Raw genomic sequence first — 55,801 nt, 5'->3', positions numbered from 1 at the left:
CATCCATGGCAGAGAAGCTGCGCCTGATGACGGTGCACGCCCACCCCGACGACGAGTCGAGCAAGGGTGCCGCCACCACCGCGAAACTGGTGGCCGACGGGCATGAGGTCATGGTCGTGACCTGCACCGGGGGCGAACGTGGCAGCATCCTGAACCCGGCGATGGACCGGCCGGAAGTGGTGAACAACCTCGCCGCGGTGCGCCGCGAGGAGATGGCACGGGCCGCGGAGATCCTCAAGGTCCAGCACCGCTGGCTGCCCTACGTCGACTCCGGCCTGCCGGAGGGTGACCCGCTGCCGCCGCTGCCCGAGGGCTGCTTCGCCCTGGTGCCGCTGGAGGAGTCCACCGCGGAGCTGGTCAAGATCGTGCGCGAGTTCCGGCCGCACGTGATGATCACCTACGACGAGAACGGCGGCTACCCGCACCCGGACCACATCCGCTGCCACGAGGTCTCGGTGGCCGCGTTCGAGGCCGCGGGCGACCCGGACCGCTTCCCGGAGGCCGGTGAGCCCTGGCAGCCGCTGAAGCTGTACTACTCGCACGGCTTCTCCCGGAAGAAGCTGCTGACCTTCCACGACACCCTGCTCGCGCGCGGGCTGGAGTCGCCGTACGAGGAGTGGCTCAAGCACTGGGACAACGACAAGCCCGATGTGATGGAGCGGGTGACGACCCAGGTGGAGTGCGGGGAGTACTTTGAGATCCGGGACGAGGCGCTGAAGGCGCACGCCACCCAGATCGACCCGACCAGCAGGTGGTTCGCGGTTCCCCTGGACCTCCAGCGGGAGGTGTGGCCCACCGAGGAGTACGAGTTGGCCCGCTCGCTGGTCGACACCACGTTGCCGGAGGACGACCTGTTCGCCGGCGTCCTGACCCAGGTGCGTACATGACTTTGCTCGACACGGTTGGCCACCACGAGACGACCGCTCTCGTGGTGGCCCAGCCGAAGAAGCCGGAAGAGCCCGGCGGCCGCGGCGAGGACTTCGGCAAGTCCAGCCCGGTCGGGCTGGTCCTGCTGATCCTGTTCTTCATCGCGGTGGGCTTCCTGGTGCGCTCGATGAACAAGCACCTACGCAAGCTGCCGCAGAGCTTCGACAAGGACGCCCCGGCGGCCGAGGAGACACCGGCCACACCGGACCCGGCGGCGGAGTCCGCCGAGCCGGCGCGGCCGGAGAGCAAGAAACCCGAGGCGACCTCGGGCGCTTCCTAGGCAGGCCGCAGCCGCAGCACCAGCTGGTGCATCTCCTCGTGCACCGAGGGTTCCTGCGGCAGCGCCGAGCCGTTCTCCGCCACGTCCAGCCACTCCAGCCAGCTGAGCAGGTCCGCGGCCAGCGTCTCCGCGTCCGGCGCGCCCGGCACCGAGTCCAGCGGCCGGTGCTCGCCCTCGACCTTGGCCGCGATCAGCTCCTTCAGGTAGGCCGGGCCGCCCTGCTCCTCGATCAGCGTGGGCAGGTGCGCCAGCACCGACCCGGTGCGCATCAGGTGCACCCCGCTCAGCAGCGCGCGGAAGGTGTAGAGCAGCGGTTTCAGCTCGCCGTTGCGCTCGAACAGCCGCCACTGGGTCTTGGCGAAACCGCGGTAGTGGTGGGCGTGCCTGCTGGTCAGGAAGCCCGGCGCGAGCGCGATCAGCTCTTGGTGCGCCTGTGTGGTGTGCACCACCAGCGGCGAGAGCAGCTGCTCGGCGACGTAGCCGTTGGGGCGCAGCAGCAGCCGGGCGAACTTGGCGATGTCGTGGGTGACCAGGTCCAGCTCGGTCCCCTCGTGCTGCCAGATCCGCTCCACCGTCTCCGGCCCGTAGCGCAGCCCGGCCAGCTCGCTGGTGGCCAGCAGGTGCACCCCGCGCAGGTCGACGTCGGAGTCCTGGGACGGGAAGCCGTAGAGGTGCGCGCCGGAGACGGTGGCGAACACCAGCGGCCGGTCCTGTTCGGCGACGACACCTGCCAGCACGGCGGTGTCCAGGTCTTGCAAGCTCACGTCAACTCTCCTTCCACGGACCGTCGACGCACCGAGACCAGCCAGCGTTCCACCGCGGCCCGATCCGGCATCGGCGGCAGCGGGCTGTTCGCCTCGGCCAGCTCGATGTCGGCCTGCGCCCCGATCACCCTGGTGCGCACCGACTCCCAGTCCCTGGCCCCGGACTTGATCTCCAGCAGCTCGTCCCGGAACGGCGCGGCGTCGATGCTCAGCTCGCCGGTGCGCACCAGGTGCTCGCAGACCAGCAACAGCCGCAGCCCGTGCATGATCTGCTTCCACTTCGGGTCCCCGCCCTCGGCCATCGAGGCCTGGGCGCGGAGGAACTGCTGCTCGGTGGCCTTGCGGAAGGTCTTCACCGCGCGCAGCGACAGGAACGCGGGCAGCAGCGCGCGCAGCTCCGCGCCCGCCGTGCCGCACCGCTCGACCTGCCCGGAGGCCAGCACGTCCAGCACGGTCGGGTTGGCCTTGAGCGCGAGCAGGCAGAAGTGCTCGACCTCCCAGCTCAGCCGCTCCGGCTCCGGGCCCTCCACGCTGTCCGGCGGCTTCATCAGGCCCCAGAACAGCTCGGTCGGCGCGACGTAGACCCCGCGCCGGTCCAGGTCGGAGTCCGGCCCGGCCAGCCCGTAGGCCCGCGAGCCGACCACCGTGGACAGAATCGTGTGCTCCCGCACCAGGTCCAGGACGATCACAGCCGCGGGTCCACCGGCTCGGACTCCAGCGCGAGCACCGCGAACACGCACTCGTGCACCCGCCACAGCGGTTCCCCCGCGGCCAGCCGGTCCAGGCCCTCCATGCCGATGGCGTACTCGCGCAGCGCCATCGACCGCTTGCCGGCGATCTTGCGCTGGCGCACCCGCTTCAGGTTGGCCTGCTCGGTGTAGTCCGGTCCGTAGATCAGCCGCAGGTACTCCCGGCCACGCACCTTCAAACCCGGCTGCACCAGTCCTCGCTTCCCCCGGCTCAGGTTCGCCGCCGGTTTGACCACCATGCCCTCGCCCCCGGCCGCGGTGAGCTCCTCCCACCACGCGACGGCCCTGGCCACCGACTCCGGGTCCTCGGTATCCACCGCGATGGTGCGGGTGGCGGTGAACAGTCCGGGTGCCGCCGAGATCATCTTGTCAGCCTGCGCCAGGTGCCAGGCGTGCGCGGTGCGCGCGTGGTTGCGGCCCTGCGAGGCGAGCAGCTGGAACGGGGCCAGCCGGATGCCGTCCAGGTCCTCGGTCGGCCAGCAGTAGCGCTGGTGCACCGCCTCGAACGCGGTGGCGTTGGCCAGCCGGGACTCGGTGCGCGCCAACAGCTCCGCCACGTCCAGCCCGCGTCCGGCGGCCTGCCGCAACACGTCCGCGGCCACCGGCAGCGCGGCGGTGGCGGCCGCGCCGACCGCGGCGTACTGCTCGCGGATCAGCCCGCCTGCCTTGGCGCTCCACGGCAGCAGCTCGGCGTCCAGCAGCAGCCAGTCGGTGTCCAGCTCGGCCCACAGCCCGGCCGCGGTGACCGCCGCGCTGACCCGGGCGAGCAGCTGTTCGCCGCGGTCGTCAGCGAAGAACGCCCGCCCGGTGCGGGTGTGCACCACGCCCGGCCCGGCCACGCCGAAGCGCTTGAGCGCGGTCTGCTCATCGCGGCAGACCAGCAGCACCGCGCGCGAGCCCATGTGCTTCTCCTCGCACAGCAGCTCGCGCACCCCGTCGGCCTGGTAGGCGGCGAAGGCCTCGGCCGGGTGCTCCAGCAGCTCCGGCAGGGCCGAGGTGTTCACCGGGGCCATGGTCGGCGGCAGGTACAGCAGCCAGCGCGGGTCCAGCGCGAACCGGCTCATCACCTCCAGCGCGGCCGCGGCGTGCTCGGCGGTCACCGTGACCCGCCCGTGCAGCTCGCCGGTCTCCACCACCCGCTTGCCCGCCACGTCGGCCAGCTCCAGCAGCCCGGCCTCGCGCTCCGGCGGCGCGGGCGGGACGAGCGGCTTGGTCGGCTCGTACCAGACCTTCTCCGAGGGCACCGAGACCACCTCGCGCTCCGGATAGCGCAGCGCGGTCAGCTTGTTGCCGAACACCGCGCCGGTGTCCAGGCACATCGTGTTGTTGATCCACTCGACCTCGGGCGTGGGCGTGTGCCCGTAGAGCACCATGGCCCGGCCGCGGTAGTCGTTGGCCCACGGGTAGCGCACCGGCAGCCCGTACTCGTCGGTCTCGCCGGTGGTGTCGCCGTAGAGGGCGAAGCTGCGCACCCGGCCGGAGGCGCGGCCGTGGAAGCGTTCCGGCAGCCCGGCGTGCGCGATGACCAGGTTGCCGCCGTCGAGCAGGTAGTGCGAGACCAGGCCGTAGCAGAACTCCGCCACCCGCTGCCGGAACTCCTCGGGCTGCCCGGCCAGCTGGTCGAGGGACTCGGCGAGCCCGTGCGAGACGGTGACCTTGCGGCCGGTCAGCGCCCGGTGCAGCTTCTGCTCGTGGTTGCCGCACACGCAGATCGCGGTGCCCGCCTCGACCATGTTCATCACCAGCCGCAGCACGCCGGGGGTGTCCGGGCCGCGGTCGACCAGGTCGCCGACGAACACCGCGGTCCGGCCCTCCGGGTGGCTGGCGCCGACCGCTTTCTCGTTCTCCCACTCCAGGTCCCAGCCCAGCTCGGTGAGCAGCGACTCCAGCTCGCCCCGGCAGCCGTGCACATCGCCGATCACGTCGAACGGCCCGGTCAGCCCGGTGCGGTCGTTGATCAGCGGCTCCACCACGATGGTGGCCGCGTCGATCTCCTCCTGGCCGTGCAGGGTGTGCACCTTGCGCAGGCCCTCGCGTGTCAGGTGTTTCTGCGAGCGGCGCAGCTGCGACTTCTGCCGGGCGATCACCTCCGCGCCGAACTGGCGGTCCTGGCGGGCCGCGTTGCGCTGCACGCACACCGACTCCGGCACGTCCAGCACGATCGCCACTGGCAGCACGTGGTGCTGTTTGGCCAGCGCGATCAGCGAGGCGCGCGAGGTCTGCTGCACGTTGGTCGCGTCCACCACGGTGAGCAGCCCGGCGGCCAGTCGTTTGCCCGCCACGTACTGGAGCGCGTCGAAGGCCGCCGCGGTGGCCTCCTGGTTGTTCTCGTCATCGCTGACCAGGCCGCGGAAGAAGTCGCTGGAGAGCACCTGGGTCGGCCTGAAGTGCTTGGCGGCGAAGCTGGACTTGCCGGAGCCGGAGACGCCGACGAGCAGCACCAGCGACTTGTCCGGAATGGACAGTGCGGTCATCGGGCGACCTCCGTGCGGCGAAAAAGAGCGAGCTGGGTGGGCGGTCCGACTTCGGGGTCATCGGGTCCGACCGGCCGGAACTCCACGGCATATCCGTAGCGCTGGGCGACTTCCCCGGCCCAGGCCCGGAACTCGGCGCGGGTCCACTCGAAGCGGTGGTCCGGGTGCCGGAACTGCCCGGCGGGCAGGCCGGGGAAGCGCACGTTGTACTCCACGTTCGGCGTGGTCACCAGCACCGCGCCGGGGGTGGCGCCGCCGAAGACCGCGCGGGCCAGCGCGGGCAGCCGCGGCGGGTCCACGTGCTCGACGACCTCCATCAGCACCGCCGCGTCGAAGCCGCGCAGCTCAGCGTCCACATAGGTCAGCGCGGACTGGCGCAGGGTGAGCCGGTCCGCGACGTGCTCGGACATCCGGTCCAGCTGGAGCCCGCGCTCGGCATCGGCCAGCGCCCGCGCGGAGACGTCCACCCCGAGGATCCGGGTGAAGTGCAAGTCCCGCAACAACTCCCGCAGCAGCGCGCCAGCACCGCAGCCCAGGTCGACCACCTGCCGCGCGCCGATCTCCTTGAGCAGCGCCACAACCGCGTGCCTGCGGGCCACCGCGAGCGGCTCGCTGGGCACCACCGCCTCCTGCAACGCGTTGTCCAGCTCCGCGGGCTCGGTGTCGTCGGCCTCGGCCAGCCTGGTCAGCGCGGCGGTCACCAGCCCCCGGTGGTGCCGCAGGTAGCGGCGGCTCACCAGGTCCCGCTCCGGGTGCTCGGCCAGCCAGGTGTCCCCGGCCCGCAGCAGCTTCTCCACCTCGTCCTCGGAGACCCAGTAGTGCTTGGCGTTGTCCAGCACCGGCAGCAGCACGTAGAGGTGGTTGAGCGCCTCGGCCAGCCGCAGCGTGCCGGTCAGCCGCAGGTCCACATACGGCGAGTCACCCCAGCCGGTCATCGGGATCGGCCGCGCGTCCACCGTCCAGCCCAGCGGCTCGAACAGCCGCGTCACCAGGTCCGCCGGTCCGTGGCAGGGCACCGCGGGCAGGTGGATGGCCAGTGGGATCGGCGTGGCGGCCAGTTCGGGGTGGGACTCGCAGCGTCCGCCCAGCGCGGTGCGGAACACCTTGCCCAGCGCCACCGCGAGCATCGAGGAGGCCACGTACGGCCGGTCGTTGACGTAGCGGCCCAGGCTGAACGCGGTGTTCTCCCGTCCCCGCCGCACCAGCTCGATCGGGTCGAGCTCCAGCAGCAGACCGACCGTGCACTGATGTTCTTCCGCTTGTGGGTAGAACACGTGCGCGGTCCCCGCGGCGACCTCGAAGGTCTGCACCTTGCCTGGATGCTTGTGCAGCAAGTAGCCGAGGTCGGTCGCTGGCTGGTGGGTGGTTGTCAGGGTGAACAGCACGAACGGGGAGTATTCCCGCTCGCGCTGATCGGTGCTGTGTTTTATTGGCGCGCTCCGCGCGCGGGATTTTTTCGCTCCTTATGTCGTGCGTTCGTGACCCCGGCACACGCGAAGCAAGCTTCGGAGTGCCGGGGTCACGAACGCACGACGCGAAAAAATCAACCCCACCGCGGGGTTAAAGGCCCGCCGTGTCGCTGGCGCGCCACGCCTCTTTCGCGACTGGTCAGCGCCTGGCGGCTATCCCGCGTCCCGGATCGCGGTCTCCAGCACGTCCAGCCCTTCGGCGAGCAGGTCCTCGCCGATCACCAGCGGCGGCAGCAGCCGGATGACGTTGCCGTAGGTGCCGCAGGTGAGCACGATCACCCCGGCCGCGTGGCAGTCCGCGGTGACCCGCTTGGCCAGTGCCGCGTCCGGCTCGCCGCCGTCCCTGACGAACTCGATGGCCAGCATCGCGCCCCGGCCGCGGACCTCGCCGATGGTGGGGGTGGTGGCGGCCAGCGCGCGCAGCCGGGTCCCTGCCAGGACCTCGATCCGGCGGGCCGCGGCGGCCAGGTCCAGCTCGCGCATCCGGTCCATGGTGGCCAGGGCGGCGGCGCAGGCCAGGGGGTTGCCGCCGTAGGTGCCGCCGAGGCCGCCGGGGTGCACCGCGGACATCACCTCGGCGCGGCCGGTGACCGCGGCCAGTGGCAGGCCGCCGGCGATGCCCTTGGCGGTGGCGACCAGGTCGGGCACCACCTGCTCGTGGTCGACGGCGAACCAGTCGCCGGTGCGGCAGAAGCCGGTCTGGATCTCATCGGCCACGAACAGCGCGCCGGAGTCCGCGCACCAGGCCGAGAGCGCGGGCAGGAAACCCGGCGCGGGGACGATGAACCCGCCCTCGCCCTGGATCGGCTCGATCAGCACCGCGGCCACGTTCCGGCCGCCGACCTGGGCCTCGATCGTCTCGATCGCCCTGGCCGCGGCCGCCGGGCCGCTGAGGCCGTCGCGGAACGGATACGACATCGGCACCCGGTACACCTCGGGCGCGAACGGGCCGAACCCCTGCTTGTACGGCATGTTCTTCGCGGTCAGCGCCATGGTCAGGTTGGTGCGGCCGTGGTAGGCGTGGTCGAAGACCACCACCGCGGACCGGCCGGTGGCGTAGCGGGCGATCTTGACCGCGTTCTCCACCGCCTCCGCGCCGGAGTTGAACAGCGCCGAGCGCTTGTCGAACTCGCCGGGGGTCAGCTCGTTGAGCCGCTCGCACACCTCGACGTAGCTCTCGTACGGGTTGATCATCGCGCAGGTGTGGGTGAACCGGGCGGCCTGCTCGGCCACCGCCGCGACCACCACCGGGTCCGCGTTGCCCACCCCGGTCACCGCGATGCCGGAGGCCAGGTCGATCAGCGAGTTGCCGTCCACGTCCACCAGCACCCCGCCGCCGGCCTCGGCAGCGAAGGCCGGCACGGTCACCCCGATGCCGGGGGCGACCGCGTTCTCCTTGCGCGCCAGCAGTTCGGCGGACCTGGGTCCGGGCAGGGCGGTGGCCAGCGTGCGCTGCTGGGGTGGTCCGGCCTGTCGGGTCATGACGGGAGGCTCCTCGGGTTTCGTTGGCGCAGAAGGGAAACGACCAGCACGATGGCGGCGACGCCGAGGCTGACCAGCAGCTGCGGACGGGTGCCGGCGTCGAACAGCATGCCCACCAGCAGCACCACCATGGCCACGATGCTCAGCCAGGTCAGCACCGCGCGGGACTGCCGGGTCCGCAGGTGCGACACCGCGATCACCAGCCAGACCAGGATCGCGATCGCGCCGGAGGAGTTGACCAGGAAGGTGAACACGTCCTGCGGCGCGAAGTAGTTGAGCACCACGGTGCCGAAGCCGAACACGGTGGAGACCAGCACCGCGGTGCGCGGCGAGCCGCTGGCACTCAGCCGCTGCCAGGACCTCGGCGCGTCGCCGCGGCCGGAGAGCGAGAAGGCCATCCGGGAGGCGGTGTAGAGGCCGGAGTTGAGGCAGGACAGCACCGAGGTCAGCACCACCACGTCCATCACGGTGGCCGCGGCGGGCAGCCCGATCCGTTGCAGCACCGCGACGTACGGGCTGGTGGCCACGCTGGCGTCGTCGTAGGGCAGCAGGGTGACCACCACGGCGATGGAACCCAGGTAGAACACCAGGATCCGCCACACCGTCGAGCGCACCGCGAGCCGCACCGCCCGCTGCGGATCGGCCGACTCACCGGCCGCCACGGTGGCGATCTCCGCGCCGAAGAAGGAGAACACCACCACCAGCATCGCGGAGAACACCGGCGCGGCCCCGTTCGGGAAGAACCCGCCGTGCCCGACCAAGTTGTCCGTGCCGGGCGCGGTGACCCCGGGCAGGGTGCCCGCGATGGCGGCGACGCCCAGCAGCAGGAACACCGTGATCGCGGCGACCTTGATGGAGGCGAACCAGAACTCGAACTCGCCGTAGGAGCGCACCGAGAACAGGTTGGTCGCGGTGAGCAGCACCATCAGCGCCAGCGCCCAGGTCCACTGCGGGATCGAAGGTATCCAGCGGTGCACGATCGCCGCGCCCGCGGTGGCCTCGATGCCGACGGTGACCACCCAGAACCACCAGTACAGCCAGCCGATGGAGAACCCGGCCCAGCGGCCGATCGCGCGGTCGGCGTAGCTGGAGAAGGAGCCGGTCTCCGGGTTGGCCACGGCCAGCTCGCCCAGCATCCGCATCACCAGCACGACCAGCAGCCCGGCCACCGCGTAGGAGACCAGCACGCCGGGACCGGCCTTGGCGATGGCCGCGCCGGAGCCGACGAACAGCCCGGCGCCGATCACCCCGGCGATCGCGATCATCGACAGGTGCCGCTGCTGGAGCGTGCGTGCGAGGGTGGCCATGGGCCGAGTGTGGGCGTGGCCACACCCGGCGGGAAGTCGACGAAGTGGCTAGTTTGGAACTCTCATCACACCACTTTGTCGAGGTACCGGTGCCGCTGACCGTGCGCGCGCTGCTGGAGCTGCCCGAGTTGGGCCTCCGGCTGCTGGCCGGCGCCCGGGAGCTGGACCGGCCGCTGCCCTGGGCGCACGTCAGTGAGCTGGCCGACCCGACGCCGTTCCTGGAGGGCGGCGAGCTGCTGCTGACCACCGGGCTGGCCCGGCCTGCCTGGCGGGCCTACCTGGACCGGCTGGCCGCCGCGGGCGCCGCCGGGCTGGCCTTCGGCACCGGGCTGAGCCACCAGCGGGTGCCCGCCGAGCTGGTGAAAGCCGCGCGGGCCAGGGACTTCCCGCTGCTGGAGGTGCCAAGGGACACCCCGTTCATCGCGGTCACCAAGGCGGTCAGCCGGGCGGTGGCGGCCGACTCCTACGCCGAGGCCACCCGGATGAGCGGGGCGCTGCAAGCCCTGGCCGGCGCGGTCACCGGGGTGGACGGGCTGGGCGCGGTGCTGCGGCGGCTGGCCCGCGAGCTGGACGCCTGGGTGGTGCTGCTGGACGTGGCCGGTGAACCGCTGCGGGCCGCCCCGGCCAGTGCCCGCGGCCGGGTCGCCGAGGCGGCCGGCCTGCTGGACCGGCTGCGCGCGTCCCGGCCACCGGCCGCGGTCACCGCGCACGCACCTGGCGAGCGGATCACCGCGCAGGCCCTCGGCGCGGGCCGCCGCACCAGGGCCTTCCTGCTGCTGGGCAGCGCCAGGGCGTGGACCCCGGCTGAGCACCACCTGCTCGGCGCGGCCGCCTCGCTGCTCGCGCTGGCCCTGGAGCAGACCGGCGGCCTGGACGCGGCCGCCCGGCGGTTGCGGGCCGGGCTGTTCACGCTGCTCGCGGCCGGGCAGCGGGACCTGGTCGCCGAGGTGGTCCGGCCGCTGTGGGGCGCGCTGCCCGCGCCGCCGCTGCGGGTGCTGGCGCTGACCGGCCCGGCCCCGGCCCGCGCGGCCGCGGTGGACCTGCTCGGCGCCCAGGGCGTGGCCGAGCCCTGCTTCTTCGCCGAGGTGGCCGACCGGGTGGTGGTGCTGGCCGCCGAGGGTGAGCTGCTGGCCTGGTGCCGCGCCCTGCCCGGCCGCCTGGCCGGGGTCCGGCTGGGCGTGTCCGGGCCGGTGACCGAGGTCGCCGAGGGACATCGGCAGGCGCTGGCCGCGGTGGACGCGGCCCGCCGCCAGGACCGGCCGGTGCTGGAATTCACCGACCTGGCAGGCTCCGGACTACTCGCGCTGGTGGACGGCCGCCGGGGCGCTGCCTTCGCCTCGGCCCTGCTCAGCCCGTTGGAGACGCACGATGCCACCGGCCGCGGGGATTTGCTGACCTCCCTGCGGGTATGGCTGAGCCACCATGGACAGTGGGACCCGGCCGCGCAACAGCTTGGTGTCCACCGGCACACCCTGCGCAACCGCATGCGTAAGGTGGCCGACCTGCTGGACAAGGACCTCGACTCGCCAGGCGTGCGCGCCGAGCTCTGGCTCGCCCTGCACCTGCACCAACCGCACTGACCTCGCCACCAACGCTCGGGAGACGCACCCATGCCGAACCGCCTGGCCGCGGCGACCAGCCCGTACCTGCTCCAGCACGCCGACAACCCGGTGGACTGGTGGCCGTGGTGCGAGGAGGCGTTCGCCGAGGCCCGCCGCCGGAACGTGCCGGTGCTGCTGTCGGTGGGCTACGCCGCCTGCCACTGGTGCCACGTGATGGCGCACGAGTCCTTCGAGAACCCGGCGGTCGCCGAGCTGATGAACGCCGGGTTCGTCAACGTCAAGGTCGACCGCGAGGAACGGCCGGACGTGGACGCGGTCTACATGGAGGCCACCCAGGCGATGACCGGCCACGGCGGCTGGCCGATGACCTGCTTCCTCACCCCCGAGGGCGAGCCGTTCCACTGCGGCACCTACTACCCGCCGCAGCCGCGTCCCGGCTACCCGTCCTTCCCGCAGCTGCTGGCCGCGGTGGTGGAGGCCTGGACCGAGCGCGGCGAGGAGGTGCGCGAGGCGGCCCGCTCGGTGGTGGCCCAGCTGACCGAGGCCGCGCGGCCGCTGCCACAGTCCACTGTGGACGATGAGGTGCTGGCGCACGCGGTGACCGCGCTGGCCCAGGAGTTCGACGAGGCGCACGCCGGGTTCGGTGGCGCGCCGAAGTTCCCGCCGTCGATGGTGCTGGAGTTCCTGCTCCGCCACCACGAGCGCACCGGCTCCACCGAGGCCCTCTCGCTGGCCGAGCGCACCTGCGAGGCGATGGCCCGCGGTGGCCTGTACGACCAGCTCGGCGGCGGCTTCGCCCGCTACAGCGTGGACGCCGCCTGGGTGGTGCCGCACTTCGAGAAGATGTTGTACGACAACGCGTTGCTGCTGCGCGTCTACACCCACCTGGCCCGCCGCACCGGCTCCGCGCAGGCCAGGCGGGTGGCGGTGGAGACCGCGGAGTTCCTGCTCACCGACCTGCACACGCTGCAGGGCGGCTTCGCCTCCTCGCTGGACGCCGACACCAACGGCGTGGAGGGCCTGACCTACGCCTGGACCCCGGCCCAGCTGACCGAGGTGCTCGGCGCCGAGGACGGGGCCTGGGCGGCGAAGCTGTTGCGGGTCACCGAAAGCGGCACCTTCGAGGACGGCATGTCCACCCTCCAGCTGCTCGCCGACCCGGACGACCCGGCCCGCTGGCAGCGGGTGCGCGCCGCGCTGCGGGAGTCCCGCGCCACCCGCCCGCAGCCCGGCCGCGACGACAAGGTGATCACCGCCTGGAACGCGCTGGCCATCGCCGCGCTGGCCGAGGGCGGCGCCTACTTCGACCGTCCACAGTGGATCGACGCGGCGGTGTTCGCGGCCGATCTGCTGCTGGGCACGCACCTGGTGGACGGCAGGCTGCGCCGCGGCTCCCGCGAGGGCGCGGTGGGCGAGGCGGCGGGTGTGCTGGAGGACTACGCCAACACCGCCGAGGCGTTCCTGGTGCTGCACCAGGTCACCGGCAAGCCCAGCTGGCTGGCGCACGCCACGGACCTGCTGGACACCGCACTGGCCCAGTTCGCCGACCCGGACCACCCCGGCGTCTTCTTCGACACCGCGGCGGATGCGGAAAAACTGGTCCGCCGCCCCAGCGACATCTCCGACAACGCCACCCCCAGCGGCGCCGCCGCCTTGGCCGGCGCCCTGCTCACCGCCTCCGTGCTGACCGGCTCGGACCGCGCGGGCACCTACCGCGTGGCCGCGGAAAGCGCGCTGAGCCGGGCCGGGGTGCTGGCCGCCCGCGCACCCCGGTTCGCGGGCTGGTGGCTGGCCGTGGCCGAGGCGGCCCAGCACGGCCCGGTGCAGGTCGCCGTGGTCAGCTCCGGCGCGGACAACCGCCGCTGGGAACTGCTGGCCGCCGCCCGCGCCGCCCTGCCGGCGGGCGCGGTGCTCATCGGCGGCGAGCCGGACGAGCCCGGCGTCCCGCTGCTCACCGGCCGCCCGCTGGTCAACGGCACCGCGGCCGGGTACGTCTGCCGCGGCTACGTGTGCGAGCGCCCGGTCACCTCAGTGGTGGAGCTGACCAGCGCCATCCGCCGCGCCGTCCAGCCCTGAGCCGCCCGGCCCCTCGTCCAGCCGCGGCGGCACCGCGAAGGTGGCGCCGCCGAAGTCCGGCGGGCTGGCGAACCGCGAGCCGGTCAGGCTGACCAGCCCGCCGAACCGGCAGCCGGCGAAGTCGGCCCGGTCGGCGAAGACGGCCATGCAGTGCACCGCCCCGCCGAAGGCCGCCTGCCCGAACTCGGCGGCCCGCTCGAACCTGGCCTGGGCGAGCTTCACCTTGTCCCGCACCACGATCGCGGCGAACCCGGCGGTCTGCCGGAACCGGGTGCGGTCCGCGGTCAGCTCGCCAAGGCCGGCCCGCTCGAAGTGCGCGGGCCCGTGGAAGACCGCGTCGCTGAGGACGAGCTTGCCCAGCACCCGCACCCCGCGCAGGGTGCACGGCCCCTCCAGCACCGCGCCGCTGAGGTCCAGACCGGCCAGGGTCACCTCGGTCAGCGCCAGCCCGTGCAGCGTGGTGTCGGACAGGTCCAGCAGCACCGGTCTGCCCTGGTGCGCCCGCAACACCCGGTCCAGCACCTTCTGCGCCTCCCGGCGCAGGTGCCGCGCCCCCGGCTCCTGCGCCGGGATCGCCTGCCGGAGGAAGACGCACACGATGTCGACGACCTGCTGCGCCATGGCCGGTCGTGCCGCGGCGATGCCGGCCAGCGCGTACAGCGCGCCCACCCGCACCTGCGCGGCCGCGTGACCCAGCAGCTCCACGGTGCCCACGAAACCCTCGTCGGCCACCCGCTGCAGGTCGCGCTCGTGCTTGAGCTGGTCCAGCTCGTGCCGCTGGAGCTCCAGCGCCTGCCGCTGCCGCTCGGTCTCGGCCTTCTCCCGCTCCAGCAGCCCGCGTTCCTCCTCCACCCGCCTGCGCCGGTCGGCCAGCCACGCGGTGTACCCGGCCAGCACCGCGCTGACCAGCGCCGTGCCCGCCAGCATCGCGCTCTGGCCGATCTCCTGACCACTGGCCAGCAGCCAGGCCACCGTGCCGGCCAGTGGCAGGAAGGCCACGCCGAGCACCGCCAGCGGCAACCGCTCCCCGCGCCAGCGCCGCCCGCTCATCGCCGGTCCAGCAGTTCCCCCGCGCTGCGCACCAGCAGCCTGGCATCGGCCCTGACCAGCGTGGTGTGCGTGCCGGTGGCGTAGACCAGGTGCCGGCCATGCCGCTGCCCGTCGTTGACCAGCAGCTGCCGTTCGACGCGCCGCGGCGTGCCCCAGCGCTCCCGCACCGTGCCGCCGATCTGCGCCCGGCGCACCACCGGATCGGCCACCAGCGGGGCCAGCACACCGCGGTCCGCCTTGGACAGCGGCCGCTCCCAGGGATCGGGGCCGCCCACGGTGGCCGCGCGCAGCTGCGCGGTGGGCACGGACAGCTGGCGCAGCGTGCCGCGCGGGTGCTCCGGCAGCTCGGCCACCAGCGCCGCGGCCAACCCGGTGTCCCGCACCGGCCGCAGGGTCAGCCCCTCGGGGGAGAGCACCGCCAGCCCGGCCTGCTCCGCCCCGCCCGCCGCGGCCAGCGCGCGCACCCAGCCACCCCGGCCGACCAGCCGCAGGTCCAGCGACCGGTTGTGCTCGGCCAGCAGCCGGATCAGCGCCAGCACGTCCTCGGCGATCCGCCGCTGGTCCCGGTATCCCTTGGCGGACAACTCGTCCATGCCCCGCCGCAGGCAGGCGTCCCGCTCGGGGTAGTCACCGGTCTCCGGCGCCAGGTCCAGCACCACCGGCTGCGGGCGGTCCCCGTGCACGGCCTGCCACAGCGTGCTGAAACCCAAGCGGGACAACGGTTCTCGGCACAAGTTCGACATCGCCGCCTACTCGCCGATCACCGGGGGCGCCACGGTCAGGTCGGAGCTGAACGGGTCGTCCGGATCCGCCGCGACGTGCCGCAGGTAGCCCTGCTCCGGTTCATCCCACCGCGGCGGCGGCGCGGGCGGCGGCGCCGGAACCGGCGCGGGCGCGGCGGGCCGCGCGCCCGTCGGCCCGAAGTTCGCCGGCAGTGGCAGCGGCTCGGTCTCCGCCTCGGCCGCGCGCACCCGCACCGCGGGCCTTCCCGCGGGCGGCTGCGGTGGGCCGGCCGGCCGGTTGGGCAGCCCGAACAGCACCGCCCGTTCGTACCCGCCCAGCACGTCCCGCGCCCGGTCGGTGACCTGCCGGAGCTGGGTCTCCGCGCCGTGCAGGTCCGGCGTGTGCAGCCAGGCCGCGCCGGTGGTGTCCAGGAACCCGGTGCTGTGCGCCGGCGGTGGCGGCAGCTGGGCAGGCACGCTGGCCCGCACCAGGTCGAACTCCCCGGCCACGGTGGCGAGCAGCTCCCTGGCCGCGGCGGCCTGCGCCTGCGCGTCCACCAGCAGCGCGCTGGCCGCGTGCGCGACCTCGGTGGCCACCACCGCGCCCCGGTCGGTGTTGTGCCGGGCGAACTCGGCGAAGCCGCGGTGGTAGTCGGTGCGCAGCTCGTCCAGCTCGGCCCAGATCCGCTGCCAGTGCTCGGCGGCCTGGTACAGCGGACCGGCGCCTGGGCCGGTGTGCACATCGGCGCAGACGCGCGCGATGGGCGCCTCAGCCCACCAGAAAAGCCCCTCGTTCCAGGTATTCACGATTCCCCCTGCCCCCTACGATCCGCTTATTTGTCGCCCGGTAAACCCGGAGCGTGCGAATTGTCACGCTCGACTGATCGGTAATCGGTTGCCATGTTCTCGGCGGCGCTGAGTTGCCTGCGCAGTTCGATGATCGCCTGGTCCATCTCGGCCAGGAAGGAACCGGGTCCCCGGTCCACCAGATCGCGGTACCTGGCCATGGCCAAGCCGCTGACCGGGTCTTTCGCCGGTGGGGTCAGCCTGGCCGCGTGCAGCCCCCTGCTGCGCAGCGATTCGAGCCGGTCGAGCAACCAGCGCAGGCGCGTGCTGAGCGCGGCCGCGCTTTCCGGGCTGATCCGCATGGTGGCCCCGGAATCGGGAGATGCCATCCGGTGTCCTTTCCCGACAGTCGAGAATGGAGAGACTACGTCACCGGACCGACGAGCAAAAGCTTTCTCAGCTGGCCAGCATTCCCTGGTGAATGCGCGCGAACTCGGCCGGGTCCACCGCGGCCGGATCGTCCAGCAGCGCCAGCACCGCGCCGCGCGGGGTCAGCCGCAGCCCGGCAGGCGGGTTGGGCAGCATGTCGGCGCGCTCGGCGTTGAAGTAGGTCCACCAGCCCAGCCAGTCCGGCCACTGACCCGGCGCGGGCACGCCGTCCGGCTGGGACTCGGTGAGCAGCCCGGACACCCGGTCCCAGGACAGCTCGTCCTCCACCCGCCCGAACACCGCCTCGAACCGCTCGGCCAGGTGCACCCACAGCTCGGTCAGCCCCCGGTGCAGCAGCCGGTAGCCGTCCGCCTCCGGCCGTGGCTCGCGCCAGGTGTGCGCGGCGTCCAGGGTCAGGCAGACCGAGTCCGGGGTGGTGCTCAGCAGCAGGTCGGTCTCCTCGGCTGACCACAGCGGCACGTCCCAGCGGCCGACGGCCAGCCCCTCCAGCAACTCCTTGCGGCTGATGGACAACCGCGGCCCCAGCCGCCAGCCCCAGGCCGCCAGCACGGTCAGCAGCTCCTCGGCCCGCGCGGCGGTCAGCGGCGTGGCGAAGTGCAGCTGCCAAGACCAGTCGGACCCCATGGCCCCATCTTCACCGTTCTCCACGGGCGAACGCGACCGCGAAACGAAGTACTCGCCGAACGGGTTGGCAGAGGTGTAAGCATGTAATCAGTGCAACGAGGACAAGAGGAGAAAGCCATGGGGCACCGACACAGCGGCAAGGAAGCGGCGGGCTGGTTCGCGGGCAGGCTGCCGGACGGCTGGTTCACCGGCCCGCCCGAGGTCATCGTGGACCGCGAGGAGATCACCATCCTGGGCGAGCTCCAGCCCCTGGACGGCGACTACCCGGACGAGGCCGAACGCGCCGCGGCCGAAGCGGGCCGGATCGCCCGCTGGCGCGAGCAGACCCGCGCGGAACGCATCGACATCGCCCGCCAGGCCGAGCACCGCTACGGCCGCAAGGTCGCCTGGGCGGCCCGCCTCGGCGGCACCGAGGAACGCTTCACCCGGCTCTCCGTCCCGGTGATGACCCGCCTCCGCCAGCCCGAACGCCTGGTGCTGGACACCCTGGTGGACGCGGGCGTGGCCCGGTCCCGCTCGGAGGCGCTGGCCTGGGCGGTGCGACTGGTGGGCAAGCACGCCGACGAGTGGCTGGGCGAGCTGCGCGAGGCGATGACCAAGGTCGACGAGCTGCGGGCCAAGGGGCCGGGGCTCTGAGGAAGGGGATGCCGGGGTGCGGGCAGGCGGCGGGCGCCCGCACCCCGGCAAGTCTCTACGGGAAGAGCACCAGCCAGACCGCGATGTAGTGGCAGAGCGCGGCCAGCGCGGTGGCCGCGTGGAAGAACTCGTGGAAGCCGAAGACCTTCGGCCACGGGTTGGGCCGGCGGATGCCGTACATGATGCCGCCGACGGTGTAGAACAGGCCGCCGACCAGCAGCAGCACCAGTGCCGTGATCCCGCCGCGGGCACCCAGCTCGGGCAGCACGAAGATGGCCACCCAGCCCAGCGCGATGTAGATCGGCACGCCCAGCCAGCGCGGGGCCTCCGGCCAGGCCAGCTTCAGCGTCACCCCGGCCAGTGCGCCGCCCCAGACCACGGCCAGGATCACGCTGCCCAGGCCCGGTTCCATGGCCAGCAGGCAGAACGGGGTGTAGGTGCCCGCGATGAACAGGAAGATCATCGAGTGGTCCAGGCGGCGCATCCAGCGCAGCGCGCCCTCGGTCACCCAGGTGCGCCGGTGGTACAGCGCGCTGATGCCGAACAGGCCGAGGATGGTCACGGTGTAGATCGAGGTGGCCAGGGCCGCCCGCGCGGAGACCGAGCTGGCGGCCACCGCGATCAGCGTGCTGCCCGCGACCAGCGAGACGAAGAAGGACCACAGGTGGATCCAGCCGCGCAGCCGCGGCTTGACGATCTGGTCCGGAGGTGTGGGAAGGGTCGCGGATGACACCTGTCAAGGTTACGGCACCGTAGGTTACGCACTGGTTATGTTGTGGTCAGCTGCACATCACTTCAGCTGGTGAGGTTCCGGTGGTCGACCAGAATGCACCGGTCCGCCACCACGTCCAGCCCGGCCGCGGCCGCCTTCTGGCAGGACTCCTCCTCGACAATGCCGAGCTGGAGCCACAGCGCGCCCGCGCCGACCTCGATGGCCTGCTCGGCCACCGGCGGGACCGACTCGGCGCGGCGGAAGACGTCCACGATGTCGATGTGCTCCGGCACCGAGGCCAGGTCCGGGTAGACCGGCATGCCGCGGAACTCGCGCAGGGCCGGGTTCACCGGGAACACCCGGAAACCCTGCTGGTGCAGGTACTGCGCGATCTGATGGCTCGGCCGGTCCGGCCGGGCGCTGACGCCGACCACGGCCACGGTGCGGGCGGTGCGCACGAGCCGTGCGATCACCTCGGGGTCCTGCCACTGGGGGTGCACACGAACAGTGTGCCTGGGTATCGGCGTACGCTGCGCGGACGTGGGTGTACGTCAGCGAGTACGCGATCTGCTCGAAATCGGTTACGAGTGGCGGCTGCGCCGTGGCCTGATCGGGGTGGAGCATCCCCGCCACGTCGGCGTGATCCTGGACGGAAACCGCAGATGGGCCAAGGAAGCTGGGCTCGTCGACGTCAACGACGGGCACCGGATCGGCGCGCAGAAGATCGAGCAGATGCTCGGCTGGTGCCGTGAGGTCGGCGTCGAGGTGGTCACCCTGTGGCTGCTCTCCACCGACAACCTGGACCGGCCGCCGGAGGAGCTGAACCCGCTGCTGGACATCATCGCCGGCGTGGTGGACGAGCTCACCGAGCCCGGCACCGGCCTGCGGGTGCGCATCGTGGGCGCGCTGGACCTGCTGCCCACCGAGACCGCGGCGCGGCTGTCCGCGGCGGCGCTGCGCACCAGGGACCGCGACGGCATGGAGGTCAACGTCGCGGTCGGCTACGGCGGACGCAGGGAGATCGCCGACGCGGTGCGCAAGCTGCTGCTCCAGCACGCCGAGGCCGGCACCACCATCGAGGAGCTGGCCGAGGTCCTCGACGTCGACCACATCGCCGAGCACCTCTACACCTCCGGCCAGCCCGACCCCGACCTGCTCATCCGCACCTCCGGCGAACAGCGCCTCTCCGGCTTCCTGCTCTGGCAGTCCGCGCACTCGGAGTTCTGGTTCTGCGAGGCCTACTGGCCGGAGTTCCGCCGCATCGACTTCCTGCGCGCGCTGCGCGCCTACGCCGCCCGGCACCGGCGTTTCGGCTCGTAGTCCCGGACCGCTCGCGTAGGGTCCGCGCGGTGGAGGGACATCAGCTCGTACGCGAGTACCTGTTGCTCGGCCTGCGGTTCGACCGCCTGGTCGACGGTTTCGTCGACGCCTACACCGGCGATCCCGCGCTGCGGCGGCAGGTGCTCGCCGAAGCCCGCCCCGACCCGGCGGCACTGGCCGCCAGGGCCAGGGAACTGCGCGCGGAACTGGCCGGGATCAACCTGGAACCGGAACGCGTCGCCTTCCTGGACGCGCACCTGGTCGCGCTGGAGTGCTCCGGCCGCAAGCTCGCCGGGGAAGCGGTCTCTTTCGTCGAGGAGGTCGAGGCCTACTTCCAGGTCCGGATCACCCCAGGCGAACAGGACGACTACCGCGCCGCGCACGCCGAGCTGTCGGACCTGCTGCCCGGCGAGGGCTCGCTGGAAACCCGCCTGAGCACCTTCCGCGCCCGCGACCTGGTCCCCCCGGAGAAGCTGGAACCCGTGGTGCACGCCCTTTCCAGCGCGCTGCGCGACGAGGTCCGCACCACCTTCGGCCTGCCGGAGCAGGAGGTCGTCGACTACGAGATCGTCACGGACAAACCGTGGAGCGGCTTCAACTACTACCTCGGCGACTACCACTCCAAGGTCGCCATCAACGCCGACCTCGGCCACCGCATGGCCAACCTCCCGCACCTGGTCGCGCACGAGTCCTATCCCGGCCACCACACCGAGCACTGCCGCAAGGAAGCCGGCCTGGTCGGCACCCTCGGCCAGACCGAACAGACGATCTTCCTGGTCAACACCCCGCAATGCCTGATGGCCGAAGGCCTCGCCGACCTGGGCCTGCACGCCGTCATCGGCTCCGGCTGGGGCACCTGGACCCAGGAGATCGTCGCCGACCTGGGCCTGCGCATGGAAGGCGAACAACAGGAACGCCTCGAAGGCGCCCTCGGCAAACTCGCCACCGTCCGCCAGGACGCCGCCCTCATGCTGCACGACCGGGGCGCCGACGTGGACGAGGTCGCCATGTTCCTGCGCCGCTGGCTGCTGTGCACGGACGCGCGTGCCCGGCAGATGATCCGGTTCCTGTCGGATCCGCTGTGGCGGGCCTATACGACGACGTATGTGGAGGGGTACCGGCTGTTGCGGACGTGGTTGAACGCGCGGCCGTCGGGGGAGACGGTGGCGGAGCGGTATCGGCGGTTGCTGGATGAGCCGTTGATTCCGGCTGGGGTGCGGGCGGAGATCGCGGCGGACATTCCGGCGGTGCCGAGGGTCGGGTGAGCGGTCCGGTTCGGTTCGCTGGCCGGGGCTCAATGTGACCGGTCGTCTTAGAGGTGGTTGGGGGAACAGGGGGATGGGCGGGCGGGAGCGAGTCCCGGGTGAAGCCGCGCGTGGGCAATTTAAGACGACCGGTCACATTCGCGGCCTGTCTAAGACGACCGGTCACATTCGTGAGCTGCACGAGGCGACCGGTCGCATTCGCTGGCTACGTGAGATGACCGGTCACTTTCGGGGCTGTCTGAGGCGACCGGTCACATTCCCGAGCTGCGTGAGACGACCGGTCACATTCCTGGGCTGCGTGAGATGACCGGTCGCATTCGCTGGCTACGTGAGATGACCGGTCACATTCGCTGCCGCTTGAAGACGACCGGTCATATTGCGGCCTAGCTCAAGATGACCGGTCACATTGCCAGCCGGGTGGGTCGCAACGGCAGGTCGCGCCGTGCCGATCACCGGCGAGGCAAGCGAGACTGCCGATGACAGCCCCACCAACCAGAAAGCACGGGTGAGATGACCGGTCACATTCCAGGGCGGGTGCTGTGTGTTGGGCTGGCCACCCTCGACGTCCTGCACCGCGTCCCCGGCTTCCCCGCCCCCAACCACAAGGTCACCGCCACCCGCCAAGACGTCGCCGCTGGTGGCCCCGCGTGTAACGCCGCGGTTACCGCTGCCGCCACCGGATCCGCCGTCACTCTCCTGACCGCACTCGGAGATCACCCGTTGGCACGTCTCATCCACCAGGAACTGGCCGGTTTCGGTATAACCGTGCGTGACTGCACGCCCGACCGGCAGCTGCCGCCCGCGGTCTCCGCGATCACCGTGCACGAGCGGACCGGGGACCGGAACATCGTGTCCACCGACGCGGGCGGGGTGTCCGCGAGGCCGCCGGCGGACCTGTCCGCTCTGCTCGCCGCGGCCGACGTTGTGCTCATCGACGGCCACCATCCGGACCTGGCCAGGGCCGCCGTCCGGGCCAGTGCGCCGGTGGTCTTCGACGCCGGGCGGTACCGGCCGCACCATGACGAGCTGCTTGCCGCCGCCGATGTAGTGATCTGCTCCGGGGACTACCGACTCCCTGGTCAGGAGGGTCGGGCGGAGACGCTGGCGGCGTTGCGGGAGATCGTGCGGACCGGGGCGATGACCGCGGGCGGCGAGCCGGTCGTCTACTGGGACCGGGAGCTGGGGACCGGTGAAGTGGCCGTGTCGCGGGTGCCGGTGCGGGACACGCTCGGGGCCGGGGACGCCTTGCACGGGGCGTTCGCGAGCTCGGTGGCGGCGCGGGGGTGGGTGACCGCGGAACTGGCGGAGCACCTGGCTTGGGCGGTGGGGGTGGCTTCGGTGCGGGTGCGGTACCCGGGGCCGCGGGACTGGCTGCGGTATGCACCCAGCGTGACCGAAAAGCGACAATAGGGACATTTCGCCTGGTGACCGTGGCGCTATGTGTGCAGTACGTAGCGTTGCGGTGACAATTAACCAAATCACCTGTGTGGCTTCATGCCGATTGTCGGTGGCCGCAGGTAGCTTGCCAGTGACGGGTCGACCCGATCGACTCGTCCAGGGAGGCCCTGGTCGTGACGTCTACGCGCACGCGGGGGCCGGCACCCGGCCCTTGTGGCCGTGTGTTCCGACGCTGAAGCCATCAGCGTCGACGAACACCGACCCGCAGGGTAGTGCCTGGCCCACCGAGCACCGAACGCGGGTGCCGCGTTCGTGAGGGAGTTGCCGTGAGCGCACGACGGTCCCCAGCACAGTCCTCGACCCGTTCCTCCCGCAGCGGTGCCCGCCGTGCGACAGCCTCGAAGGGCTGTATGTACGTGCTGGACACCTCGGTGCTGCTGTCCGACCCCTGGGCGATCACCCGGTTCGCGGAGCACCAGGTGGTGCTGCCGCTCGTGGTGATCAGTGAGCTCGAGGGGAAGCGACACCACCCGGAGCTGGGCTGGTTCGCTCGCGAGGCACTGCGCTTGCTCGACGACCTCCGCGTACTGCACGGAAGGTTGGACTCGCCGGTCCCGATCGGCGAGGAGGGCGGCACCCTCCACGTGGAACTGAACCACTCGGATCCGGATGTCCTGCCTTCCGGCTTCCGCACCGACTCCAACGACGCCCGGATCCTCGCCTGCGCGTTGAACCTGGCCGCGGAGAACAACCGGGTCACCCTGGTCACCAAGGACATGCCGCTGCGGGTCAAGGCCAGTGCGGTGGGGCTGGCCGCTGACGAGTACCGGGCCCAGGACGTCACGCCGTCCGGCTGGACCGGCACGGCTGACCTGGAGGTCGGCTCGCACGTGGTGGACACGCTGTACAAGGAGAGCGTGGTCGACCTGGACGAGGCGCGGGACCTGCCCTGCCACACCGGGTTGCGGCTGCTCGCCGGGACCGCGAGCGCGCTGGGCCGGGTCACCCCGGACAAGCGGGTGCGGCTGGTCCGTGGCGACCGCGAGGCCTTCGGGCTGCACGGCCGCTCGGCCGAGCAGCGGATCGCACTCGACCTGCTGCTGGACCCCGAGGTCGGCATCGTCTCCCTCGGCGGGCGGGCCGGCACCGGCAAGTCCGCGCTGGCGCTCTGCGCCGGTCTGGAGGCGGTGATGGAACGGCGGCTGCACCGCAAGGTGGTGGTGTTCCGGCCGGTCTACGCCGTCGGCGGCCAGGAGCTGGGCTACCTGCCGGGCAGCGAGAACGAGAAGATGATGCCCTGGGCCCAGGCGGTGTTCGACACGCTGGGCGCGATGGTCAGCAAGGACATCATCGACGAGGTGCTCGACCGCGGCATGCTGGAGGTGCTGCCGCTGACCCACATCAGGGGCCGGTCGCTGCACGACTCCTTCGTGATCGTGGACGAGGCGCAGTCGCTGGAGCGCAACGTGCTGCTGACCGTGCTGTCCCGGCTGGGCACCGGCTCCAGGGTGGTGCTCACCCACGACGTGGCGCAGCGGGACAACCTGCGGGTCGGCAGGCACGACGGCATCGCGGCGGTGATCGAGAAGCTGAAGGGGCATCCGCTGTTCGCGCACGTCACCCTCACCCGCTCGGAGCGCTCGCCGATCGCGGCACTGGTCACCGAGATGCTGGAGGGCGACTACATGAGCTGAGGCGAGGGCGGGCGGCCCGGGCTCGTGCCGCCCGCCCCGCGCTCATCGGCCGATCGGCAGGCCGGAGGTGGCCGATCGGCCAGGTGGACAGTGGCCGTACTGCCGATCCGCGGGTAGGTGGCACCGGGCGATAGTGGTTCGGAGAACACAGCGAGCCCGAGGAGACCACGATGATCGAGATGGTGCTGACCTGGACCGGAGCCGTGCTGAGCGTGCTCGTCCTGGTCCTCATGGTGCTGCCGGTCATGGTGGACGGCACGGGCAAGGCGGCGAAGCGTGCCAAGCCGGCTCGGGGGCCGGAGCACGCCGGGGTGCACCCCGCGGTTCGCGCCGCGGGACCGATCGCCGCCTGACGCGGGGAGACAACCAGCCGGACCGCTCGGGGCGGTCCGTTGCCCACGGACCCCATGCCTCCTTCGGGGGGAGGCATGGGGTTCGTTTTGTCTTCGCTACCACCCGGCCGGCAGGGGGCGGCCCTCAGCGAAGCCGGCCGCGGACTGCACGCCCAGCAGCGCGCGCTGGTGGAACTGCTCCACCGTGGTCGCGCCCGCGTAGGTGCAGGAGGACCGGACGCCGGAGCAGATCGCGTCCAGCAGGTCCTCCACGCCGGGGCGCAGCGGGTCCAGGCGCATCCGGGAACTGGAGATCCCCTCCTCGAACAGGCCCTTGCGGGCCCGGTCGAAGGCCGAGTCGGTGCGGGTGCGGGCGCTGACCGCGCGCTTGGAGGCCATGCCGAAGGACTCCTTGTACAGCCTGCCCTGCTCGTCCTGGTGCAGGTCACCCGGCGACTCGTAGGTGCCGGCGAACCAGGACCCGATCATCACCGAGCTGGCGCCCGCGGCCAGTGCCAGCGCGACGTCGCGGGGGTGCCGGACGCCGCCGTCGGCCCAGATGTGCTTGCCGTACTTGCTGGCCTCCACGGCGCACTCGGCGACCGCGGAGAACTGCGGGCGGCCCACGCCGGTCATCATCCGGGTGGTGCACATCGCGCCGGGGCCGACCCCGACCTTGACGATGTCCGCGCCGGCCTCGATCAGGTCCCTGGTCCCCTCGGCGGTGACCACGTTGCCCGCGGCCACCGGCACGGCGGGGGACAGCGCGCGGACCGCCTTGAGCGCGGTGAGCATCTTCTCCTGGTGCCCGTGCGCGGTGTCCACCACCAGCGTGTCCACCCCGGCGGCCAGCAGCGCCTCGGCCTTGGCCGCCACGTCGCCGTTGACGCCCATGGCCGCGGCCACCCGCAGCCTGCCCTGCTCGTCCAGCGCCGGGCGGTAGATGTCCGCGCGCAGCGCGCCGACCTCGGTCAGCACCCCGGCCAGGCGGCCCTCGCCGTCCACCGCCAGCGCCAGCGTGGCCGGGCGGCCGTGCAGCCGCTCGAACACCTCGCGCGGCTGCGCGGTCAGCGGCAGCACCAGCATGTCCTCGTCGAGCACGTCGGCGACCCGCGCGAAGCGGTCCACCCCGGTGCAGGCGGCCTCGTTCACCACGCCCAGCGGGGTGCCCTCGGCGTCGACCACGACCACCGCGCCGTGTGCCCGCTTGTGCAGCAGGTTCAGCGCGTCGGCCACGGCCGCGCCGGCGTCCACCACCAGCGGCGTGTCCCACACCGGGTGCCTGCCCTTGACCCAGGAGACGATCTCGGCGACCGCCTCGGGGGCCACGTCCTGCGGCAGCACGGTGATGCCGCCGCGCCGGGCGATGGTCTCGGCCATCCGGCGGCCGGCCACCGCGGTCATGTTGGCCACCACGATCGGGATGGTGGCGCCGGTCCCGTCCACAGTGGACAGGTCGACGTCGAACCTGGACACGACGCCGGAGCGCCGCGGAACCAGGAAGACGTCGTCATAGGTCAGGTCGTATCCGGGGGTGACCCCGTCCAGGAAGCGCACGACAGCCCAGGATACGGACTCGCGCGCTTCCCGGACTGGGGTTCACATCACTGGAACCAGTCCGCGTGGTCCTGGACCCACTGCCGGTAGGACAGCGCGGGGCGGCCCAGCACCCGCTCGACGGTGTCGGTCACCTCGTCCGGCCGCCTGCTGGCCTCGGCCCGGTAGCCCTCGATCATGGTGATCACGTCGTCCGGATAGCCCAGCGTCCGGCAGAACGCCACCGCCTCCGCCGGGGTCTGCTCGCGGAACTTCAGCTCCCGCCCGAGCACCTCGCCGATGATCCGCACCAGTTCGACCCTGGTGTGCGTTTCCGGTCCGGTCAGGCTGTACCTGGCATAAACATGACCGTCCTCCAGCAATGCCGCGATGCCCACTTCAGCGATATCCCGTTCGTGGATGGGCGCCATCGCAGCCTGCGGATAGGCGCCGTAGGCGAGGCCTTCCAGTTTGATGCTCTCCGCCCATTCCGCGGTGTTCCCGGCGAACATTCCCGGCCGCAGATGGGTCCATTCCAGCCCGGTGTCCTCCACCGCCTGCTCGACCCGCAGGTGCTCGTCCCCGGCCTCCTTGTTGGTGCGCAGCCGCTGCACCGTCGAGGAGGAGGACAGCGTCACGATCCGCCGGACCCCGGCCTCCTTGACCTTGCCCAGGAAATATTCCAAGCGCGCGAAGTGCGGAAACAGGTACAGCTTGGCCACGCCCTCCAGTGCGGGCAGGAAGGTGTCCGGGTCGTTGATGTCGGCCTGCCGGACGTCGGCCGCCCCCGGCAGGTTCGCCTGCCCGGGGTCCCTGGTGGTGGCGCGCACCTGCTCACCCCTGGCCAGCAGGCCGTCCACCACATGCCTGCCGACCGAGCCGGTCGCGCCGGTCACCAGAATCGTCATAAGTCCCTCCAGTGCGTTTGATTTCCCTCGGCGGCGACCCTAGCCAGGAAAATCGCCTACACGCACATAGGACTTTGCTAAAGGAAATATGGCGAAACTATTTGACGGATCGCGATTTTTGCTGTCTGCGGCCGGCGCTCAGAGCGGTTCGCCGTCCAGTAGCGGCTCGAACCGGCGATAGGCGGCGTAGTCGCGGAAATGGCGGGTGTAGACCTCGGCGCCGTCGCCGAGCGCCTGGTCCGGCACCTCGGCCACGTCCACCACCTGGGCCAGCCGCCAGCGCACCAGCTCGCCCTCGCCGTTGCGGTACTCGGTCTCGCCGTCCCGGCCGTGCCGCTGCGCGCGGGCCCGCGCCGACTCCAGCGAGTCGGCCTCGAGCAGCACGATGTTCTCCTGGTACAGCGGGTCCTTGCCCTCGGCGTGCGAGCACAAGACGATCACCGCGCAGAACCGTGTCATGTCCGCGACAGTAGGCGGTCCAGGCTCGGCTTTCCGGCTCCGGCGCAGGTCAGCATCAGGGCAGCAATGCGCGGACCGCGTCGATGGTGTCCGCGTCCGCCGCTTCCTTGTCCGGCCGGTAGCGCAGCACGCGGGCGAAGCGCAGCGCCACGCCACCCGGATAGCGCGGGCTGACCTGCACCCCGTCCAGCTCGATCTCCACCACCAGTTCCGGCCGCACGTACACCGTGTAGTCGTCGGTGCTGGTGGCCAGTTTCCGGAGCTCGGCGGTCTGCCAGGCCAGCAGCTCGTCGGTGAGGCCCTTGAAGGTCTTGCCCACCATCACCGGCGGGCCGCCGTCCGGGTCGCGGGCGCCCAGGTGCAGGTTGGACAGTGAGCCGGTTCTTCTGCCGTGGCCCCATTCCGCGGCCAGCACCACCAGGTCCAGGGTGTGCACCGGTTTGACCTTCTGCCAGGACTTGCCCCGGCGGCCCGCGGCGTAGGGCGAGTCGAGGGACTTGACCATCACGCCCTCGTGGCCGGCGGCCAACGCGTTGTCCAGCAAGGTGGCCGCCGCCGATGGGTCCATTGTGGACGGTATGCGGCGGTCACCGACGAGAGTGTCCAAAGTAGACAGACGGTCGCGCAGGGGTGCGTCAAGGTAGTCCACGCCGTCCAGGTGCAGCAGGTCGAAGAAGTACGGGTGCAGCAGGAGTTCCCTGGCCGAGGTGGCGCCGAAGCGGCTCATCGTCTCCTGGAACGGGCGCGGGCGACCGTCGTCGGTGAGCGCCAGGGTCTCGCCGTCGAGCACCACCGAGGTGCAGGGCAGGCCGAGCACCACCTCGATCAGCTCCGGCACCGAGGCGGTGATCTCGCGCAGGGTGCGGGTGAACACGCGCACCGCCTCGCCGTCGCGGTGCACCTGGATGCGGGCGCCGTCCAGCTTGTACTCCACGCTGACCTCGCCCAGCTCGGCCAGCGCGCTGTCCAGGGACTCCGCGGGGGAGGCCAGCATCGGCCGGATGGGACGGCCGACCTCCAGCCGGAACTCCGCCAGCGCCGCCTCGCCGCCGGCGCGGGCCGACTCGGCCACCGCGGACAGCTCGCCGCTGAGCATGTGCGCCCGGCGCACCGCGGCCGCCGGGACCTCGAAGGCGGCGGCCACCGCGTCGGCCATCACGCCGTCCAGCGCGCCCTGGCGCAGCTCGCCGGTGAGCAGGCGGATCATGAAGTCCTGCTCTGGCTTCGTGGCCTGGCTGAACAGCGCGGTGAGCAGGTCCTTGCGCCGCTGCGCCGAACCGGAGCCCGCGGTGGTGGCCAGCGCGGACAGGGTGTCGTCCACCGCGTGCAGGGTGAGGCCGGGTTCGGTGGCGGGCGCGGTGTCCAGCGCGGTCAGCGAGCGCCAGCCCACGCCGGTGCGGCCCTGCGGCGGCACGCCGATCAGGTAGGCGGTGGCCAGCCGGACGTCGCGGACGTCGGTGGCGCCGCGCAGCAGTGCGGCCAGGGTCTCGATCTTCGCCTTGCGCGCGCGGGTGCCCGCGACCGTGGCGGAGGTGTGCACTAGCTCGGCGAGGCGCATCCCTCCATCTTCACCAGGTCACCGACATTCCGCGCGATGTGCGCGACGGCCGCGCGCAGCCGGTCGGCCGACAGCGCGGCGTAGCCGAGCACCAGGCCGGGGTAGGGCGCGGGCACTGGCGGGTGCGCGTAGCCGGAGAGCGCGGGCGCGTTGATGCCGGCCGCGGCCAGCCGGGCGGACAGCGCGGCGTCGTCGATGCCCTCGGGCAGCCGGACCACCAGGTGCAGGCCGGCCGCGATGCCCACCGGGTGCCACTCCGGCAGGTGCTCGGCCAGCGCGGCCAGCAGCGCGTCCCGGCGGCGGCGGTAGAGCAGCCGGGTGCGGCGCAGGTGCCGGTCGTAGCCGCCCTCGCGCAGGAACCGGGCCAGCGCGGCCTGCGGCAGCGGCCCGCAGCCCAGGTCGTGCAGGCGTTTCCGGTCGGCCACCGCGGCGCGCAGGTCGGCGGGCAGCACCAGCCAGCCCAGGCGCAGCGCGGGGGCGAGGATCTTGCTGACGCTGCCGATGTAGGCCACCCGGCTCGGGTCCAGCGACTGGGTCGCGCACACCGTGGGCCGGTCGTAGCGGTGCTCGGCGTCGTAGTCGTCCTCGATGACCACCGCGTCCCGCTCGCGCGCCCAGGCCAGCAGCGCGCGCCGCCGCTGCGGGGCCAGCGCGGTGCCCAGCGGGAACTGGTGCGCGGCGGTGACCAGCACCGCCCTGGTCCGCGTGCGGGCCAGCGCGTCCACCCGGATCCCGTCGCAGTCCACCGGCACCGGGACCGGCCGGAGCCCTTGCGCGGCAAGGAGTTCAGCTTGGCCGTGGTGGCTGGGGTTCTCCACCGCGATCTCGGTCAAGCCGCGGTCGCGCAGCACCTGGGCGAGCAGCGCGAGGGCCTCGGCGGCCCCGTGCGTGACGGTGATCCCGGCCGGGTCGGTGACCACCGAGCGGACCCGGCCCAGGTACCCGGCCAGCTCGGCGCGCAGCTCGGGCAGGCCGCTGGGCTCGGGGTAGCCCAGCGCGGAGTCGGGCATCTCGTTGAGCGCGGCCCTGGTCGCGGCCAGCCAGGCGGCGCGCGGGAAGGCGCCCAGCGCGGGCAGTCCCGGCCGCAGGTCGAACCGCCACTGCGGCGCGGCGGTCGGCGCGGGCGCCGGGGACTCGGCCGGGCCGACCGCCTCGGCGACCCGGGTGCCGGAGCCGTGCCTGGCCACCAGGTAGCCCTCGGCGACCAGCTGTTCGTAGCTCGCGGTGACCGTGCCCCTGGACAGCCCGAGCTGGGCGGCCAGGTCCCGGCTGGAGGGCAGCCGGACGCCCGGCCGCAGCCGCCCGTCCCGCACCATCTCCCGGATCGCCTGTTCCAGGGCCTTGCCGCGGGCGCCCGGCCCGGACACGGCGGGGAGCAGCAGCTCCCGCAAAGTGGTCCAATCCTTCGCCATCGAAGTGGAGCTTATGGCCAGACCACTTCCGGAGCCAGGCTTCCGCCATGACCACCTCGAAGTCCACTGGTCTCGCCCTGGCCGGCGGGATGGCCGCGCTCTGCCTGGTCGGCGGCGCGGTGCCGGTCAACGGGCTGCTCGGCGGGTACCCGGTGCTGTCCGCGCAGGCCATCCGGTACGCCATCGGCGCGCTCGCGCTGCTCGGCTGGCTGCTCTGGCGTAGCGGCCTGCCCAGGGTGACCGGCCGGGACGTGCTGGCGCTGGTCGCGCTCGCGGTCACCGGCATGGTCGGGTTCAACGTGGCCATCATCGAGGGCCAGCGCTACGCCGAACCCGGTTTTGTCGCCGCCATCATCGGCGGATCACCGCTGGTCATCGCGCTGGTGGTGCCACTGGCCCTTGGCAGGCGGCCGCGGCTGACCGCGGTGCTGGGCGCCGGGCTGGTCTTCGCCGGGGTGCTGGTGATCTCCGGTGGCGGGCGCTGGTCGCTGCCGGGGCTGGGCCTGGCGCTGCTGGCCATGCTGGGCGAGGCCGGGTTCACCCTGTTCGCGGTGGGTGTGGTGCGCCGGATCGGCGGCATCGCCACCTCGGCCTACGCCTGCGTGGTCGCGGCCGTGGGCAGCGCGCTGCTGAGCATGCTGGTCAGCGACAACCCGTGGCCCGCGCCGACCGCGGTGGAGTGGACCGCGCTGGTGGTGCTCGGCCTGCTGGTCACCGCGGTGGCCTTCGGGCTGTATTACCGCTGCGTGTCCGTGGTCGGGCCGGAGCGCTCCGGCGTGCTGGCCGGGCTGATCCCGGTGTCCGGACTTGTGGTCTCCGTGCTGCTGGGCGCGCAGCCGCTCACCCTGACCTCGGCGGCGGGCGCGCTGACCGTGGCCGCGGGATGTGCCCTCGGCCAGCGCGCCCGGTTGTTCAGCGGCCGCCGTGCGCCATCTTCAGCACGTCCAGAGCCTCGTCCAGCTGTGCGAGCGTGAGCTTGCCCGCCTCCACGTGCCCGCGCGCCAGCACCACCTCGCGGATGGTCTTGCGCTCCTTGAGGGACTGCTTGGCGATCGAGGCCGCCTCCTCGTAGCCGAGGTAGCGGTTGAGCGGGGTGACCACCGAGGGCGAGGACTCGGCGTACTCGCGCAGCCGGTCCACGTCCGGCTCGGCCCCGGCGACCACCTTGTCCGCGAGCAGCCGGGCCACCGCGCCGAGCAGCCGGGCCGACTCCAGCACGTTGCGGGCCATCACCGGCATCATCACGTTGAGCTCGAAGTTGCCAGCCGCGCCGGCGAAGGCCACCGTGCCGTCGTTGCCGATGACCTGCGCGGCCACCATCATGGCCGCCTCGCAGATCACCGGGTTGACCTTGCCGGGCATGATCGAGGAGCCCGGCTGCAGGTCCGGCAGGTGCAGCTCGGCCAGGCCGGTGCGCGGGCCGGAACCCATCCAGCGCAGGTCGTTGGCGATCTTGAACAGGCTCACCGCGACCGTCTTGAGCTGCCCGGAGACCTCGACCAGGCCGTCCCGCGCGCCCTGGGCCTCGAAGTGGTCGGCCGCCTCGGTCACCGGCAGCGCGGTGGACTTGATCAGCTCCTCCACCACGGCCGCGCCGAACCCGGCCGGGGTGTTGATGCCGGTGCCCACCGCGGTGCCGCCGATGGGCAGCTCGGCCAGCCGGGGCAGCGTGCCGTCCAGCCGCTGCACGCCCAGGCGCACCTGCCGGGCCCAGCCGCCGACCTGCTGGCCGAGGGTGATCGGCACCGCGTCCATCAGGTGCGTGCGCCCGGCCTTGACCACCTCGGCCCACTCCTCGGCCCGCCGCTCCAGGGTCTGCGCCAGGTGCGCCAGGCCGGGGATGGTGTCGCGCAGCACGGCCTCGGTGGCGGCCAGGTGGATGGTGGTGGGGAAGACGTCGTTGGAGGACTGGGAGGCGTTGACGTGGTCGTTGGGGTGCACGTCCTGGCCGAGCGCCCGGCTGGCCAGGGTGGCGATCACCTCGTTGGCGTTCATGTTGGAGGAGGTGCCGGAACCGGTCTGGAACACATCGATCGGGAAGTGCCCGTCGTGTCCGCCAGCGGCCACCTCGTCCGCGGCGGTCGCGATCGCCTCGGCGATCTCGGGGCTGAGCACGCCCAGCCGCCCGTTCACCCTGGCCGCGGCCGCCTTGACCAGGCCAAGCGCCCGGATCTGGGCCCGCTCCAGGCCACGGCCGGAGATCGGGAAGTTCTCCACCGCGCGCTGGGTCTGCGCCCGCCACAGCGCCTCAGCCGGAACCCTGACCTCGCCCATCGTGTCGTGCTCGACCCGGAATCCCTCGTCGCTCATATCCGAATTCTGCGCCTCTTCCGGTTACTGGGCACCGTGGTCCGCACCACCTAGGCTCGACAGGGTTTCCAGGACTGGCTAGAGAGCGGGTGTCAATGAGCGCACCGTCCGAGCACAGCCGAACCGAGGTCGATCTGCTGATCGTCGGGGCCGGGCCCACCGGACTGTTCGCGGCGTACTACGCGGGCTTCCGGGACCTGTCCACCGCACTGGTGGACTCGCTGCCCGAACCGGGCGGCCAGGTCACCGCGATGTACCCGGAGAAGATGATTTTCGACGTCGCCGGGTTCCCCGCGGTCCGCGGGCGTGACCTGATCGGCGCGCTGGTCGAGCAGGCGGCCCAGTACAAACCGAACTACCTGTTGAACCGCAAGGCCCGCACACTGTCCACAGTGGACGGTGGTGGGTTCGACGTCGGCCTGGCCGACGGCAGCGTGATCCGCGCGGGCGCGGTCCTGATCACCGCGGGGCTGGGCGAGTTCCGGCCCCGGCCACTACCGGTGGGCGAGGACTGGTTCGGGCGCGGGCTGTCCTACTTCGTGCCCGCGCTGGAGGTGCACCGGGACCAGGACGTGGTGGTGGTCGGCGGTGGCGACTCCGCCTTCGACTGGGCGCTGGCCCTGCACCCGATCGCGCGCAGCGTCACCCTGGTGCACCGGCGGGCCACCTTCCGCGCGCACCAGGCCACCGTCCGGCAGGTCCGCGAACTGGGGGTGCCGATCCTGACCGATGCCGAGGTGGCCGCGATCCGCGGCGGCGCGGGCATCGAGGAGGTCGAACTGTCCTTCAAGGCCGGCGACCACAAGGTGCTGCCCGCCCAGGCGGTGGTGGCCGCACTTGGCTTCACCGCCGACCTCGGCCCGCTGGAGACCTGGGGCCTGGAACTGGAGAAGCGCACGGTCCTGGTGGACAGCACCTGCCGCACCAACCGCGATCTGGTCTACGCCGCGGGCGATGTGGCCACCTACCCGGGCAAGGTCCGGCTGATCGCCACCGGCTTCGGCGAGGCGGCCACCGCGGTGAACAACATCGCGGTCGCGCTCAACCCGGACGCGCACCTGTTCCCGGGTCACTCCAGCAACATGCCCTGAGCCACAACGGAAAACGGCCCCGGTCACGCGGACCGGGGCCGTTTGTCCTCAGTGGACCATCACGGCACCACGTGCACGATGTCGCCGTTGTTGAGGTGGTTGTAGAACTGCTTGGCGGCCGAGGGCGACAGGTGGATGCAGCCGTGCGACTTCTCCCGCAGGCTGCCCTGGTGGAAGGCGATGCCGCCGTTGAAGAACACCGACCACGGCATCTTCGCGTTGTTGAAGATGCTGCTGTAGTGCATCGGGCGCTTGACGTTCACCCGGAACGTGCCGGGCGGGGTCAGCCAGCCCTTGCGGCCGTGCGTGATCGGCACCGGGCCGGCCACGACCTTGCCGTCGGCCATGATCCACGCCTTGTTGGCGGAGAGGTCGATGCAGGCCCGCGCGGTGTCCTTGCACGGAGTGGTGTTGCCTGCCGAGGCGGGCTCGACGGTGTCCTTCTGCTCCGGCTTGGGCTTCGGCTTCGGCGGCGTGGTGGTGGTGGTCGGCTGCGTCGTGGTGGGCCGCGTGGTGGCCGGCTGCTTGCTGGTGGAGGCCGAAGTGGACGATGACGGGGCCGCGCTGCTCGCCACCTGCCCGGTGTTCCCGGCCAGTTGCGGCGTCTCCGGCGTGCCGCAGGCGGCCAGCAGCAGACCGAAAGTCGCGGTCACCGCCAGCATCACAGAGGTCTTCTTGCCACGCATCGCTCACCCCAAGTTCTTCGCCCGACTGCACGGGCGAGTCATCGCATCCAGCAACGACAATGACGTGCCTTGGGATCCCGAGGTTGCTCTTTCTCGCTTACCCGTTTCGAACTGTGACAAACGGCCCGCCGCTACAGGAGGCGGCGGGCCGTTTGTCAGCCGATCAGGGGAGGGGTCAGAGACCGCCCGTGTTCGTGCTGATCCAGTTGCGGTAGTAGGACACGTCGACGTAGATCGACGGCGCGGTCGCGCAGGTCGCGCCACCGCCGGAGCGGCTGGTCGCGCCGATCAGGGTCCAGTTGCCCGGGGTGCCCTTCACCTGCGGGCCGCCGGAGTCGCCGTAGCAGGCGCCCTTGTTGCCGCCGGTGTTGTTGGTGCAGATCTCGGAGGCGGCGTTGATGCCGGAGCACCGGTTGTCAGCCACGATCGAGGTGTCCAGCTGCTGCAGGGTGATCGGCGCGGAGCCACAGCCGCGGGTGGGGCAGGTCTGGCCCCAGCCGATGATGCGGCTCGCGGTGCCGACCGGGCCGGACTCCGGCGCGATCGAGATCGGCGCCACGCTCACCGAGGACGACAGCTGCAGCACGGACAGGTCGGCGCTGGGGTGGTTGATGATCCGCGACACGCCCGCGGTCACCCCGCCGGTGGTGCGGTTGGTGGTGCCGATCCGGGTGCGGATCGAGGACGGCTGCCTGCCCTGCACACAGTGCTTGGCGGTCACCACCCAGTTCGCCTTGACCAGTGAGCCGCCACAGAAGTGGCTGCCGGAGGTGCTCTGCAGGGACACCATGAAGCTGTAGGTCTCGGTCGCGTTCGTGCCGCCGACGATCAACGGATCGACGTCACCGGCGGTGGTCGCCGGCGCCGCGGCGGCCGGCATCGCGAGACCGCCCAGCGCGGTCGCGGCCGCGGCCAGGATTCCGACGATCAGAGAACGTGCCCTCACGGTTCTCTCCTCTCAACTTCCGGCGCGTTCGCCGGAGGTGAGGTGCACCGTAAGGACATCCGTTCCACAGGGTGAACCCTGCATAAGTAGGGCCGGGGACCGGCTTTGTGTCCGCACATAACGGTTTATGACCGTTAACCGAACGGGCCCGCGGCGATACACCGCGGGCCCGTTAGCTATCGACCCGTTATACGGGACCGGCGATTCCGCTGATCCACGGGCGGAAGACCGGCACATCGACGTAGATCGACGGCTTCACCGCGCAGATGGAACCGCCGCCGGAACGGCTGGTCGCGCCGATCAGCTGCCACGCGCCCGCGACCATCTTGATCTGCGGCCCGCCGGAGTCGCCGTAGCAGGCGCCCCTGGTGCCGCCGGGGTTGTTGGTGCAGATCTCCTGGGCGCCGAAGATCCCGCCGCACAGGCCGTCGGCCACGATCGAGGTGTTCAGCTGCTGCAGGATCACCGGCGCGCCGCAGCCGCCGGGTGACGGACAGGTCTGGCCCCAGCCGAGCAGCCGGGTCGCGGTGCCCACTGGGCCGGACGCCGCGGCGACCTTGATCGGCGCCTGCGGCACCGCGGCGGCCAGCCGGACCAGCGCGATGTCCCTGGTCGGGTTGAGGTGGATGGCCGCGGCGGCCACGTAGCTGCCGCCGGAGGTGCGGTTGGTGGTGCCGATCCGGGCGCGCACCGAGGCCGGGGTCTTGCCCTGGACGCAGTGCTTGGCGGTGACCACCCAGTTCGACTTGATCAGGGAACCGCCGCAGAAATGCCCACCCGAGGTGTTCTGCAGGGAAACCATGAAACTGTAGACCTGGGTGGCGTTGACGCCGCCGACGATGAACGGATCGACATCGGTGTGGTCCGGGGCCGCGGTGGCGGATCCGGTCAGCCCGGCAAACGCGGTGGCCACGGCCGCGAGTAATCCGACGACCATTCTTTTCGCTCGCACAGGGATTTCTCCTCTCAACCCCGGCGCCCTCTGCCAAGGTTGACACGGACGGTAATAGATCGTAATCGGAGCGTGGTACCGCCTGATGGGCGCACCTGCGTGCCTCATCGGGCAGGCACGCGGGCAAAGGCCCTATGTTAGGTGAATAGCGCGAAAAGGCACACCGCGGGTCAGTCCTGTGGCCAATGGTTGAACTGATCTTTTTGCGTGGGGGACCTTGATTTTGTGCCCCGAAGAAATGCAATAGTCGACACATTGTCCAGTCCGCTGGCGGCACGGGCTCCGGCTCAGGCCGCGGCAGCGGAGACCTACGAGTCCATCACCTTCACCGGCGGCCGCACCGCCCGCGTCGACCGGCGCGAACCCCGCGCCACCGGCTGGCTCGGCGCGCTGGGCGAGCTGCACGCGGCGAACCTGGACGCCTACGTCGAGGTCGACCCGGACACCGGCCTGGTCACCGAGGTGCTGGTGCCGCACGAGGTCGCCGTCATGGGCCTGACCCCCGGCGAGGACCTGGTCGAGGTCGATCTTGAGCCCTCGCACGCCCACCACCACCTGCGCCGGGACAACCCGGACTTCGATGAGCTGCTGGCCCTGCTCGAACGGTTCCAGGACAGCCGGGAGCGCGTGCTGGTCACCGCGACCCCCGACGAGCGCGCGATCATCGATGTGCGCCCCGCCCCAAAAGAAGCCGCGGTAGCTGAGCAGCTCACCGAGGGCGGCGCGGAGGCGCTCGGCACGCCGGTGAGCTACGCCCAGGTCGTGCAGATGTACCGCCTGGTGGCAGGCCAGACCGCCTGCTCGGCCAACCCGACCGCGCCGGGCATCCCGTTCACCTACCCCGACGACGGCTGCTGGGGCCGGGCGCACGAGATGGCCCGGCTGATGATCGCCAACGGCATCACGCCGGACAAGGTCTGGATCTACGGCACCCTGCGGGTGAACAGCGCGAACAAGCCGGACTGCCTGGTGGGCTGGTCCTGGCACGTGGCCCCCACGCTGGTCGCGGACGGGGTCACCTACGTCATCGACCCCGCGCTGTTCGACGGACCGGTCACCCAGGACACCTGGAAGGGCGTGCAGGGCGATCCGGCCGCGCGGCTGGTGCCCACCGGCGCGGAGGTCTTCCACAACCACTACGACCCGGACCGGTTCGACCCGGACTACAGCAAGACCAACGCGACGCTGGCCCGCTACCGCGCCGCGCTCCAGCTGCGGTCCAACGGCCCGGCGGGCCCGCCGCCGTACGCGAACTGCCAGCCGGCCACCCCTGGCGTGCAGTTCCGCGCCAGCCTGGCCCCCGGGCAGACCGCCCGCTGGTTCACCCACAGCTGGCAGGCCGGCCGGCACGTGTACTGGACGGTCATGCCCACCTCGATCTGCTCGGGTGGCCCGCAAATCCGGCACGAGGTCGCCATGCAGCGCACCGACGCGAACCTGTGCACGTACTGGATCACCGTGCAGAACCTCACCGGGCGCACCGTCAAGTTCGAGGCCCGCTACCACTACCTCAAGATCTGACCGGGAGCCGTCCATGTGGACCGGAACAGCATTCACCGTCACGATCGGCGCCGGTGCGACCGTGCGCTACTTCAACCACAGCTGGAACGCCAGTCAGCACGTGGTCTGGTACCTGATGCCGGTCACGCCGGTCTCCGGCGGACCCGCGATCGACTGGGACGTCGCGGTCGAGCGGACCAGCGCGGCGCTGTGCACCTACTGGATCACCGTCCGGAACCTGACCGGGATCCCGGTCACCTTCGAGGGCCGCTACGCGGTCCTGAACGCGTGAACGGGGAGGCAGCCGTGCGTATCGAGATCGAGCTGGACAGCACTGAGCTCGCGGCCGGGCTGGTGATCCGGATCGGCCAGGAGCGGACCGAGCGGCAGACCTCGGCCCAGGTCTCTGGCGAGGACCAGGACGCGGGCGCGGCGCCGGTCAACCTCGCGGTCGCCGAGGCCGGGGCCGTGGACGCGGGACCCGCGCCGCAGCCGGAGGACTGAGCACGACGAACCGGCCGCCCGCCGGGTGGGCGGACGGCCGGTTCGGCAGGTGGTTCAGGGCAGCGGCGGGACGTCTTCCACGGCGTCGCCGCCGAAGTCCACCGAGGAGTACTCGCGCAGCTTGGTCAGCCGGTGGTAGCCGTCGATCATCCGCAGCGTGCCGGACTTGGACCGCATCACGATGGACTGGGTGGTGCAGCCGCCGGAGCGGTAGTGCACGCCGCGCAGCAGGTCGCCGTCGGTGATGCCGGTGGCGCAGAAGAACACGTTGTCCCCGCGCACCAGGTCGTCGGTGGTCAGCACCCGGTCCAGGTCGTGCCCGGCGGCCAGCGCGCGCTCGCGCTCCTCGTCGTCCTTGGGCCACAGCCGGGCCTGGATCGCGCCGCCCATGCACTTGAGCGCGGCCGCGGCGATGATGCCCTCCGGGGTGCCGCCGATGCCCAGCAGCAGGTCCACGCCGGTGCTCGGCCGGGCCGCGGAGATCGCGCCGGCCACGTCGCCGTCGCTGATGAAGTGGATCCGGGCGCCGGCCTCGCGGACCTCCTTGACCAGGGCCTCGTGCCGGGGCCGGTCCAGGATGCACACGGTCACGTCGGCCACGTCGGTGTGCTTGGCCTTGGCTACCCTGCGGATGTTCTCCGCCACCGGGGCGTCCAGGTCGACCACGTCGGCGGCGTCCGGGCCGACCGCGAGCTTCTGCATGTAGAACACCGCGGACGGGTCGTACATCGCGCCCCGCTCGGCCACCGCGAGCACGGCCAGCGCGTTCGGCATGCCCTTGGCCATCAGCGTGGTGCCGTCGATCGGGTCGACCGCGACATCGCAGTCCGGGCCGTCGCCGTTGCCGACCTCCTCGCCGTTGAACAGCATCGGGGCCTCGTCCTTCTCGCCCTCCCCGATGACCACCACGCCGCGCATGGACACGGTGCCGATCAGCTTGCGCATGGCGTCCACCGCCGCGCCGTCGCCGCCGTTCTTGTCACCCCGGCCGACCCAGCGGCCCGCGGCGATCGCGGCCGCCTCGGTGACCCTGACCAGTTCCAGGGCGAGGTTGCGATCGGGTGCCTCACGACGTCGCGGGGCAGTGTTCGCGGCCATGTTCCGCCTCCAGAGGTCTGCGCAGATCGACGCTGAAACTGCTTACCGATCCTGGCAGACCCTGACGACGGAGGGTGAGCTGAGCAGGGGTGACAGTGACTATTCGCACTCACTGAACCGATTTCGGAGATCTGCTCGCCAGGATCGACCGTGATTCAGGACCGAGTCAGGTCAGTCCTTCGGCTCAGCCTGCTCCACGGTGGCCAGCGCCTGTTCCACCCTGGCCCGCGCACCGGCGAGGTGCTTCTCGCAGACCTTCGCCAGCGCCTCGCCGCGCTCCCACAACGCCAGCGAGTCCTCAAGGGACAGTCCACCGGCTTCCAGCTTGCGAACGACTTCGACCAGCTCGTCCCGCGCCGCCTCGTAACCAAGAGCGGCGTCGGTGTTGTTCTCACTCACGCGGTGGGGCTCCCCATCGTGCTCTGCACCCGGACCACGGCGGTGGCCACCGCCTGGTCGTAGCCGATGAAGGCTTCGGCGAACTCCGCGCCGTCGCCCTCCATGGCGGCTTCGTCGATGCGATTCTCCGCCTCGCTCACCCGGCGGCGGTGCGGGGACCCCGTGCCGTACCACCAGTGGCTGCCGACGTAGTGCGAGGTGGCCTCCGACAGCGCGCGCAGCCGGGACGGCAGGGCGCGCCTGCCCGGCGCGTCGCAGCCGGCCAGCAGCGCGGCCCAGCACTCGGCCGCGGCGGAGTTGGCCTCCTCGGCCCTGCGCTGCACCACCCCGGCCGCCGCCCGCACCGGCGGGTCGACCTGGCTTTGCGCCGCCGTCCTGGCCGCGGCGACGGTCAGCGGGAGAAAGGTCGGCTCATGGGCCAGCGACGCCACCGCTACCTCCGTTCACCGCTCCGGTGTCTTCGGGCACGATCGCGTGCACCGCTCCGTCAACGACTCGGACCCGCAGCAGCGTTCCCGGCGGCGCGTCCGCGACCGAACGGAGCACCCCGTCCGGGGCACCGGCCACGACGCGCTGCACAACCGCGTATCCGCGGGCCAGAGTGGCCGCCGGTCCCAGGGTCGTCAAGCGTGCTTTGACACCGTCCAACCCGCTCTGTTCGTGCCCGAGCCGGGAGACGGTGGCCCGGCGGGCCCGCTCGCGCAGCGCCCGCACGTCCTCCGCCCGGCGTTCCAATGGGCCGAACGGGTCGGAAAGCGCTGGGCGGGAACACAACTGGGTCAGCAACCGGTGCTCGCGATCCACCCATCCGTGTAGTGCCCGGCGGGCCCGGTCGCGGAGCTGGCCGATCCTGGCCGTCTCCTCGGCCACGTCCGGAACCACCCGTTTGCCCGCGTCCGTCGGCGTCGAGCAGCGCAGGTCGGCCACGTGGTCCAGCAGCGGGGTGTCCGGCTCGTGCCCGATCGCGCTGAGCACCGGGGTGCGGCAGGCGGCCACCGCCCGGCACAGCGCCTCGTCGGAGAAGGGCAGCAGGTCCTCCACGCTGCCCCCGCCGCGGGCGATCACGATCACGTCGACCTCGGGGTCGGCTTCCAGCTCCGCAAGCGCTTCCAGCACCTGCGGCACGGCCAGATGTCCTTGCACCGCAACGTTGATCACCCGGAAGTGCACCGCGGGCCAGCGGTGCTTGGCATTGGTCAGCACGTCCCGCTCGGCCGCCGAGGCCCGGCCGGTGATCAGCCCGACCCGGTTGGGCAGGAACGGCGGGCGGCGCTTGCGGGCCGGCTCGAACAGGCCCTCGGCGGCCAGCAGCCTGCGCAGCCGCTCGATCCGGGCCAGCAGCTCGCCGATGCCCACCGCGCGGATCTCGTCCACCCGCAGGCTGATGGTGCCGCGGCCCTCGTAGAACACCGGCCGCCCGTGCATGATCACCCGCGCGCCCTCGGTGAGCGGCGTCTCCAGGCCTCGCAGCAGCGCGGTCGCGCAGGTCACGGTGACCGAGACGTTGGCGGAGGGGTCGCGCAGGGTGATGAAGGCGGTCGCGGTGCCCGGCCGGTTGGAGATCTGGGTGACCTCACCCTCCACCCACACCGAACCCAGCCGCGCGATCCACTCCGCGATCTTGCGCGCCACCGTCCGGACCGGCCACGGCTGCTCCGCGGTGCTGGGCGCGGTCACGACTCGCGCACGGTGGCGATCCGCCGGGTCAGCATCCGGACGAACTCCTCGCGGGCCTTGGTGGCCTGCTCGTAGGCCAGCAGGTCGTCGAGCTGCTCGACGGTGAGCCAGCGCAGCCGGGCCCGCACCTGGGCGAGGGAGAGCGCGTCGTAGCCGGGCACACCGGCGGGCTCGTTCCCGGACGGCTCCGGGACCTCGGCGGCGGGCTGCTCGGCGGCTCGGGTCACGGTGAGCTCGCCCGGCTTGGCGCGGGCGCTCGGCGGCCCGTCCGAGCGGGTCGCGGCGACCTCACCGGCCTGCTCGCGGGCGCTCGGCGGCTCGTCCGTGACGGTGACCTCGCCCGCCTTCTTCCGGCCGGGCAGCCGCTCAGTGTCGTCAGCCTTCGGCGGGGCGGGCGGCGGCGCGTCATCCAGGTCCTCGTCGAAGGTCGCCCATTCGGGGGTCTCCTCCGCAGGGCGCAGCGTGGCCAGGATCTCGTCACCCTTGATGGCGAGCTCGGTCACGTGCTGCTGGGCGCGCATGGACAGTTGCATCGCGGTGCTGGCCACCGTGACCGGCAGCCCGGCGAGTGAACTCGGCAGCTTGCGGGCCTGCTCCACGGCGGCCGCGGCGAGCCCGGCGGCCACGCGGACCGGCAGTGGCAGCGGTTTCATGTGGTACAGCCTGCCGCAGTCCGGCGGATCAGGGAAACTTTTCGTTGCGCCATCCGGGTGAGTGCGCTGTGACCTCGCTAATTCTTCTGGTCACCTGATCGAATCGACTCACCGGCGGAACGCTCCGTACCCTGGTTGGCATGACCACTGCCAAGCCCAAGCGCGTGCTGCTGGCCAACCCTCGCGGCTACTGCGCCGGCGTGGACCGGGCCGTGATCACCGTCGAGAAGGCGTTGGAGACCTACGGCGCTCCCATCTACGTCCGCAAGGAAATCGTGCACAACAAGCACGTCGTGGACACGCTGCGTGAGCGCGGCGCGATCTTCGTCGACCAGACCGACGAGGTGCCCGAGGGCGCCATGGTGGTCTTCTCGGCGCACGGCGTGTCCCCGATGGTGCACGCGGAGGCGGCCGAGCGGAACCTCCGCACCATCGACGCCACCTGCCCCCTGGTGACCAAGGTGCACCAGGAGGCCAAGCGCTTCGCCAAGGAGGACTACGACATCCTCCTGATCGGCCACGAGGGGCACGAGGAGGTCGAGGGCACCGCTGGTGAGGCCCCCGACCACGTGCAGCTCGTGGACACCGCCGAGGACGTGGACAAGGTCACCGTCCGCGACCCCAGCAAGGTCATCTGGCTGTCCCAGACCACGTTGTCGGTCGACGAGACCATGGTGCGGGTGAACCAGCTCAAGAACCGGTTCCCCGAGCTCCAGGCCCCGCCGAGCGATGACATCTGCTACGCCACCTCCAACCGCCAGACCGCGGTCAAGGTGATGGCGCCGCAGTGCGACCTGGTCCTGGTGGTCGGCTCCAAGAACTCGTCCAACTCGTTGCGGCTGGTCGACGTGGCGCTGGACTACGGCGCCAAGGCCGCCTACCTGGTGGACTTCGCGCACGAGGTGGACGACGCCTGGCTGGAGGGTGTCGGCACCATCGGCGTCACCTCCGGCGCCTCGGTGCCGGACGAGCTGGTGATGAAGCTGCTCCTGCACCTGGAGGAGCGCGGCTGGGCCGACGTCGAGACGGTCACCACGGCCAACGAGAAGATCACCTTCTCGCTGCCGCGGGAGCTGCGCAAGGAGATGAAGGAGAAGGCCGCCAAGGAGTCCTGACGGCCACACTGACAAAGCGAAAGGGCCGCTCCCACCTCGGGAGCGGCCCTTTTCGTCTCTAGTAGTCGTCGTCCCGTGGCGGGCGCCTGCGCGGGGCGGGCGGCTGGCCGCCAGTCCTGGGCGGCGGGCCACCGCGCTGCGGCGGAGGCGGCTGCTGACGGCCGGGCTGACCGCCCCTGGGCGGCACCGGCCGACCACCGCCTGCCGCGCCACCACGGCCGCCTGCCGCGCCACCGGCATCGCGAGCGCCACCGGCCCGCCCACCGCCTGGGCCACCGGCGGCACCACGGCCACCCGCGCCCCGGCCACCAGCCGCGCCACCGCCTGCCGCACCACCGGGCACGCCGCCGCCCCTGGGGGCAGGCGCGCCGTCCCTCGGGGCCGGGCGGCCACCGGGTTGCGGCCTCGGCGCGGGCGTGCGGCCTCCGGCGGGCCTGCGCACCGGCTCGTCCTCCTCGCGGACCGGCCGCGGCCGGGCAGGCCGGGCTTCCGCCGCGGCGGCTGGCCGCTTCTGCAGGAAGATCCGGACCACGCCCAGGATCACCGTCGCGGCGGTGGTGACCGCCATCGCCGGGAACGAGGTGACCAGTGGCTGGGCCACGGTCAGCAGGCGCGCGGTCGTGCCGCCGGAGGGCGGGGCGGTGGAGCTGATCAGCGCGACGGCAGGCACCACGATCACCGCGACCAGCGGCGGCTGCACCATCGGCCCGAACAGGCTCTTGCGCTGCACCCAGCACACCGCGACGACACAACTGAGGAAGTAGCCGCTCTTGAAGATCCAGCCGAGCTCGCCGTTGGGCGCCCGGTTGACGAAGGCGGTGAGCAGGGACACCCCGAAGGCGAGCAACACCGCGGCCCACCAGGGCACGCCCCGGGAGGAGCCGAACAGGGACAGAGAGGCCCAGTCGGACTCCGCGCGGTCCTGTTCCACGTCGCTTCGACGGTCGCGGGTGGTGGTCACGCGTGACACGTTAGCCCGTCCGGTAGAGGGTGTGCCCGGACGCGCGCTGGACTGGGTGCGATCGAGTCTGCTGGGTAACTGCCGGGTAGGGCAACCGGCTTCCGCCCAACTTTCCCAAAACGGACCTTGACCAGCACGGTCGCACACGCTCCGACCAGCGCGGATATTCAGTTAGAAGATCAACTCAGCTGGCGCTCTCCTCCTCTTCGGCAGTGGGGCCGCCCACGGTCAGCTCCTCCGCGCGGCGAATCCCCGGAACGGGTGTCGGGCTGGCCGCGGCCTCGGTCAGCGGCTGGGCCGCGCTGCGGAAGCTCTCCAGCGCGTCCAGCTCCCGCCGCCGGGCGGAGAGGAACCGCTGCAGGTGCGTGCTGGACAGGTTCACCGCGTCCACCGCGCCGGTGGCCGCCCGGTGCGCCTTGGCCGCCTGCCCGCGCACCGCCTCCACGTCCTCGGCCAGCGTCCGCTCGGTGGCCGCGAACAGCGCGGCCGAGGCCAGCACCGCGAAACCGGTGGGGCCGCACAGGAAGATCCGCCGGTCCAGCAGCCAGGGCAGCAGGTTCGGGTCGGTGTCCATGGCCGAGACCACCGCCGCGTCCGAGGGCACGAACATGATCGTCCCGTAGATGGCGTCCGCCCAGCGCTGGTAGCCCTTGCCCGCCAGTTCCGCCGCGCGCGAGCGGATGTTGCGCACGTGCACCCGCAGCGCCTCGGCCCGCTCACCGGCGTCGTCGGTCTCGGCCGCCTCCATCCACACCGCGAGGCTGGCCTTGGCGTCCACCGGCACCTGCCGCCCGCCGCTGACCGTCAGCACCAGGTCCGGCTTGGCCGAACCGCCGCCGGCCAGGTCGGTCTGCAGGGAGAAGTGCAGGCCCTCGCGCAGGCCCAGCGCGCGAGCGGTCTCCACCAGCACCTGCTCGCCAAGTTCACCCCTTCCGGTGACCGAGGAGAACGCCACCTCCCACCGGTGCAGGGCCCGCTGGTGCTGCGCGGCCCGCTCCCGCTCGCCCTCGACCATGGCCAGCGCGGCGTCGGTGCGGCGCACGGAGTCGTTGTACAGCCGCCACAGCAGCACCAGCGCCCCGATGAGGACGAGGGTCAGGACGACCAGCGCGGTGGTGATCACTTCGGTCACGCCACCGATGATGGACCCACCCACCGACACTGTTCGGCACCGGCCTACTTTGTTCGCCATGCGGCTCCTGCACACCTCGGACTGGCATGTCGGGCGCACCTTCCACGGCCGCGACCTGTTGGCCGAACAGGAGGCGGTGCTCACCGGGCTGGCCGATGTGGTGGCGGACGAGCGGATCGACGCGGTGCTCATCGCGGGTGATCTCTACGACCGCGCGGTGCCCTCGGCCGAGGCCGTGGAGACCTGTCAGCGCATCCTCACCGCGATCAGGGCCGCGGGCGCGGACATCGTGTTGATCAGCGGCAACCACGACTCCGCGCAGCGGCTGGGCGCCTTCGGCGGGTTCGCCCGCGCGGGTGGGCTGCACCTGTGCACCCGGATCGCCACCCTGCACCAGCCGGTGCTGCTGGCCGATCCGCACGGACCGGTCGCCTGCTACGGAATCCCTTACCTGGACCCGGATCCGGCCCTGCACGCGCTGGAGCTCACCGGCTGCCGGGGACACGAGGCGGTGCTCGCCGAGGCCATGCGGCGGATCCGCGCGGACCTGGCCGAACGCGGCGAGGGCGTGCGCTCGGTGGTGCTCTCGCACGCGTTCGTGGTCGGTGGCGAGGCCTCGGAGTCCGAGCGGCGGATCACCGTCGGCGGGGTGGAACACGTCGCGGGCGGCACCTTCGACGGGGTGGACTACGTGGCGCTGGGCCACCTGCACGGCCCGCAGGTGCTGGCCGAGCACCTGCGCTATTCCGGCAGCCCGCTGGCCTACTCCTTCTCCGAGGCCCGCCACCACAAGGCGGTCTGGCTGGTCGAGCTGGACGCGAACGGACTCGCCGGGGTCGAGCGCAAGGCGCTGCCGGTGCCGCGCAAGCTGGCCACGGTGACCGGGCGGATCGAGGAGCTGCTCAGCGAACCGGACTACGCCGAGCTGGAGGAGTGCTACCTCTCGCTCACCCTGACCGACCCGGTCCGCCCGCTGGAGGCCATGCGCCGCCTGCAACAGCGCTTCCCGCACGCGGTGCACCTGGACTTCAAGCCCGACGGCGGCGGTGAGGCCGAACTGCGCTACGTGGCCGCGGTGCGCGGCCGCACGGACAACCAGATCGCCGAGCGGTTCGTCGACGACTGCCGGGGCGCGCCGCCGAACGAACGCGAGCTGGCCCTGCTGACCTCGGCGATCGAGTCGGTGCGGGGGAGCGAGGCATGAGGCTGCACGTGCTGGAGGTGGCGGCCTTCGGGCCGTACCCGCGCCGGGAGACGGTGGACTTCGACGCGCTGGGCATCGACGGGCTGTTCCTGCTGCACGGCGACACCGGCGCGGGCAAGACCACGCTGCTGGACGCGGTCGCCTTCGCCCTGTTCGGCAAGGTGCCGGGCGCGCGCAACGAGGCCAAGCGGCTGCGCTGCGACTACGCCGACCCGGCCGATCCGACCGAGGTGGCGCTGGAGCTGACCGTGCAGGGCCACCGGCTGCGGATCGCCCGCACGCCGGAGTACCAGCGGCCCAAGACCAGGGGCACCGGGTTCACCAAGCAGAACGCCAAGGCCTCGCTGACCTGGGTCGGCGCCGCGCCCTCCGGGCAGAGCCCCGAGGGCCTGTCCCGGATCGATGAGATCGCGCGCACGGTGGAGCGGCTGGTCGGCATGACCGCCGAGCAGTTCTTCCAGGTGGTGCTGCTGCCGCAGGGCGAGTTCGCCCGGTTCCTGCGCTCGGACACCGACGAGCGGCAGAAGCTGCTGGAGAAGCTGTTCGGCACCGAGCGCTTCGGCCAGATCGAGGCCTGGTTCGCCAACCGCCGGCAGGACTCCTGGCGCAAGCTGGAGGCCAGGCAGCAGGACACCAGGGCGCTGGTGGCCCGGCTCGCGCAGGCCGCGGGCGCAGACCCCGGCGAGGAGCAGAGCGAGCAGGACTGGCTGGCCGAGGTCACCGCGGCCGCGGCCGCCGAGCTGGCCGGAACCGTTGCCGCGGAAGAACAAGCGCAGGCTGAGCGGGAGCGGGCGGACGCCGTGCTGGGCGAGCGGACCGCGCTGGCCGAGCGGGTGCGCCGGGTGGTCAGGGCGCGGGTGGAGCTGGCCGAGGTCGAGGCGGCCGCGGCCGACCGGGCCAGGTGGGCCGAGGAGCTGGCGCAGGCCAGGCGCGCGGTGCCGGTGCAGGCCGCGCAGCAGGTGCTGGCCCGGATCGAGCGGGAGCTGGCCGAGGCGCAGGAGTCCGCGACCGGGGCGCGCGCCGGGCTGGCCCGCTTTGACGAGTCCATTGTGGACAGTGAGGTGGACCGGCTGTGGGAGCTGGCCGCCGGGCACCGGGAGTCCGCGGGCGAGCTGGCCGGGCTGGTGGCCGAGGCGGGGCGGCAGCTGGCCGACCGGCAGCGGCTGGTCCAGGCGGAGACCGAGGCGGAGCAGGCCCGGCGGCAGGTCAAGCAGCACACCGAGGCGCTGGGCACGCTGCCGGAACGGTTGCAGGCGGCCAGGACCGCGCTGGACGCGGCCCGGGAGGCGGCGGCCCGGCTGGACGGGGTGGCGGCCCGGCGGGCGGAGCTGGCCGCGCTGCGCACAGACGCGCGGCGGCTGCCCGCGGCGCAGACCGCGGCCGAACGGGCCGCCGACGCGCACCGGCGGGCGGTGGATGAGCACCAGGAGACCAGGGACCGGCGGCAGCTGCTGCGGCAGCGGCGGCTGGACGGCATGGCCGCCGAGCTCGCCGAGGGCCTGCTCGCCGGCGAGTCCTGCCCGGTGTGCGGCGGCACCGAGCACCCTGCCCCGGCCGGTGCGGTGGCCGACCGGGTGCGGGCCGAGGACGAGCGGGCCGCCGAGGTCGCCGAGGCCAGGGCCGCCGAGCGCAGGGACGAGACACTGCGCGCTGCCCAGCAGGCCGCGCAGGAGCTGGCCGCGCTGCGGGAACGCCTGGGGGACAACGAGATCGCCGCGCTGGAGACCGCGTTCGCAGCGGCCGAGGCGGAGCTGCGCGCGGCCACCGCGGCCAAGTCCACGGTCGCGGCCAAGGTCGGCGCGGTGGCCGAGCTGGAGGCCGAGGCCGAGCGGCTGCGGGAGAAGCTGGCCGCGGCCGAGCAGCAGGTGGCCGTGCTCGGCGCCGAACAGGCCACGCTGACCGACACCATCGCCGCGCGGGCGGACCGGCTGGAGCTCGCGCGCGGCGAGCACCCGGACGTGGCCGCCCGGCGGCAGCACCTGCTCGACTTCGCCGCCGCGGTGGAGACCCTGGCCCAGGCCAAAGGCGCGCTGGCGGAGGCGCGGCGGCGGGTGGAGGAACAGCGGCGGGAGCTGGCCGAGGCGGTCGGCGCGGCCGGGTTCGCCGATGTGCCAACGGCATTGGCCGCGGTCCGGCCGGAGGCCAAGTGCGCCGAGGTGCAGCGGCGGCTGCGCGAGCTCGACGACCGGGAGGCCGCGGCCAAGTCCGTGCTGGATGAGCTGAGCGAGGTCAGCCCGGACACCGAGGTCGACCTGACCGAGCCGCGCGAGGCGGCCCGGCTGGCCAGGCAGGTCGCCGAGGCGGCGGTGGCGCGGGCCAGGGCGGCGGCCGACCGCAAACGCCAGGTGGACGAGCTGGCCGCCCGGCTCAGCCACGCGCTGGCCGAGCTGGCCCCGGTGCAGGCCGCGCACAGCGAGCTGGCCGCGCTGGCCGATGTGGTCAACGGGCGCGGCCAGAACAACCGCAAGATGTCGCTGCGCTCCTACGTGCTGGCGGCCCGGCTGGAGGAGGTGGCCGAGGCGGCCACGCACCGGCTGCGGCGGATGAGCCAGGGCCGCTACGCCTTCGTGCACAGCGATGTGGCCGGTCCGCGCGGCACCAGGGGCGGGCTCGGGCTGGACGTGCTGGACGAGTACTCCGGGCAGCAGCGCCCGGCCAAGACGCTCTCCGGCGGCGAGTCCTTCCTGGCCTCGCTGTCGCTGGCGCTGGGCCTGGCCGACGTGGTGGCCGCGGAGACCGGCGGCGCGGTGCTGGACACCCTGTTCGTGGACGAGGGCTTCGGCACCCTGGACGCGGACACCCTGGACCTGGTGATGGACACCCTGGACGAGCTGCGGGCAGGTGGCCGGGTGGTCGGCCTGGTCTCGCACGTGGAGGAGCTGCGCACCCGGATCCCGACCCGGCTGCGGGTGCGCAAGGCCCGCACCGGCTCCACCCTGGAGATCACCGTCTAGGCCCGGAACGTGGTGTCCGATTTCCGCCAGCGGCCGGGTGTCGGCGCTGGCAGGATCGGTGCCATGCTCCTCGATCCGGAACGCGCCTACCGCTCCGTCGCCGCCCGCGACGCCCGGTTCGACGGCTGTTTCGTCTTCGCGGTGCGCACCACGGGCATCTACTGCCGCCCGTCCTGCCCCGCGGTCACGCCCAAGCGCCGCAACGTCGAGTTCCACCTCACCGCGGCGGCCGCGCAGACCGCCGGTTTCCGGGCCTGCCGCCGCTGCCTGCCGGACGCGGTGCCCGGCTCACCGGAGTGGAACCTGCGCGCCGACCTGGCCGCCCGCGCCATGCGGCTGATCACCGACGGGGTGGTGGAACGCGACGGCGTGCCCGGCCTGGCCACCAGGCTCGGCTACTCCGAACGGCACCTGGCCAGGGTGCTGACCACCGAGTTGGGCGCCGGTCCGCTGGCGCTGGCCCGCGCGCACCGGGCGCACGCGGCCCGGCTGCTGATCGAGACCACCGAGCTGACCTTCGCCGACGTCGCCTTCGCCGCCGGGTTCGCCAGCGTGCGGCAGTTCAACGACACCATCCGCGCGGTGTTCGCGGTCAACCCGACCCAGCTGCGCGCCGAAGCCCGGCGCCGCCGTCGCGCGGAAGTGCCCGCCCGGCCCGGCGCGATCAACCTGCGGCTGCCGTTCCGGCTGCCCTTCGACGCCGCTGGCCTGCTGGAAACCCTTGCCGCACAGGCGATCCCCGGGGTCGAGCAGGCCGAGCCCGGCCGCTTCGGGCGCACCCTGCGACTGCCGCACGGACCGGCCACGGTGTGGCTGGCGCCCGGTCCGGCGCACGTGGCCTGCACGCTGAACCTGACCGACCTGCGCGACCTGGGCAGCGCGGTGTCCAGGGTCCGGCGGCTGCTGGACCTGGACGCCGACCCGAGCGCGGTGGACGAGCTGCTCGGCGCGGACCCGCTGCTGGCCCCGCTGGTCGCGGCCGCGCCGGGCGTCCGGGTGCCCGGCAGCGTGGACGGCGCGGAGACCGTGCTGCGCACCCTGCTGCCCGCGCTGCCGCCCGGCGAGCCGCTGGCCACCCCGGACGGTCCGCTGACCACGCTGTTCCCCACCCCGGCCGCCGTGCTGGCCACCGAGCTGAGCGCCCCGGAACGCGAGGTGGTGGCCGCGCTGGCCGCCGGCTCCCTGGACGTGCACCTGGGCCGGGAGACCGACGAGCTGACCGCGGAGCTGTTGTCCTACCCCGCGATCACCCCCGCGATGGCCGCGGAGATCGTCACCAGGGTGCTGGGCGCGCCGGACGTCTGGCGGGTGCCCGACCCCGCGCTGACCGCCCGCGCCAGGGCCTGGCGGCCGTGGCGCTCCTACGCCACCGCTCACCTGCTGCGCACCCCCGGTGCGGAGAAAGCCGACAGGAGAACCGCATGACCACCGCCGCAGTGTCCACAGTGGACACCGAAGCCGGTCCGTTCAGCGTTGTCGCCGCCCCCGACGGCGCGGTGCTGGCCTCGGGCTGGACCGCCGACCCCGGCGAGCTGCACCCGCTGATCCACACCTCGATCCGGCCTGCCGAGCTGACCACCCGCGCCGACCTCGGCGAGGTGACCAAGGCCGTGCTCGCCTACCACGAGGGCGACCTGGCCGCGGTGGACGGGATCCCGGTCCGCCAGCGCGGCGGCGAGTTCATGGAGGCCGCCTGGCGCGCGCTGCGCACCGTGCCGGCCGGTCACCCGGTCAGCTACGCCGAGTACGCCGCGCTGGCCGGCCGCCCGGCCGCGGTGCGCGCCGCGGCCACCGCCTGCGCCCGCAACCCCGCCGCGCTGTTCGTGCCCTGCCACCGGGTGCTGCGCACCGGCGGCGGCCTGGGCGGGTTCCGCTGGGGACCGGTGGTCAAGCGCTGGCTGCTCGACCACGAGCGCGGCTGAGTCAGCGGTCCGCGGTGAAGATCGTGCAGTGCGCGGTCTTCGCCAGCTCGGCCCGCGCGAACCGGGCGCGCAGCTCGGTGAGCACCCGCTCGATGGCCGTGTCCGGCAGCAGCATGCCGCGGGCCATCGCGGTCGGCTCGGTCCCGCCGTGCCAGGCCAGCACCAGCCGCCCACCCGGCCGGGTGACCCGGTGCAGCTCGTCCAGGGCCGCGTCCAGATCGGGCCACATGGGCAGGTTGTTCATCGACACCACCAGGTCGAACTCGCCGTCCGCGCCACCGGTCTCCGCCGCGCTGCCCAGCCGCAGCCGGGCCGCCGGGGCGCGGCGGCGGGCCTGCCGCAGCATCACCTCCGACGGATCCACCCCGGTCACCACGGCATCCGCCCTGGTCAGAGCCTTGCTGAGCAGTCCGGGTCCAAACCCGACCTCCAGCACCGCCCGCCCGCGCACCGGCCCCAGCACGCCGAGCACCTCGGCCACCTCGGTCCCGTTCGTCCTGGCCATCACCCAGCCCGCTAGCCGTCCCGCCCAGCCGCGCGGCAGGGCGAACTGGTTCAGCGGTCGATCCAGCATCCATGACATGCCACTGAGGGTTCCGGTTGAACCCGGGTTCAAGTCAAGATGCCGGTATGGACACCCTGGTCCCGATCGGCGAGGCCGCCGCCCGCCTCGGCCTGGCCACCTCGGCCCTGCGCTACTACGAACGACGAGGCCTGCTCGCCCCGGCGCTGCGCCGCGGCAACACCCGCTGCTACGACGAGGACGGCCTGCGCCGCCTGGCCTTCATCCAGGCAGGCCAGCAGCTCGGCCTGAGCCTGGAGGACCTCGGCGCGCTGCTGGCCGCCGACCGCACGGAGTGGCAGCGGATCATCGAGGCGCACGTGGCCGAGCTGGAGGCCCGCATCGCCCGCGCCCAGCGCGCCCGCGACCTGCTGCGCCACCCGCTGAACTGCGCGGCCGAGCACCCGGCCACCGAGTGCGAGCACCTGCGTGGCCTGCTGGACGAGTGGCTCCAGGCGACCCCTTAGACTGGCCGGTCGTGAGCCTCACCCTCGGCATCGTCGGCCTGCCCAACGTGGGCAAGTCCACCTTGTTCAACGCGCTGACCCGCAACGACGTCCTGGCCGCGAACTACCCGTTCGCCACCATCGAGCCCAACGTCGGCGTGGTGCCGCTGCCGGACGAGCGGCTCGGCCGGCTCGCGAAGGTGTTCGGCTCCGAGCGCGAGGTGCCTGCGGTGGTGTCCTTCGTGGACATCGCGGGCATCGTCAAGGGCGCCTCCGAGGGGGCGGGCCTGGGCAACAAGTTCCTCGCCAACATCCGCGAGGCCAACGCGATCTGCCAGGTCATCCGGGTCTTCGACGACCCGGACGTGGTGCACGTGGACGGCCGCGTCGACCCCAGCTCGGACATCGAGACGATCAACACCGAGCTGATCCTGGCCGACCTCCAGACCCTGGACAAGGCCATCCCGCGGCTGGAGAAGGAAGCCCGCACCCAGAAGGACCGCCGCCCGGTGCTGGAAGCGGCCAAGCAGGCCAAGGACATCCTGGACAGCGGCCGCACCATGTTCGCCGCGCAGAAGGAAGTCGACCTCGCCGAGCTGCGCGAGCTGAGCCTGCTGACCACCAAGCCCTTCCTCTACGTCTTCAACGCCGACGAGGGCGTGCTGACCAACGAGGCCCGCCTCAAGGAGCTGCGCGAGCTGGTCGCCCCCGCCGACGCGGTCTTCCTGGACGCCAAGGTCGAGTCCGAGCTGCTGGAGCTGGACGAGGAGTCCGCCGCCGAGCTCCTGGAGTCCATCGGCCAGCACGAACCCGGCCTGTACTCCCTGGCCCGCGCCGGCTTCCACACCCTGGGCCTGCAGACCTACCTCACCGCGGGCCCCAAGGAGTCCCGCGCGTGGACCATCCCGCAGGGCGCCACCGCCCCCCAGGCCGCGGGCGTCATCCACACCGACTTCGAGCGCGGCTTCATCAAGGCCGAGGTGGTCTCCTTCGCCGACCTGATGGAGGCCGGGTCGATGGCGGCGGCGCGGTCGGCGGGCAAGGTCCGCATGGAGGGCAAGGACTACGTCATGGCCGACGGCGACGTGGTGGAGTTCCGGTTCAACGTCTGATTTCCGGCAGGCCATCTGGTCCTGAGCTTTACCGCGTCTTTGGCCGGTATTAAGAGCCGTCCCCGACCCTGACTTCGCCGTGGAAACCGCGGCGATGCCGATGAGGGGAATGCAGCCATGGAGAAGACCATCCCGCGGCGCCTTGCTCGCGGTCTGACCGTACTGGGGGTCGGGACCAGCCTGTTGTTGGCCTCGTCCGTGGTCACCGGCGCGGCGGTCGCGGCGGAGGATCCGGATACCGTGGCGCCCGCCGTGCTCGCGGTCGAGGATCTGGACGGCCGTCCGCTCACCGGTGCGGCGTTGCGGGAGTTCCTGGCGCAGGACGCGGCGCGGACGAAGGCCACCCAGCCGGACACCGTGCCAGTGGCCGCCGCGCCCGCCGGTCCCACCGCGGACCGGGACCAGATCGTGCGGATCGCCGCGGCGGAGCTGGGCAACGGGGAGCGGCCCAATGGCAGCAACTGCACCAAGTACTCCTCGCAGTGTGTGGCCTGGTGCGCCCTGTTCAGCACCTGGGTGTGGCGCAAGGCGGGGGTGAGCATCCCGCAGTACCCGTTCACCGGCGACGTCTACAAGTGGGGCCAGCGCAACGGCAAGTCCTACAGCAAGGCCAACCTCGGCTCGGCGGTCAAGGGTGACGTGTTGTTGTTCGGGACCGGGCCGTCGAGTCCGGCCACCAGCACGCACATCGGGATCATCGAGTCGCGGTCCGGCAGCACGGTGAAGATGATCGAGGGCAATCAGCAGAACGCGGTCCGCCGGGTGACCCGCACGTTGAGCGGGAGCACCTTCTACGGCGGCACTCGACCGTAGGGGCAGCGCGGAAACGATCAGCCGGGCGGTCGGGCAAATCCGCCCGGCTGATCGTTTCGATATCAGGTTCTTGAGTGCGCCTGGCGACCCTCGGGGGCAGACAGCGGACGTAATCCGGACCAACAATTGGCCTTCGCCGTCTCACGGGGGCCAATGGTGGAGGAATTTCGCATTCTCGGTCCGGTGGAGATCTGGGAATCCGGCGTGCCCAGGGCACAACCGCCGCCGCGAGCCCGGCAGATCCTGGCCATGCTGCTGCTCAACCCCGGCACGATCATCCCGATCGACCGGTTGATCGACGCGGTCTGGGGCGAGGAGCCGCCGCCGCACGCGCGCAAGGCGCTTCAGGTGCACATCTCACACCTGCGGCAGCTGCTCTCCGTGCCATTGCGGCACAGCCCGCCCGGCTACGTGTTGTCCGTGCAACCCGACCAGGTGGACCTGCACCGGTTCCGGACCTGGACCGCGGCGGCCCGGCGGGAGACCGACCCGGAGCTGGCCGGTGGGCTGCTCCGGCGGGCGCTCGCGCTGTGGCGGGGCCGGCCGCTGGCCGACATCGGCTCGGACCGGATGCGGGAGCGGTTCCTGGCCGGGCTGGAGGAGGAGCGGCTGACCGCCCTGGAGGCCCGGATGGACGCCGACCTGCGGCTGGGCCGGCACGCCGAGCTGGTCACCGAACTACCCGGGCTGCTGGCCGAGTACCCGCTGCGGGAGCGGATGCGCGGGCAGCTGATGACCGCGCTGTACCGCTGCGGGCGGCGGGCCGAGGCGCTGCGGGTCTTCCACGAGGCACGCGCGCTGACCGTGGCCGAGCTGGGCGTGGAACCCGGCCCCGAGCTGCAACGGCTGCACCGCGAGCTGCTCACCGAACCGCGGCCTGCGCCGGAACCCGCGCCCCGGCCGGTCAGCCGCAACCACCTGCCCAGGGACGTGCCCGACTTCGCCGGCCGGGAGGCCGAGCTGGAGCTGCTGTGCGCGAGCCCGGCCGCGGACTCCGGGGTGCTGCCGGTGTGGTGGCTGGACGGGCCGACCGGGGTCGGCAAGACCGCGCTCGCGGTGCGGGCCGCGCACCGGCTGGCCCCGCGCTACCCGGACGGGCAGCTGTTCGTCGAGCTCACCGGCCTGGCGCCGGAGGCGGTGCTGGACGCGCTGCTGCGGGCGCTGCGGGTGCCGGGTGAGCGGATCCCGGAGGACCTGCGCGAGCGGGCCGCGCTGTGGCGGGCCGAGCTGTCCGGGCGGCGGGTGCTGGTGGTGCTCGACGACGCGGCCGGGGCCAGCCAGGTCCGGCCGCTGCTGGCCGGGGGCGCGGACTGCCTGGTGCTGGTGACCAGCAGGCAGCGGCTGGCCGGGCTGGAGGGGGTGCGCCGGATCGCGCTGGACGTGCTGCCGCCGCTGACCGCGCGTGAGCTGTTCGAGCGGCTGATCGGCGAGCAGCGGGTGCGCGCGGAAGCCGCCGCGGTGGCCGAGGTGGCGCAGCTGTGCGGCTACCTGCCGCTGGCCATCCGGATCACCGGCGCGAAGCTGGCCGCCCGCCCGCACTGGCCGGTGTCCCGGCTGCTGGGGCGGCTGCGGGACGAGCAGCGGCGGCTGGACGAGCTCGCCGTCGGCGACCTGGCGGTGCGCACCGGGCTCGCGGTGAGCTACCTGGGCCTGGACGAGCCGAGCCGGCGCGCCTACCGGCTGCTCGGCGCGCTGGGCTACGGCAACCTGCCCGGCTGGCTGGCCGCGCCGCTGCTCGGCGAGCCGGAGGAGCGGGCCGAGGACATCCTGGACCAGCTGCTGGACGCCCAGCTGGTGGAGGTGAGCAGCGAA

Annotated in this window: 54 protein-coding genes (1 of these 54 only partly in view); 24 read left to right on the top strand and 30 right to left on the bottom strand. The window is 72.4% G+C overall.

Translation table 11 applies throughout. From position 1 onward, the window contains the following. The first annotated feature begins 5 nt into the window (after positions 1-5). Positions 6-887, top strand: a complete 882-nt coding sequence (mca, locus tag M8C13_RS15005; RefSeq protein ID WP_252481189.1) for a mycothiol conjugate amidase Mca — start codon at positions 6-8, stop codon at positions 885-887. Continuing rightward, entirely contained in the window at positions 884-1,207 is a 324-nt protein-coding gene (locus M8C13_RS15000) for a hypothetical protein (RefSeq protein ID WP_252481188.1), read from the top strand. Before mca ends, M8C13_RS15000 begins: the two co-directional genes overlap by 4 nt. On the opposite strand, the gene M8C13_RS14995 is transcribed toward M8C13_RS15000, so the two are convergent. The 6 genes from M8C13_RS14995 to M8C13_RS14970 form a co-directional block, all read right to left on the bottom strand. Then, positions 1,204-1,971, bottom strand: coding sequence for a DNA polymerase beta superfamily protein (locus M8C13_RS14995; RefSeq protein ID WP_252481187.1), 768 nt, complete (start codon positions 1,969-1,971; stop codon positions 1,204-1,206). The genes M8C13_RS15000 and M8C13_RS14995 overlap by 4 nt on opposite strands. Then, positions 1,968-2,660 carry a DNA polymerase beta superfamily protein gene (locus tag M8C13_RS14990; protein ID WP_252481186.1) on the bottom strand — a complete coding sequence of 231 codons (693 nt, stop codon included), beginning with the start codon at positions 2,658-2,660 and terminating at the stop codon, positions 1,968-1,970. Before M8C13_RS14990 ends, M8C13_RS14995 begins: the two co-directional genes overlap by 4 nt. Continuing rightward, positions 2,657-5,194: a polynucleotide kinase-phosphatase gene (locus M8C13_RS14985; RefSeq protein WP_252481185.1), complete on the bottom strand. Its 2,538-nt coding sequence runs from the start codon at positions 5,192-5,194 to the stop codon at positions 2,657-2,659. Before M8C13_RS14985 ends, M8C13_RS14990 begins: the two co-directional genes overlap by 4 nt. Next, positions 5,191-6,579, bottom strand: coding sequence for a 3' terminal RNA ribose 2'-O-methyltransferase Hen1 (locus tag M8C13_RS14980; protein WP_252481184.1), 1,389 nt, complete (start codon positions 6,577-6,579; stop codon positions 5,191-5,193). Before M8C13_RS14980 ends, M8C13_RS14985 begins: the two co-directional genes overlap by 4 nt. A gap of 237 nt (positions 6,580-6,816) precedes the next feature. Further along, complete coding sequence (gene gabT, locus M8C13_RS14975; RefSeq protein WP_252481183.1) at positions 6,817-8,145, bottom strand: 4-aminobutyrate--2-oxoglutarate transaminase; 1,329 nt, start codon at positions 8,143-8,145, stop codon at positions 6,817-6,819. Beyond that, a complete protein-coding gene (locus M8C13_RS14970) occupies positions 8,142-9,452 on the bottom strand; it encodes an amino acid permease (protein WP_252481182.1) in 1,311 nt (436 codons plus the stop codon). The genes gabT and M8C13_RS14970 overlap by 4 nt, the downstream gene beginning before the upstream one ends. A gap of 89 nt (positions 9,453-9,541) precedes the next feature. On the opposite strand from M8C13_RS14970, the gene M8C13_RS14965 reads away from it, so the two are divergent. Together M8C13_RS14965 and M8C13_RS14960 are read left to right on the top strand one after the other, a co-directional pair. Beyond that, entirely contained in the window at positions 9,542-11,032 is a 1,491-nt protein-coding gene (locus M8C13_RS14965) for a PucR family transcriptional regulator (RefSeq protein WP_252481181.1), read from the top strand. 30 nt (positions 11,033-11,062) lie between these two features. Next, positions 11,063-13,090, top strand: coding sequence for a thioredoxin domain-containing protein (locus M8C13_RS14960; protein ID WP_252481180.1), 2,028 nt, complete (start codon positions 11,063-11,065; stop codon positions 13,088-13,090). On the opposite strand, the gene M8C13_RS14955 is transcribed toward M8C13_RS14960, so the two are convergent. The 5 genes from M8C13_RS14955 to M8C13_RS14935 form a co-directional block, all read right to left on the bottom strand. Continuing rightward, positions 13,043-14,140 (bottom strand): pentapeptide repeat-containing protein, encoded by a 1,098-nt coding sequence (locus M8C13_RS14955; protein WP_252481179.1) that lies wholly within the window; start codon positions 14,138-14,140, stop codon positions 13,043-13,045. The genes M8C13_RS14960 and M8C13_RS14955 overlap by 48 nt on opposite strands. Beyond that, positions 14,137-14,850: an ESX secretion-associated protein EspG gene (locus M8C13_RS14950; protein ID WP_252481178.1), complete on the bottom strand. Its 714-nt coding sequence runs from the start codon at positions 14,848-14,850 to the stop codon at positions 14,137-14,139. The genes M8C13_RS14955 and M8C13_RS14950 overlap by 4 nt, the downstream gene beginning before the upstream one ends. A 39-nt stretch (positions 14,851-14,889) precedes the next feature. Next, complete coding sequence (locus M8C13_RS14945) at positions 14,890-15,669, bottom strand: hypothetical protein (RefSeq protein WP_252481177.1); 780 nt, start codon at positions 15,667-15,669, stop codon at positions 14,890-14,892. Between the two features lie 26 nt (positions 15,670-15,695). Next, positions 15,696-16,037 (bottom strand): hypothetical protein, encoded by a 342-nt coding sequence (locus M8C13_RS14940; protein ID WP_252481176.1) that lies wholly within the window; start codon positions 16,035-16,037, stop codon positions 15,696-15,698. Between the two features lie 67 nt (positions 16,038-16,104). Then, positions 16,105-16,722, bottom strand: coding sequence for a hypothetical protein (locus M8C13_RS14935; RefSeq protein ID WP_252481175.1), 618 nt, complete (start codon positions 16,720-16,722; stop codon positions 16,105-16,107). Between the two features lie 117 nt (positions 16,723-16,839). Between M8C13_RS14935 and M8C13_RS14930 the strand changes: the two genes are divergently transcribed. Beyond that, positions 16,840-17,358, top strand: coding sequence for a hypothetical protein (locus tag M8C13_RS14930; RefSeq protein WP_252481174.1), 519 nt, complete (start codon positions 16,840-16,842; stop codon positions 17,356-17,358). 55 nt (positions 17,359-17,413) lie between these two features. Here the strand turns inward: M8C13_RS14930 and M8C13_RS14925 are convergent, their stop codons facing one another. Next, positions 17,414-18,091, bottom strand: a complete 678-nt coding sequence (locus M8C13_RS14925) for a hemolysin III family protein (RefSeq protein ID WP_252481173.1) — start codon at positions 18,089-18,091, stop codon at positions 17,414-17,416. A gap of 62 nt (positions 18,092-18,153) precedes the next feature. Next, entirely contained in the window at positions 18,154-18,543 is a 390-nt protein-coding gene (locus M8C13_RS14920) for a CoA-binding protein (RefSeq protein WP_252481172.1), read from the bottom strand. Positions 18,544-18,610: 67 nt separating this feature from the next. Between M8C13_RS14920 and M8C13_RS14915 the strand changes: the two genes are divergently transcribed. From M8C13_RS14915 to M8C13_RS14895, 5 genes are all read left to right on the top strand, one after another. Further along, positions 18,611-19,390, top strand: a complete 780-nt coding sequence (locus M8C13_RS14915) for an isoprenyl transferase (protein WP_283661592.1) — start codon at positions 18,611-18,613, stop codon at positions 19,388-19,390. A gap of 29 nt (positions 19,391-19,419) precedes the next feature. Continuing rightward, a complete protein-coding gene (locus M8C13_RS14910) occupies positions 19,420-20,655 on the top strand; it encodes a DUF885 domain-containing protein (protein ID WP_252481171.1) in 1,236 nt (411 codons plus the stop codon). Positions 20,656-21,165: 510 nt separating this feature from the next. Then, positions 21,166-22,065, top strand: a complete 900-nt coding sequence (locus tag M8C13_RS14905) for a PfkB family carbohydrate kinase (RefSeq protein ID WP_252481170.1) — start codon at positions 21,166-21,168, stop codon at positions 22,063-22,065. Between the two features lie 398 nt (positions 22,066-22,463). Next, entirely contained in the window at positions 22,464-23,747 is a 1,284-nt protein-coding gene (locus M8C13_RS14900; RefSeq protein ID WP_252481169.1) for a PhoH family protein, read from the top strand. A 170-nt stretch (positions 23,748-23,917) separates the two neighbouring features. Further along, positions 23,918-24,100 (top strand): hypothetical protein, encoded by a 183-nt coding sequence (locus M8C13_RS14895; RefSeq protein WP_252481168.1) that lies wholly within the window; start codon positions 23,918-23,920, stop codon positions 24,098-24,100. Between the two features lie 96 nt (positions 24,101-24,196). Here M8C13_RS14895 and M8C13_RS14890 read toward each other — a convergent pair whose 3' ends face one another. The 5 genes from M8C13_RS14890 to M8C13_RS14870 all read right to left on the bottom strand — a co-directional run bounded on the left by M8C13_RS14890 (position 24,197) and on the right by M8C13_RS14870 (position 29,952). Then, positions 24,197-25,636, bottom strand: a complete 1,440-nt coding sequence (locus M8C13_RS14890; protein WP_252481167.1) for a GuaB1 family IMP dehydrogenase-related protein — start codon at positions 25,634-25,636, stop codon at positions 24,197-24,199. Positions 25,637-25,683: 47 nt separating this feature from the next. Next, on the bottom strand, positions 25,684-26,523 hold the full coding sequence (locus M8C13_RS14885; protein ID WP_252481166.1) for an NAD(P)H-binding protein: 840 nt from the start codon (positions 26,521-26,523) through the stop codon (positions 25,684-25,686). A 138-nt stretch (positions 26,524-26,661) separates the two neighbouring features. Continuing rightward, a complete protein-coding gene (locus M8C13_RS14880) occupies positions 26,662-26,982 on the bottom strand; it encodes a DUF4288 domain-containing protein (RefSeq protein WP_252481165.1) in 321 nt (106 codons plus the stop codon). 55 nt (positions 26,983-27,037) lie between these two features. Next, a complete protein-coding gene (locus tag M8C13_RS14875; RefSeq protein WP_252481164.1) occupies positions 27,038-28,540 on the bottom strand; it encodes an ATP-dependent DNA ligase in 1,503 nt (500 codons plus the stop codon). Next, on the bottom strand, positions 28,522-29,952 hold the full coding sequence (locus M8C13_RS14870; protein ID WP_252481163.1) for a PLP-dependent aminotransferase family protein: 1,431 nt from the start codon (positions 29,950-29,952) through the stop codon (positions 28,522-28,524). Before M8C13_RS14870 ends, M8C13_RS14875 begins: the two co-directional genes overlap by 19 nt. A gap of 47 nt (positions 29,953-29,999) precedes the next feature. Between M8C13_RS14870 and M8C13_RS14865 the strand changes: the two genes are divergently transcribed. Continuing rightward, positions 30,000-30,926, top strand: coding sequence for a DMT family transporter (locus M8C13_RS14865; RefSeq protein ID WP_252481162.1), 927 nt, complete (start codon positions 30,000-30,002; stop codon positions 30,924-30,926). Here the strand turns inward: M8C13_RS14865 and M8C13_RS14860 are convergent. After that, positions 30,865-32,262 carry a class II fumarate hydratase gene (locus tag M8C13_RS14860; RefSeq protein ID WP_252481161.1) on the bottom strand — a complete coding sequence of 466 codons (1,398 nt, stop codon included), beginning with the start codon at positions 32,260-32,262 and terminating at the stop codon, positions 30,865-30,867. The two genes, M8C13_RS14865 and M8C13_RS14860, sit on opposite strands and share 62 nt — an antisense overlap. Positions 32,263-32,357: 95 nt before the next feature. Here M8C13_RS14860 and M8C13_RS14855 point away from each other — a divergent pair, with 95 nt between their 5' ends. Continuing rightward, positions 32,358-33,353, top strand: coding sequence for an NAD(P)/FAD-dependent oxidoreductase (locus tag M8C13_RS14855; RefSeq protein ID WP_252481160.1), 996 nt, complete (start codon positions 32,358-32,360; stop codon positions 33,351-33,353). Between the two features lie 59 nt (positions 33,354-33,412). On the opposite strand, the gene M8C13_RS14850 is transcribed toward M8C13_RS14855, so the two are convergent. From M8C13_RS14850 to M8C13_RS14840, 3 genes are all read right to left on the bottom strand, one after another. Beyond that, on the bottom strand, positions 33,413-34,039 hold the full coding sequence (locus tag M8C13_RS14850) for a L,D-transpeptidase (protein ID WP_252481159.1): 627 nt from the start codon (positions 34,037-34,039) through the stop codon (positions 33,413-33,415). A gap of 175 nt (positions 34,040-34,214) precedes the next feature. Next, positions 34,215-34,985 carry a trypsin-like serine protease gene (locus tag M8C13_RS14845; RefSeq protein ID WP_252481158.1) on the bottom strand — a complete coding sequence of 257 codons (771 nt, stop codon included), beginning with the start codon at positions 34,983-34,985 and terminating at the stop codon, positions 34,215-34,217. A gap of 187 nt (positions 34,986-35,172) precedes the next feature. Continuing rightward, positions 35,173-35,937, bottom strand: a complete 765-nt coding sequence (locus tag M8C13_RS14840) for a trypsin-like serine protease (protein ID WP_252481157.1) — start codon at positions 35,935-35,937, stop codon at positions 35,173-35,175. A 255-nt stretch (positions 35,938-36,192) separates the two neighbouring features. Here M8C13_RS14840 and M8C13_RS14835 point away from each other — a divergent pair, with 255 nt between their 5' ends. From M8C13_RS14835 to M8C13_RS14825, 3 genes are read left to right on the top strand one after another with little or no spacing between them, the layout of a single operon-like run. Further along, a complete protein-coding gene (locus M8C13_RS14835; RefSeq protein WP_252481156.1) occupies positions 36,193-37,458 on the top strand; it encodes a protein-glutamine glutaminase family protein in 1,266 nt (421 codons plus the stop codon). Positions 37,459-37,471: 13 nt separating this feature from the next. After that, a complete protein-coding gene (locus M8C13_RS14830) occupies positions 37,472-37,729 on the top strand; it encodes a hypothetical protein (protein WP_252481155.1) in 258 nt (85 codons plus the stop codon). Positions 37,730-37,743: 14 nt separating this feature from the next. After that, positions 37,744-37,941, top strand: coding sequence for a hypothetical protein (locus M8C13_RS14825; protein ID WP_252481154.1), 198 nt, complete (start codon positions 37,744-37,746; stop codon positions 37,939-37,941). Between the two features lie 54 nt (positions 37,942-37,995). Here M8C13_RS14825 and glpX read toward each other — a convergent pair whose 3' ends face one another. From glpX to M8C13_RS14800, 5 genes are all read right to left on the bottom strand, one after another. Beyond that, the gene (gene glpX / locus M8C13_RS14820; RefSeq protein ID WP_252481153.1) at positions 37,996-39,039 is read right to left on the bottom strand and encodes a class II fructose-bisphosphatase; all 1,044 of its coding nucleotides are present in this window, start codon (positions 39,037-39,039) and stop codon (positions 37,996-37,998) included. A 171-nt stretch (positions 39,040-39,210) separates the two neighbouring features. Beyond that, positions 39,211-39,438, bottom strand: coding sequence for an exodeoxyribonuclease VII small subunit (locus M8C13_RS14815; RefSeq protein WP_252481152.1), 228 nt, complete (start codon positions 39,436-39,438; stop codon positions 39,211-39,213). Beyond that, positions 39,435-39,869: a hypothetical protein gene (locus M8C13_RS14810; protein ID WP_252481151.1), complete on the bottom strand. Its 435-nt coding sequence runs from the start codon at positions 39,867-39,869 to the stop codon at positions 39,435-39,437. Before M8C13_RS14810 ends, M8C13_RS14815 begins: the two co-directional genes overlap by 4 nt. Next, positions 39,850-41,115: an exodeoxyribonuclease VII large subunit gene (xseA, locus tag M8C13_RS14805; RefSeq protein ID WP_252481150.1), complete on the bottom strand. Its 1,266-nt coding sequence runs from the start codon at positions 41,113-41,115 to the stop codon at positions 39,850-39,852. Before xseA ends, M8C13_RS14810 begins: the two co-directional genes overlap by 20 nt. Beyond that, positions 41,112-41,768: a lipid droplet-associated protein gene (locus tag M8C13_RS14800; protein WP_252481149.1), complete on the bottom strand. Its 657-nt coding sequence runs from the start codon at positions 41,766-41,768 to the stop codon at positions 41,112-41,114. The genes xseA and M8C13_RS14800 overlap by 4 nt, the downstream gene beginning before the upstream one ends. 140 nt (positions 41,769-41,908) lie before the next feature. On the opposite strand from M8C13_RS14800, the gene M8C13_RS14795 reads away from it, so the two are divergent. Then, positions 41,909-42,883, top strand: coding sequence for a 4-hydroxy-3-methylbut-2-enyl diphosphate reductase (locus M8C13_RS14795; protein WP_252481148.1), 975 nt, complete (start codon positions 41,909-41,911; stop codon positions 42,881-42,883). Positions 42,884-42,941: 58 nt separating this feature from the next. On the opposite strand, the gene M8C13_RS14790 is transcribed toward M8C13_RS14795, so the two are convergent. Further along, positions 42,942-43,844: a DUF6542 domain-containing protein gene (locus tag M8C13_RS14790; protein ID WP_252481147.1), complete on the bottom strand. Its 903-nt coding sequence runs from the start codon at positions 43,842-43,844 to the stop codon at positions 42,942-42,944. Between the two features lie 184 nt (positions 43,845-44,028). After that, complete coding sequence (gene rmuC, locus M8C13_RS14785) at positions 44,029-44,976, bottom strand: DNA recombination protein RmuC (RefSeq protein ID WP_374213077.1); 948 nt, start codon at positions 44,974-44,976, stop codon at positions 44,029-44,031. 58 nt (positions 44,977-45,034) lie between these two features. Between rmuC and M8C13_RS14780 the strand changes: the two genes are divergently transcribed. The 4 genes from M8C13_RS14780 to M8C13_RS14765 all read left to right on the top strand — a co-directional run bounded on the left by M8C13_RS14780 (position 45,035) and on the right by M8C13_RS14765 (position 51,056). After that, complete coding sequence (locus tag M8C13_RS14780; RefSeq protein WP_252481146.1) at positions 45,035-46,180, top strand: exonuclease SbcCD subunit D; 1,146 nt, start codon at positions 45,035-45,037, stop codon at positions 46,178-46,180. Further along, complete coding sequence (locus M8C13_RS14775; RefSeq protein ID WP_252481145.1) at positions 46,177-49,134, top strand: AAA family ATPase; 2,958 nt, start codon at positions 46,177-46,179, stop codon at positions 49,132-49,134. Before M8C13_RS14780 ends, M8C13_RS14775 begins: the two co-directional genes overlap by 4 nt. 63 nt (positions 49,135-49,197) lie before the next feature. Continuing rightward, the gene (locus M8C13_RS14770) at positions 49,198-50,559 is read left to right on the top strand and encodes a DNA-3-methyladenine glycosylase 2 family protein (RefSeq protein WP_252481144.1); all 1,362 of its coding nucleotides are present in this window, start codon (positions 49,198-49,200) and stop codon (positions 50,557-50,559) included. Continuing rightward, positions 50,556-51,056, top strand: a complete 501-nt coding sequence (locus M8C13_RS14765; RefSeq protein ID WP_252481143.1) for a methylated-DNA--[protein]-cysteine S-methyltransferase — start codon at positions 50,556-50,558, stop codon at positions 51,054-51,056. Before M8C13_RS14770 ends, M8C13_RS14765 begins: the two co-directional genes overlap by 4 nt. A gap of 1 nt (position 51,057) precedes the next feature. Here the strand turns inward: M8C13_RS14765 and M8C13_RS14760 are convergent, their stop codons facing one another. After that, positions 51,058-51,630 (bottom strand): class I SAM-dependent methyltransferase, encoded by a 573-nt coding sequence (locus M8C13_RS14760; protein ID WP_252481142.1) that lies wholly within the window; start codon positions 51,628-51,630, stop codon positions 51,058-51,060. A 56-nt stretch (positions 51,631-51,686) separates the two neighbouring features. Between M8C13_RS14760 and M8C13_RS14755 the strand changes: the two genes are divergently transcribed. The 4 genes from M8C13_RS14755 to M8C13_RS14740 form a co-directional block, all read left to right on the top strand. Beyond that, a complete protein-coding gene (locus M8C13_RS14755) occupies positions 51,687-52,085 on the top strand; it encodes a MerR family transcriptional regulator (protein WP_252481141.1) in 399 nt (132 codons plus the stop codon). Between the two features lie 11 nt (positions 52,086-52,096). Beyond that, positions 52,097-53,176, top strand: a complete 1,080-nt coding sequence (gene ychF / locus M8C13_RS14750) for a redox-regulated ATPase YchF (protein ID WP_252481140.1) — start codon at positions 52,097-52,099, stop codon at positions 53,174-53,176. Positions 53,177-53,293: 117 nt separating this feature from the next. Further along, positions 53,294-53,989 (top strand): CHAP domain-containing protein, encoded by a 696-nt coding sequence (locus tag M8C13_RS14745; protein WP_252481139.1) that lies wholly within the window; start codon positions 53,294-53,296, stop codon positions 53,987-53,989. A gap of 183 nt (positions 53,990-54,172) precedes the next feature. Further along, a protein-coding gene (locus M8C13_RS14740; RefSeq protein WP_252481138.1) for a BTAD domain-containing putative transcriptional regulator crosses the window boundary here: on the top strand, positions 54,173-55,801 show its 5' portion. Its footprint extends 1,317 nt past the window's final position; only the first 1,629 of its 2,946 coding nucleotides appear in the window; the start codon lies at positions 54,173-54,175; its stop codon lies beyond the right edge, outside the window.

The sequence above is a fragment of the Crossiella sp. SN42 genome (assembly GCF_023897065.1).
In the GTDB taxonomy this organism is placed as follows: Bacteria; Actinomycetota; Actinomycetes; order Mycobacteriales; family Pseudonocardiaceae; genus Crossiella.
Note: the sequence above shows the minus strand (reverse complement) of the source record. Positions and strands in the feature narration are given on the sequence as shown.

Excerpts from the sequence above, each read along its gene's own strand:
- M8C13_RS14760 (WP_252481142.1), bottom strand. The coding sequence starts at position 51,630 with ATGCTGGATCGACCGCTGAACCAGTTCGCCCTGCCGCGCGGCTGGGCG.
- M8C13_RS15000 (WP_252481188.1), top strand. The coding sequence starts at position 884 with ATGACTTTGCTCGACACGGTTGGCCACCACGAGACGACCGCTCTCGTG.
- M8C13_RS14895 (WP_252481168.1), top strand. The coding sequence starts at position 23,918 with ATGATCGAGATGGTGCTGACCTGGACCGGAGCCGTGCTGAGCGTGCTC.
- M8C13_RS14900 (WP_252481169.1), top strand. The coding sequence starts at position 22,464 with ATGTACGTGCTGGACACCTCGGTGCTGCTGTCCGACCCCTGGGCGATC.
- M8C13_RS14880 (WP_252481165.1), bottom strand. The coding sequence starts at position 26,982 with ATGACACGGTTCTGCGCGGTGATCGTCTTGTGCTCGCACGCCGAGGGC.
- M8C13_RS14955 (WP_252481179.1), bottom strand. The coding sequence starts at position 14,140 with ATGAGCGGGCGGCGCTGGCGCGGGGAGCGGTTGCCGCTGGCGGTGCTC.
- M8C13_RS14765 (WP_252481143.1), top strand. The coding sequence starts at position 50,556 with ATGACCACCGCCGCAGTGTCCACAGTGGACACCGAAGCCGGTCCGTTC.
- M8C13_RS14905 (WP_252481170.1), top strand. The coding sequence starts at position 21,166 with ATGACCGGTCACATTCCAGGGCGGGTGCTGTGTGTTGGGCTGGCCACC.
- M8C13_RS14855 (WP_252481160.1), top strand. The coding sequence starts at position 32,358 with ATGAGCGCACCGTCCGAGCACAGCCGAACCGAGGTCGATCTGCTGATC.
- M8C13_RS14770 (WP_252481144.1), top strand. The coding sequence starts at position 49,198 with ATGCTCCTCGATCCGGAACGCGCCTACCGCTCCGTCGCCGCCCGCGAC.
- M8C13_RS14940 (WP_252481176.1), bottom strand. The coding sequence starts at position 16,037 with ATGGCATCTCCCGATTCCGGGGCCACCATGCGGATCAGCCCGGAAAGC.
- M8C13_RS14775 (WP_252481145.1), top strand. The coding sequence starts at position 46,177 with ATGAGGCTGCACGTGCTGGAGGTGGCGGCCTTCGGGCCGTACCCGCGC.
- mca (WP_252481189.1), top strand. The coding sequence starts at position 6 with ATGGCAGAGAAGCTGCGCCTGATGACGGTGCACGCCCACCCCGACGAC.
- M8C13_RS14830 (WP_252481155.1), top strand. The coding sequence starts at position 37,472 with ATGTGGACCGGAACAGCATTCACCGTCACGATCGGCGCCGGTGCGACC.
- M8C13_RS14860 (WP_252481161.1), bottom strand. The coding sequence starts at position 32,262 with ATGAGCGACGAGGGATTCCGGGTCGAGCACGACACGATGGGCGAGGTC.
- M8C13_RS14795 (WP_252481148.1), top strand. The coding sequence starts at position 41,909 with ATGACCACTGCCAAGCCCAAGCGCGTGCTGCTGGCCAACCCTCGCGGC.
- M8C13_RS14875 (WP_252481164.1), bottom strand. The coding sequence starts at position 28,540 with ATGCGCCTCGCCGAGCTAGTGCACACCTCCGCCACGGTCGCGGGCACC.
- M8C13_RS14935 (WP_252481175.1), bottom strand. The coding sequence starts at position 16,722 with ATGGGGTCCGACTGGTCTTGGCAGCTGCACTTCGCCACGCCGCTGACC.
- M8C13_RS14755 (WP_252481141.1), top strand. The coding sequence starts at position 51,687 with ATGGACACCCTGGTCCCGATCGGCGAGGCCGCCGCCCGCCTCGGCCTG.
- M8C13_RS14865 (WP_252481162.1), top strand. The coding sequence starts at position 30,000 with ATGACCACCTCGAAGTCCACTGGTCTCGCCCTGGCCGGCGGGATGGCC.
- M8C13_RS14780 (WP_252481146.1), top strand. The coding sequence starts at position 45,035 with ATGCGGCTCCTGCACACCTCGGACTGGCATGTCGGGCGCACCTTCCAC.
- M8C13_RS14800 (WP_252481149.1), bottom strand. The coding sequence starts at position 41,768 with ATGAAACCGCTGCCACTGCCGGTCCGCGTGGCCGCCGGGCTCGCCGCG.
- glpX (WP_252481153.1), bottom strand. The coding sequence starts at position 39,039 with ATGGCCGCGAACACTGCCCCGCGACGTCGTGAGGCACCCGATCGCAAC.
- M8C13_RS14970 (WP_252481182.1), bottom strand. The coding sequence starts at position 9,452 with ATGGCCACCCTCGCACGCACGCTCCAGCAGCGGCACCTGTCGATGATC.
- gabT (WP_252481183.1), bottom strand. The coding sequence starts at position 8,145 with ATGACCCGACAGGCCGGACCACCCCAGCAGCGCACGCTGGCCACCGCC.
- M8C13_RS14885 (WP_252481166.1), bottom strand. The coding sequence starts at position 26,523 with ATGACGATTCTGGTGACCGGCGCGACCGGCTCGGTCGGCAGGCATGTG.
- M8C13_RS14930 (WP_252481174.1), top strand. The coding sequence starts at position 16,840 with ATGGGGCACCGACACAGCGGCAAGGAAGCGGCGGGCTGGTTCGCGGGC.
- M8C13_RS14985 (WP_252481185.1), bottom strand. The coding sequence starts at position 5,194 with ATGACCGCACTGTCCATTCCGGACAAGTCGCTGGTGCTGCTCGTCGGC.
- M8C13_RS14850 (WP_252481159.1), bottom strand. The coding sequence starts at position 34,039 with ATGCGTGGCAAGAAGACCTCTGTGATGCTGGCGGTGACCGCGACTTTC.
- M8C13_RS14870 (WP_252481163.1), bottom strand. The coding sequence starts at position 29,952 with ATGGCGAAGGATTGGACCACTTTGCGGGAGCTGCTGCTCCCCGCCGTG.
- M8C13_RS14960 (WP_252481180.1), top strand. The coding sequence starts at position 11,063 with ATGCCGAACCGCCTGGCCGCGGCGACCAGCCCGTACCTGCTCCAGCAC.
- M8C13_RS14745 (WP_252481139.1), top strand. The coding sequence starts at position 53,294 with ATGGAGAAGACCATCCCGCGGCGCCTTGCTCGCGGTCTGACCGTACTG.